General features: G+C 68.5%; 49 protein-coding genes and 3 tRNA genes (2 of these 52 running past the window's edge). 26 read left to right on the top strand and 26 right to left on the bottom strand.

Annotation, left to right across the window (positions count from 1 at the left end):
• The 3 genes in view from ATK74_RS14795 to ATK74_RS14785 are tightly spaced (at most 56 nt apart) and all read left to right on the top strand, a layout consistent with a single transcriptional unit that may run on beyond the window.
• Positions 1-187, top strand: partial view of a MerR family transcriptional regulator gene (locus ATK74_RS14795; RefSeq protein WP_098461766.1) — the 3' portion only. 635 nt of this gene lie to the left of the window's left edge; only the last 187 of its 822 coding nucleotides appear in the window; its start codon lies off the left edge, out of view; its stop codon occupies positions 185-187.
• A gap of 56 nt (positions 188-243) precedes the next feature.
• Entirely contained in the window at positions 244-1,254 is a 1,011-nt protein-coding gene (locus ATK74_RS14790; RefSeq protein ID WP_098461765.1) for an aldo/keto reductase family protein, read from the top strand.
• Positions 1,248-2,576, top strand: coding sequence for a serine hydrolase domain-containing protein (locus tag ATK74_RS14785; protein WP_098461764.1), 1,329 nt, complete (start codon positions 1,248-1,250; stop codon positions 2,574-2,576). The genes ATK74_RS14790 and ATK74_RS14785 overlap by 7 nt, the downstream gene beginning before the upstream one ends.
• Here ATK74_RS14785 and ATK74_RS14780 read toward each other — a convergent pair.
• The 4 genes from ATK74_RS14780 to ATK74_RS14765 all read right to left on the bottom strand — a co-directional run bounded on the left by ATK74_RS14780 (position 2,570) and on the right by ATK74_RS14765 (position 5,839).
• Positions 2,570-2,920, bottom strand: coding sequence for a gamma-glutamylcyclotransferase family protein (locus tag ATK74_RS14780; protein ID WP_098461763.1), 351 nt, complete (start codon positions 2,918-2,920; stop codon positions 2,570-2,572). The genes ATK74_RS14785 and ATK74_RS14780 overlap by 7 nt on opposite strands.
• Positions 2,917-3,651, bottom strand: a complete 735-nt coding sequence (locus tag ATK74_RS14775) for a glutamine amidotransferase (protein ID WP_098461762.1) — start codon at positions 3,649-3,651, stop codon at positions 2,917-2,919. The genes ATK74_RS14780 and ATK74_RS14775 overlap by 4 nt, the downstream gene beginning before the upstream one ends.
• 10 nt (positions 3,652-3,661) lie before the next feature.
• Positions 3,662-4,780, bottom strand: coding sequence for a glutamate--cysteine ligase (locus ATK74_RS14770; RefSeq protein ID WP_098461761.1), 1,119 nt, complete (start codon positions 4,778-4,780; stop codon positions 3,662-3,664).
• Positions 4,781-4,867: 87 nt separating this feature from the next.
• Positions 4,868-5,839 carry an NAD(P)H-quinone oxidoreductase gene (locus ATK74_RS14765; RefSeq protein ID WP_098461760.1) on the bottom strand — a complete coding sequence of 324 codons (972 nt, stop codon included), beginning with the start codon at positions 5,837-5,839 and terminating at the stop codon, positions 4,868-4,870.
• Between the two features lie 77 nt (positions 5,840-5,916).
• On the opposite strand from ATK74_RS14765, the gene ATK74_RS14760 reads away from it, so the two are divergent.
• Positions 5,917-6,001, top strand: a tRNA-Ser gene (locus tag ATK74_RS14760).
• Positions 6,002-6,063: 62 nt separating this feature from the next.
• On the opposite strand, the gene ATK74_RS14755 is transcribed toward ATK74_RS14760, so the two are convergent.
• Positions 6,064-7,656 (bottom strand): LCP family glycopolymer transferase, encoded by a 1,593-nt coding sequence (locus ATK74_RS14755; protein WP_169923881.1) that lies wholly within the window; start codon positions 7,654-7,656, stop codon positions 6,064-6,066.
• Between the two features lie 143 nt (positions 7,657-7,799).
• Between ATK74_RS14755 and ATK74_RS14750 the strand changes: the two genes are divergently transcribed.
• The 3 genes from ATK74_RS14750 (at position 7,800) to ATK74_RS14740 (ending at position 8,702) form a co-directional block, all read left to right on the top strand.
• Positions 7,800-7,893 (top strand) — tRNA-Ser (locus ATK74_RS14750).
• Positions 7,894-8,037: 144 nt separating this feature from the next.
• Positions 8,038-8,241, top strand: a complete 204-nt coding sequence (locus ATK74_RS14745; RefSeq protein ID WP_098461758.1) for a helix-turn-helix transcriptional regulator — start codon at positions 8,038-8,040, stop codon at positions 8,239-8,241.
• Positions 8,238-8,702: a hypothetical protein gene (locus ATK74_RS14740; protein ID WP_098461757.1), complete on the top strand. Its 465-nt coding sequence runs from the start codon at positions 8,238-8,240 to the stop codon at positions 8,700-8,702. Before ATK74_RS14745 ends, ATK74_RS14740 begins: the two co-directional genes overlap by 4 nt.
• A 22-nt stretch (positions 8,703-8,724) precedes the next feature.
• Here the strand turns inward: ATK74_RS14740 and ATK74_RS14735 are convergent, their stop codons facing one another.
• Positions 8,725-10,689, bottom strand: coding sequence for a helix-turn-helix transcriptional regulator (locus tag ATK74_RS14735; protein ID WP_169923880.1), 1,965 nt, complete (start codon positions 10,687-10,689; stop codon positions 8,725-8,727).
• 611 nt (positions 10,690-11,300) lie between these two features.
• On the opposite strand from ATK74_RS14735, the gene ATK74_RS14730 reads away from it, so the two are divergent.
• From ATK74_RS14730 to ATK74_RS14705, 6 genes are all read left to right on the top strand, one after another.
• The gene (locus ATK74_RS14730; RefSeq protein WP_169923879.1) at positions 11,301-12,137 is read left to right on the top strand and encodes a YwiC-like family protein; all 837 of its coding nucleotides are present in this window, start codon (positions 11,301-11,303) and stop codon (positions 12,135-12,137) included.
• Positions 12,138-12,293: 156 nt separating this feature from the next.
• Positions 12,294-13,313, top strand: coding sequence for a LacI family DNA-binding transcriptional regulator (locus ATK74_RS14725; RefSeq protein ID WP_098461754.1), 1,020 nt, complete (start codon positions 12,294-12,296; stop codon positions 13,311-13,313).
• Positions 13,314-13,422: 109 nt separating this feature from the next.
• Positions 13,423-14,712, top strand: a complete 1,290-nt coding sequence (locus ATK74_RS14720; protein ID WP_098461753.1) for a sugar ABC transporter substrate-binding protein — start codon at positions 13,423-13,425, stop codon at positions 14,710-14,712.
• A gap of 128 nt (positions 14,713-14,840) precedes the next feature.
• Entirely contained in the window at positions 14,841-15,815 is a 975-nt protein-coding gene (locus ATK74_RS14715; protein ID WP_211283395.1) for a carbohydrate ABC transporter permease, read from the top strand.
• The gene (locus ATK74_RS14710) at positions 15,812-16,630 is read left to right on the top strand and encodes a carbohydrate ABC transporter permease (protein ID WP_098461751.1); all 819 of its coding nucleotides are present in this window, start codon (positions 15,812-15,814) and stop codon (positions 16,628-16,630) included. Before ATK74_RS14715 ends, ATK74_RS14710 begins: the two co-directional genes overlap by 4 nt.
• Before the next feature lie 67 nt (positions 16,631-16,697).
• A complete protein-coding gene (locus ATK74_RS14705; protein WP_098461750.1) occupies positions 16,698-18,419 on the top strand; it encodes an amylo-alpha-1,6-glucosidase in 1,722 nt (573 codons plus the stop codon).
• A 40-nt stretch (positions 18,420-18,459) separates the two neighbouring features.
• Here the strand turns inward: ATK74_RS14705 and ATK74_RS14700 are convergent, their stop codons facing one another.
• The 6 genes from ATK74_RS14700 to ATK74_RS14675 form a co-directional block, all read right to left on the bottom strand.
• A complete protein-coding gene (locus tag ATK74_RS14700; RefSeq protein ID WP_098461749.1) occupies positions 18,460-19,878 on the bottom strand; it encodes a glycoside hydrolase family 5 protein in 1,419 nt (472 codons plus the stop codon).
• Positions 19,875-20,717: a carbohydrate ABC transporter permease gene (locus ATK74_RS14695; RefSeq protein ID WP_098461748.1), complete on the bottom strand. Its 843-nt coding sequence runs from the start codon at positions 20,715-20,717 to the stop codon at positions 19,875-19,877. The genes ATK74_RS14700 and ATK74_RS14695 overlap by 4 nt, the downstream gene beginning before the upstream one ends.
• A complete protein-coding gene (locus ATK74_RS14690; RefSeq protein WP_211283394.1) occupies positions 20,710-21,537 on the bottom strand; it encodes a carbohydrate ABC transporter permease in 828 nt (275 codons plus the stop codon). Before ATK74_RS14690 ends, ATK74_RS14695 begins: the two co-directional genes overlap by 8 nt.
• 194 nt (positions 21,538-21,731) lie before the next feature.
• Positions 21,732-22,850 (bottom strand): extracellular solute-binding protein, encoded by a 1,119-nt coding sequence (locus ATK74_RS14685; protein ID WP_211283393.1) that lies wholly within the window; start codon positions 22,848-22,850, stop codon positions 21,732-21,734.
• A 191-nt stretch (positions 22,851-23,041) separates the two neighbouring features.
• Positions 23,042-24,238 carry an ROK family transcriptional regulator gene (locus tag ATK74_RS14680; protein WP_098461746.1) on the bottom strand — a complete coding sequence of 399 codons (1,197 nt, stop codon included), beginning with the start codon at positions 24,236-24,238 and terminating at the stop codon, positions 23,042-23,044.
• 240 nt (positions 24,239-24,478) lie between these two features.
• On the bottom strand, positions 24,479-26,725 hold the full coding sequence (locus ATK74_RS14675; RefSeq protein ID WP_098461745.1) for a glycoside hydrolase family 3 N-terminal domain-containing protein: 2,247 nt from the start codon (positions 26,723-26,725) through the stop codon (positions 24,479-24,481).
• Between the two features lie 156 nt (positions 26,726-26,881).
• On the opposite strand from ATK74_RS14675, the gene ATK74_RS14670 reads away from it, so the two are divergent.
• Together ATK74_RS14670 and ATK74_RS14665 are read left to right on the top strand one after the other, a co-directional pair.
• Positions 26,882-27,424: an RNA polymerase sigma factor gene (locus tag ATK74_RS14670; RefSeq protein ID WP_245840964.1), complete on the top strand. Its 543-nt coding sequence runs from the start codon at positions 26,882-26,884 to the stop codon at positions 27,422-27,424.
• Positions 27,424-28,128, top strand: coding sequence for a hypothetical protein (locus ATK74_RS14665; RefSeq protein ID WP_098461744.1), 705 nt, complete (start codon positions 27,424-27,426; stop codon positions 28,126-28,128). The genes ATK74_RS14670 and ATK74_RS14665 overlap by 1 nt, the downstream gene beginning before the upstream one ends.
• Before the next feature lie 17 nt (positions 28,129-28,145).
• Here ATK74_RS14665 and ATK74_RS14660 read toward each other — a convergent pair whose 3' ends face one another.
• Entirely contained in the window at positions 28,146-28,754 is a 609-nt protein-coding gene (locus tag ATK74_RS14660) for a class I SAM-dependent methyltransferase (protein WP_098461743.1), read from the bottom strand.
• An 85-nt stretch (positions 28,755-28,839) separates the two neighbouring features.
• Here ATK74_RS14660 and ATK74_RS14655 point away from each other — a divergent pair, with 85 nt between their 5' ends.
• On the top strand, positions 28,840-29,925 hold the full coding sequence (locus ATK74_RS14655; protein WP_098461742.1) for an NADH:flavin oxidoreductase/NADH oxidase: 1,086 nt from the start codon (positions 28,840-28,842) through the stop codon (positions 29,923-29,925).
• A 7-nt stretch (positions 29,926-29,932) separates the two neighbouring features.
• On the opposite strand, the gene ATK74_RS14650 is transcribed toward ATK74_RS14655, so the two are convergent.
• On the bottom strand, positions 29,933-31,777 hold the full coding sequence (locus ATK74_RS14650; protein WP_098461741.1) for a phosphoenolpyruvate carboxykinase (GTP): 1,845 nt from the start codon (positions 31,775-31,777) through the stop codon (positions 29,933-29,935).
• A gap of 191 nt (positions 31,778-31,968) precedes the next feature.
• Between ATK74_RS14650 and ATK74_RS14645 the strand changes: the two genes are divergently transcribed.
• Positions 31,969-32,041, top strand: a tRNA-Arg gene (locus tag ATK74_RS14645).
• Positions 32,042-32,207: 166 nt separating this feature from the next.
• Complete coding sequence (locus ATK74_RS14640) at positions 32,208-32,873, top strand: hypothetical protein (protein WP_098461740.1); 666 nt, start codon at positions 32,208-32,210, stop codon at positions 32,871-32,873.
• A gap of 55 nt (positions 32,874-32,928) precedes the next feature.
• Here the strand turns inward: ATK74_RS14640 and ATK74_RS14635 are convergent, their stop codons facing one another.
• Both ATK74_RS14635 and ATK74_RS14630 read right to left on the bottom strand, forming a co-directional pair.
• On the bottom strand, positions 32,929-35,010 hold the full coding sequence (locus ATK74_RS14635; RefSeq protein WP_169923878.1) for an RICIN domain-containing protein: 2,082 nt from the start codon (positions 35,008-35,010) through the stop codon (positions 32,929-32,931).
• A gap of 203 nt (positions 35,011-35,213) precedes the next feature.
• A complete protein-coding gene (locus ATK74_RS14630; RefSeq protein ID WP_098461738.1) occupies positions 35,214-35,561 on the bottom strand; it encodes a hypothetical protein in 348 nt (115 codons plus the stop codon).
• A 147-nt stretch (positions 35,562-35,708) separates the two neighbouring features.
• On the opposite strand from ATK74_RS14630, the gene ATK74_RS14625 reads away from it, so the two are divergent.
• Positions 35,709-36,962 carry an amidohydrolase gene (locus tag ATK74_RS14625; protein WP_098461737.1) on the top strand — a complete coding sequence of 418 codons (1,254 nt, stop codon included), beginning with the start codon at positions 35,709-35,711 and terminating at the stop codon, positions 36,960-36,962.
• Positions 36,963-36,995: 33 nt separating this feature from the next.
• Here ATK74_RS14625 and ATK74_RS14620 read toward each other — a convergent pair whose 3' ends face one another.
• Both ATK74_RS14620 and ATK74_RS14615 read right to left on the bottom strand, forming a co-directional pair.
• The gene (locus ATK74_RS14620) at positions 36,996-37,739 is read right to left on the bottom strand and encodes an alpha/beta fold hydrolase (RefSeq protein WP_098461736.1); all 744 of its coding nucleotides are present in this window, start codon (positions 37,737-37,739) and stop codon (positions 36,996-36,998) included.
• Positions 37,740-37,822: 83 nt separating this feature from the next.
• The gene (locus tag ATK74_RS14615; protein ID WP_098461735.1) at positions 37,823-39,499 is read right to left on the bottom strand and encodes a DUF885 domain-containing protein; all 1,677 of its coding nucleotides are present in this window, start codon (positions 39,497-39,499) and stop codon (positions 37,823-37,825) included.
• A 28-nt stretch (positions 39,500-39,527) separates the two neighbouring features.
• Between ATK74_RS14615 and ATK74_RS14610 the strand changes: the two genes are divergently transcribed.
• A complete protein-coding gene (locus ATK74_RS14610; protein WP_098461734.1) occupies positions 39,528-40,259 on the top strand; it encodes a glycerophosphodiester phosphodiesterase in 732 nt (243 codons plus the stop codon).
• A 45-nt stretch (positions 40,260-40,304) separates the two neighbouring features.
• Here the strand turns inward: ATK74_RS14610 and ATK74_RS14605 are convergent, their stop codons facing one another.
• Complete coding sequence (locus tag ATK74_RS14605) at positions 40,305-42,713, bottom strand: glycosyltransferase (protein ID WP_098461733.1); 2,409 nt, start codon at positions 42,711-42,713, stop codon at positions 40,305-40,307.
• A gap of 137 nt (positions 42,714-42,850) precedes the next feature.
• On the opposite strand from ATK74_RS14605, the gene ATK74_RS14600 reads away from it, so the two are divergent.
• The 3 genes from ATK74_RS14600 to ATK74_RS14590 are packed head-to-tail and all read left to right on the top strand — an operon-like array spanning position 42,851 to position 45,005.
• Positions 42,851-43,192 carry a PadR family transcriptional regulator gene (locus tag ATK74_RS14600; RefSeq protein ID WP_098461732.1) on the top strand — a complete coding sequence of 114 codons (342 nt, stop codon included), beginning with the start codon at positions 42,851-42,853 and terminating at the stop codon, positions 43,190-43,192.
• Positions 43,189-44,049: a DUF5808 domain-containing protein gene (locus ATK74_RS14595; RefSeq protein WP_098461731.1), complete on the top strand. Its 861-nt coding sequence runs from the start codon at positions 43,189-43,191 to the stop codon at positions 44,047-44,049. Before ATK74_RS14600 ends, ATK74_RS14595 begins: the two co-directional genes overlap by 4 nt.
• Complete coding sequence (locus tag ATK74_RS14590; RefSeq protein WP_098461730.1) at positions 44,046-45,005, top strand: CPBP family intramembrane glutamic endopeptidase; 960 nt, start codon at positions 44,046-44,048, stop codon at positions 45,003-45,005. The genes ATK74_RS14595 and ATK74_RS14590 overlap by 4 nt, the downstream gene beginning before the upstream one ends.
• Here ATK74_RS14590 and ATK74_RS14585 read toward each other — a convergent pair.
• From ATK74_RS14585 to ATK74_RS14560, 6 genes are read right to left on the bottom strand one after another with little or no spacing between them, the layout of a single operon-like run.
• Entirely contained in the window at positions 44,988-45,752 is a 765-nt protein-coding gene (locus tag ATK74_RS14585) for a hypothetical protein (protein WP_143483700.1), read from the bottom strand. The genes ATK74_RS14590 and ATK74_RS14585 overlap by 18 nt on opposite strands.
• Positions 45,749-46,726, bottom strand: coding sequence for a glycosyltransferase family 2 protein (locus tag ATK74_RS14580; protein WP_098461728.1), 978 nt, complete (start codon positions 46,724-46,726; stop codon positions 45,749-45,751). The genes ATK74_RS14585 and ATK74_RS14580 overlap by 4 nt, the downstream gene beginning before the upstream one ends.
• Before the next feature lie 31 nt (positions 46,727-46,757).
• Entirely contained in the window at positions 46,758-47,777 is a 1,020-nt protein-coding gene (locus ATK74_RS14575; RefSeq protein WP_143483699.1) for a hypothetical protein, read from the bottom strand.
• A 19-nt stretch (positions 47,778-47,796) separates the two neighbouring features.
• The gene (locus tag ATK74_RS14570; protein WP_098462307.1) at positions 47,797-48,705 is read right to left on the bottom strand and encodes an N-acetylneuraminate synthase family protein; all 909 of its coding nucleotides are present in this window, start codon (positions 48,703-48,705) and stop codon (positions 47,797-47,799) included.
• Positions 48,695-49,882 (bottom strand): acylneuraminate cytidylyltransferase, encoded by a 1,188-nt coding sequence (locus tag ATK74_RS14565; protein WP_098461726.1) that lies wholly within the window; start codon positions 49,880-49,882, stop codon positions 48,695-48,697. The genes ATK74_RS14570 and ATK74_RS14565 overlap by 11 nt, the downstream gene beginning before the upstream one ends.
• Positions 49,879-51,114, bottom strand: a complete 1,236-nt coding sequence (locus tag ATK74_RS14560) for a DUF6716 putative glycosyltransferase (RefSeq protein ID WP_143483698.1) — start codon at positions 51,112-51,114, stop codon at positions 49,879-49,881. Before ATK74_RS14560 ends, ATK74_RS14565 begins: the two co-directional genes overlap by 4 nt.
• Before the next feature lie 246 nt (positions 51,115-51,360).
• On the opposite strand from ATK74_RS14560, the gene ATK74_RS14555 reads away from it, so the two are divergent.
• From ATK74_RS14555 to ATK74_RS14545, 3 genes are all read left to right on the top strand, one after another.
• Positions 51,361-52,644: a DUF6716 putative glycosyltransferase gene (locus ATK74_RS14555; RefSeq protein ID WP_098461724.1), complete on the top strand. Its 1,284-nt coding sequence runs from the start codon at positions 51,361-51,363 to the stop codon at positions 52,642-52,644.
• Positions 52,645-52,864: 220 nt separating this feature from the next.
• Positions 52,865-54,328: an exo-alpha-sialidase gene (locus ATK74_RS14550; protein ID WP_098461723.1), complete on the top strand. Its 1,464-nt coding sequence runs from the start codon at positions 52,865-52,867 to the stop codon at positions 54,326-54,328.
• Positions 54,329-54,385: 57 nt separating this feature from the next.
• Positions 54,386-55,294, top strand: a complete 909-nt coding sequence (locus ATK74_RS14545) for a 1,4-dihydroxy-2-naphthoyl-CoA synthase (protein ID WP_098461722.1) — start codon at positions 54,386-54,388, stop codon at positions 55,292-55,294.
• 13 nt (positions 55,295-55,307) lie between these two features.
• Here the strand turns inward: ATK74_RS14545 and ATK74_RS14540 are convergent, their stop codons facing one another.
• A protein-coding gene (locus tag ATK74_RS14540; protein ID WP_143483697.1) for a glycosyltransferase crosses the window boundary here: on the bottom strand, positions 55,308-56,824 show its end. 1,642 nt of this gene lie beyond the right edge of the window; 1,517 of the gene's 3,159 nt are visible here — the last part of the coding sequence; the start codon falls outside the window, past its right edge — the gene reads right to left on this strand; it ends in the stop codon at positions 55,308-55,310.

Below are 56,824 nucleotides of genomic sequence, written 5' to 3'. Positions count from 1 at the left end.
CACCGTCCATCGCGGCCCGTACGAAGAAGCCGGCCCCGGCTACGCCGCCGTCCAGGCCTGGATCCAGGAGCACGGGCACACTCCGATCGGCGCACCGCGCGAGGTCTACCTGGTCTCGCCGGGCGACGTCGCCGACCCGTCGGAGTACGTCACCGAGATCCAGTTTCCGGTGGCTCTGGCCGAGTGATCCACGCCTCGTCGCGACGATTCCGGAGGCTGCCGGGCAGGGCATAGGCTCGGCTCATGAAGCATCGCTATCTAGGCAACTCCGGGCTGAAGGTCTCCGAAATCTGCTACGGAAACTGGATCACCCACGGCTCCCAGGTCGAGAACGAGACCGCGACGAAGTGCGTCCATGCCGCTCTCGAAGCGGGCATCACCAGCTTCGACACCGCGGACGTCTACGCCAACACCGTGGCCGAGTCGGTGCTGGGCGCCGCACTGGCCGGACAGCGCCGCGAGTCGCTGGAGATCTTCACCAAGGTCTACTGGCCGACCGGCCCGATGGGGCCCAACGACTGCGGACTGTCCCGTAAGCACATCATGGAGTCGATCAACGGCTCCCTGAGGCGGCTGGGCACCGACTACGTCGACCTGTACCAGGCACACCGATGGGACTACGAGACCCCGCTGGAAGAGACCATGCAGGCCTTCGCCGACGTGGTCCGGGCCGGCAAGGCGCTCTACATCGGCGTCTCGGAGTGGAGTGCCGATCAGATCCGGGCCGGCCACGCGATGGCCAAGGAGCTCGGCTTCCAGCTGGTCTCCAACCAGCCGCAGTACTCGATGCTGTGGCGGGTGATCGAGGAGCAGGTGGTGCCGACCTCCGAGGGACTCGGCGTCTCCCAGGTCTGCTGGTCGCCGGTGGCCCAGGGCGTCCTCACCGGCAAGTACCTGCCCGGCCAGCCGGTGCCCGACGGCTCGCGGGCCACCGACGCCAACGGTGGCGCGAACTTCATCAAGCGGCTGATGGAGACCCCGACGCTGGAGGCCGTGCAGCGGCTGCGTCCGATCGCCGACGAGCTCGGGATCACCATGGCTCAGCTGGCCGTGGCCTGGGTGCTCCAGAACCAGAACGTGGGCTGCGCGATCATCGGAGCATCACGTCCCGAGCAGATCGCCGAGAACGTGGCCGCCTCGGGCGTGGAGATTCCGACCGAACTGATGGCCCGGATCGACGAGGCCCTGGGCGACGTGGTCGTCCGCGACCCCGGGCTGACCGAGCAGAACACCCCGAAGAGCCGCCCGTGCTGAGCTTCCTGGACGCGGTCGCGGCCCATCCCGAGCTGGAACTGCACTCTCTGGTCGTGCTGAAGTCCGGGCGCACCCTGGCCGAGCACTACTGGGCGCCCTGGCAGCCCGAGGACCGTCCGCTGGTCTACTCGGTCTCCAAGACGCTCACCGCGACCGCCATCGGCTTGGCCGTGGGCGAGGGGCTGCTCCGGCTGGACGACCCGGTGGTGCAGTTGCTGCCCGAGGCCGACCCCGGCGATCCGGTGGTCAGCCAGATCACCGTGCATCATCTGCTGTCGATGTCGACCGGCCACGACCAGGACACCATCGACGCGGCAACCGCGTTCCCGGAGGACGAGTGGGTAGCCCGGCTGCTGGCGGTCCGTCCGCAGACTCCGGTGGGCTCGCGGCACGTCTACAACAACGGGGCCTCCTTCCTGCTGGGCGAGATCGTCCGCCGGGTCACCGGGACGGACCTGGTCGACTACCTACGGCCGCGGGTCACCGAGCCGATGGGCATCGAGCTGCACTGGGACACCGACCGGCTCGGCCGGGCGCTGGGCTGGACCGGCGCCCATCTGCGGGTGGCCGACCTGGCCAAGATGGGCGAGCTGCTGCGCTGCGACGGGGTCTGGAACGGCGTCCGGCTGCTGCCCGAGGGCTGGGTGGCCCGGGCCACGTCCCGACAGATCCCGACCTTCGACCCGACCCCGGAATGGGGCCTTGGCTACGGCTATCAGTGCTGGATGAGCCGGGAGGGTTTCCGCCTGGACGGCGCCTTCGGCCAGTTCTCGCTGGTGATCCCGGAGCGTGAGATGGTGATCGCGATCACCTCGGCGCAGTCGTTCACCCAGGAGCTGCTGGATCTGGTCTGGGATCAACTGATCCCCGAGCTGCCCAGCGAGCCGACCCCGGCCGGCCACGACATCCTTGCCGTGCCCGAGGATGCCGAAGTCGGCAGCGAGTGGACGGCGGACGGCCCGGCCGCACTGGACCCGACGCTGAGCCGCGAGGAGCAGTTGGAGCTTCCGGAGCTGACCGAGCTCTGGGCGCGACGCGACGGTGCCGGCTACCAGATCGGGTTCCGCCACGGCCAGGACACGGCCGAACTGACCGCCGAGCCCGGCACCTGGCAGCGCCAGGAACTGATCCTGGGCGCGACCGCGATTCCGGTGGCAGTGGCGGCCGGCAGCGATGCGTCCGGGACGCTGGCGGTGCAGATCGCCTTCATCGAGACGCCGCACACGCTGCGGCTGCGACTGACCGCGTCCGGCGAGTCTCGCCAGGCTTGGAGCGTCCCGCCGCTGCATACGGCGGACTTCCGGCTGCTACGGGTCTACTGAGCCGGCTTGGCGACGTAGAGCCAGGCCGGCGTTCCGGAGAGCAGGTCGACCGGCACGCGGACGTAGTCGGCCGACTCGTAGGCGTCGGTGGCCACCAGTTCGGCGGCGGTGAGGGCGAACCGGGTGCCGGCCACCCGGTCGCCGGCCAGGCCGGTGTGCCGGGCCACCGGGTGCTCGGCGATCCCGGAGATGGCCACCACCTCGGGGTTGCTGATCGCCAGGTACTCCAACCGGTAGCCGGGCAACTCGTCGGCGACCCCGTCCAGCAGGCGTCCGTAGTTGGCCTGCTGGACCTCGGCCAGCCGCAGGGTTCCGTAGGAGAAGACCCACTCCCGCGCGCTCATCGGTGCCCCCTGGCCAACGCCACGAAGTTGCGCAGCAGCAGGTGCTGGCGCCCATCCACCGGGCTGGCTTTGACTTGGGCCACCAGGGCGGCGTACTCGTCGGGAGCGAAGTAGCCGGCATTCTCGTAGATCTTCATCCGGATGGCGAGTTCGTCGGCATCGAGTTCGGGGTGGAACTGGGTGGCGTAGACGTGGCGTCCGATCCGGACCACCTGCAGCGGGCAGACGGCGCCGGCACCGAGCACCACCATCGGGGACGGGGCGACAGCGCAGCCCTCCTTGTGCGCCACGAAGGCATGGAAGCTGTCGCCGACTCCGGCCAGCAGCGGATCGGTCCGGCCGGCCTCGGTGAGGCGCACCTCCGCGGCATTCACCGGCTCTCCGTTGCTCTGGTCGACAACACCACCCAGTGCGTCGACCATGATCCCGATGCCGTAGCACATGCCCAGGAACGGGACGTCGGCCTCGATCACCCGGGCCAGCAGGGAGCCGAGCTCGGCCTCGACCCGTAGCTGCACGGGCGACTTCTCCGTGTCGGACACGTTGAACGGGCTGCCGCCCAGCAGAATCCCGGCGTAGTCGTTCAGATCGATGGACGGCATCGGGGCGGCCTCCAGCCGGAGCCGCTCCAGCTCGTCCGCGCGCAGCCCGGTGTGCCGCAGGACCGAGCGATACTCGTCGTCCGCAGCCTGATCATGATCGCGGGTCGCGATCAGCAGGAAGGGCTTCATCGGGCCCAGGCTAGTCGGCGAATGGCGTCCGGCTACCGGTCTCGTCCAGCAACAGCCGCAATGCGGCCTGCGGGCTGCCGGTGGCCAGCTGCCGCTGGTAGCTGACCCCACGCTCAGCCAGCTGCCACACGAAGCGCAGTTCCTCGGTGCATCCCAGGTCCGTGGCGACCGGCTGGAGTCGCTCCAGCCACTGGGCCAGGCCGTCCCGCAGTGGCACCGGGTTCTGCTGCCGCGGGGTGATCACCTCTGCGTCCAGCCCGTAGCGGGCGGCGCGCCACTTGTTCTCCTTGACCAGCCACGGCGGCAGGGCCTCGAGCGTGCGGTCGGCGGTGTAGCTGCGCGAGGTGTACTCGACGAAGCACTGAGTGAGCGCAGCGATCGCACCCAGTTCGCCCAGCGTCGGCACCGAGTCGGCGACTCGGTTCTCGACGGTTCCGAACTTCGGGGACGGACGGACGTCCCAGCGGATCTCGTCGGGCAGGCTGATCATCCCGCTGCGCAGCAGGTCCTCGGCGTAGTCCTCGAAGGCCGCCCAGTCCTGCATCGGGTAGGGCAGACCGTTGGTGGCCAGTTGCTGGAACAGCATCGTCCGCTGGGAGGCGTAGCCGCAGTCCTGGCCCTCCCAGTACGGCGAGGAGCAGCTGATCGCCAGGAGATAGGGGTAGAAGCGAGCCAGGCTGGCGGTGATCGGCAGGGCCTTGTTCTTGTTGTCCACGCCGATGTGCACATGCGTCCCGCAAATCGCCATCTGGCTGCCCCAGTAGGCATTCCGCTCGGCGACCCGCTGGTAGCGCGGGCCGGGCGTGAGTGGCTGGGCGGCCGCGATGCTGAATGGATGAGTGCCGGAGCCGAGCAGGCCGATGCCGAGTTCGGCGGCGGCCGCGCGCACCTCGGCCAGGTGGCCCGCCAGGTCGTCCACGGCATCGGCCACCCGCAGGTGGACGCCGCTGGTCAGCTCGACCATGGTCTGCAGGTACTCGCCGCGGATCGGCGCCTGCGAGCCGCCCTGGCAGGCCGCGACGATCTGTGGCCCGGCGGGGGCGAGCTCACCGGAGGTGAGGTCGACCAGACCGAGTTCCCACTCGATGCCCACGCTCGACTGGCGGGATGGGGCGAAGGTGATCTGCATCGGCCGACTCCTCTCGGGGTGTCGCCGAGTCTAGGTGCGCATCCCGCGGATCCGCACGGGTTCCACTGTATGCGTCATGCATTTGGCCTAGACGACCAGGACCACCTTGCCGATGTTGTCGCCGGACTCCAGCTGGGTATGGGCCCGGGCCACCTCGTCCAGGGCGAACCGGGTCTCCGGGGCCGGACGGATTGCGCCGGCGGCGATCAGCGGCCAGACCCGCTGCGCCACGGCCGCGCAGATCGCCGCCTTCTGGGCCGTCGGACGGAACCGCAGGCTGGTCGCGGTGACCGTGGCCCGCTTGGTCAACAGCCGGTTCAGGTCGAGGGTGCCCTTGCGTCCACCCTGCAGGCCGATCACCACCAGGCGCCCGTCCAGTGCGAGTGCGGCGACGTTGGCCTCCAGGTACTTGGCGCCCATCACGTCGAGGATCACGTCGACGCCGGCACCGCCGGTCGCCTCGGCCACCGCGGCCGCCCAGTCGTCGTGGTAGTCGATGGCGACATCAGCGCCGAACTCACGGCACAGCTCCAGCTTGGCCGGCGAGCCGGCCGTGGTGAGCACCCGTGCCCCGAGCGCCCGGGCGTACTGGATGGCGAAGCTGCCGATCCCGCCGGTGCCGCCGTGGATCAGCACGGTCTCACCGGCAGCCAGGTGGACGTGGTCGAAGTTGGACACCACGGTGGCGGCCACCTCGATCAAGCCGGCCGCGGTGATCAGGTCGACGCCGTCAGGTGGCGCGATCACCTGCCCGGACGGCACGACGACGTACTCGGCGTAGCCACCGCCAGCCAGCAGGGCCACACACGGATCGCCGAGCGCCCACCCGTCCACGCCGTCACCGAGGGCGGCGATAGTGCCGGCCACCTCAAGTCCGATCACCTCGCTGGTGCCCGGCGGCGGCGGGTAGTAGCCCTGACGCTGCAGCAGATCAGCGCGGTTCACGCCGGCCGCGGCGACCGCGATCAGCACCTCGCCCGGCTTCGGCTCGGGCGTCGGCGCGTCCGCGACGATCAGGTTCTCCGGTCCGCCCGGGGCAGTGACACTCACAACTCGCATGCCACCAGCCTGTCACGTCAGCCACGCCCGGCACGAAGCGGACTGTTCGGTGTCGTCCCGGTAAGCTGTCCTGGCTTGGCGAGGTCGCATAGTGGACTAGTGCAGCCGCCTTGAAAGCGGCCGAGCTGAAAGGCTCCGTGGGTTCGAATCCCACCCTCGCCGCCGCAAACGAAATGGGGACGGTTCCTTCTCGGAACCGTCCCCATTTCGCTCGGGTACAGCTACTACTTGTTCGGGTGGTACGCGCACTCGTCGTCGAGGTTGGCGCTCTTCTCCTTGCCGGTGGACGAGGCCGTCGGAGACGGGCTGGACGTCGCCGAGCTGGTCGGCGTGCCCGTCCCGGTGGCGGTCGGGTTAGCCGACGGCTTGGCCGTGGCGCCCTTGTCGGCCTCGGCCAGAGTCTTCTTCACCAGCCTGCGGACCAGATCCCAGTCCGGGTCCCAGGTCTTGAAGCCCACACTCTGGTTCAACAGAATGCTGCGGATCGGCTTCCCCTTCAGGTTGAGCGCCAGATCGGCCAGAGCCGGCAACATGTTCGCCGGCACGTCGGTGCTCATCGTCTGGGCCGCCGCCTTGGTCAGCGACTGGTACTTGGTCAGAATCGTCGCCGGGTCGGCCTGCTGGATCACCGCGTTGATCACGCAACGCTGCCGAGCCATCCGCTTGTAGTCGGTGGTGTGGTAGCGCCCGCGGGCGAACCAGAGCGCATCGTGGCCGTTCATGTGCTGCTTGGGCCCGATCTCGATCCAGCCGGACGGCTTGACCTCGGGATGGGTGCCACTGGCGTTCTTGCCACCGATCGGGACCCGGTCGTTGACGTTGACGGTGATCCCGCCGATGGCGTTGATGATGTCCCTGAAGCCGTCCATGTTGACCAGGACGTAGTAATCGATCTTCAAGCCGAGCGCCTCACCGACCGAGAGCTTCATGGCATCGGTGGACAGGCTGGACGGGTTGCCCAGAATGTTCTTGGGCACCAGATGCGGAACGTTGTTGTAGATCGCGTTGAGCGCGTACTCCTGATTCAGGGGGTTCGACCCGTCATAGAAGCCGTTCGGGAAGTACTTGTACAGCTTGGAGTCTGGCGGGAACGGCATCTTGGCGGTCTGCCGGGGCAGGTTGAAGATCGAGGTGGCCCCGGTGTGGGTGTCCACCGAGAGCACGCTGACGCTGTCCGGACGGACGCCGAGCTTGAGGCTGCGGCCGGTCCCGGAGTCACCGCCGAGGATCAGGACGTTCAGCCGATCCTTGTTCTTCCACGGATCGACCGCATCGACGGTCGGCGTGGTGGTGCTGGTCTGGCCGAACACTGTCAGCAGGTCAGCGGTGGCCACTGCGACGTTCGCGCCCAGCGCCAGCGGCGCCGCGATCGCGAAGGAGAGCAGGCCCACCACGACGGCGCCGGCGGCGCGCTGCCCCCAGCCGGCTCCGCGGGGCCGCAGCACCAGGTGGGTCGCACCGATGCTGATCACCCAGAACACCGCGATCACCAGCATGGCGATGGCCAGCGCGTGAAGCATGTCGCCATTGGCCGCCACACCGGTGAGCAGGCTGCGGTTGGTGACCCAGAGCCCGGCCACTCCACCGACGACGATCACCCACAGGGCGATCAGAATCGAGCCGATGATCCGGCGTCCGCCGCGGACCAGACCGAGCCCGGGGATGATGGTGCCCAGCACCGTCCAGCCCAGGGAGGCGCCGAAGCTGCGGTCATCAGAGATGCGCCGGGCATCACCGGCATCGGGGGAGGACGCCCCGTCCGCGACGCGGCGAGGTCGCTGAGCGTCGTTCGGGGTGGGTCCGTTCACGGAGGTCATCGGAATATTCGTCCTTGCCTGAGATTGAGCAAAGACAAGGCGACCGGCCCCGGCCAAGACCCCCAGCTGCGACCGGAACGGCCCGCGCTGATACCCCCTTTTGCTCGGCATGCCGACCCCCTTGTAGGCTGACTCGCGGTCTTGGAGGTGTCGCCTAGTCCGGTCTATGGCGCCCGCCTGCTAAGCGGGTTTCGGGCTTAAACCCGATCCGGGGTTCAAATCCCCGCACCTCCGCCATGACTTGGGTGAACGCCCCTTCCGAGGATGACTCGGGAGGGGCGTTCTGCTGTGCCACCGACCACACTCCTGTAAAGCACACTTCACATCCCCGCACCGCCGCACTACTTTCGATGTAAAGGACGCTTTACCAGATGGGGTCCGATGAAGAACCAGCTCGCCGAGTTGCGCACCGCGAAGGGGTGGACGCAACAGCAGCTCGCCGACCTGGTCGGCGTTTCGCGGCAGACCGTGATTTCGCTGGAGCAGGGTCGGTACAACCCATCGATCATCTTGGCCTTCCGGCTGGCACGAACCTTCGAGACCGAGATCGAGAAGCTTTTTCTGTACGAGGAGGAGTCCGAGTGAGCACCCATGAAGCCCTACTGAGCCGTCGCCGCCGAACCGGCTGGGCACTCGGCGCCTGTGGCGTGGTCAGCTGCGCCGTCGGCGCCACCCTGCAAGCGCTGCGGCCGAGCCTGCCCTTCGACCCGCGGCTGGTGACCGGCCTAGGGATCGTCCTGGTCGGCCTCGGGGTCGCCTCATTGCTGCGCGGCGGGCTCCCTCGTCCGTCCGGCGATGCAGCCCGCCGACTCGGCGTCGAGGAGCTGGACGAGCGCAACGTGGCGATCCGCAGACTGGCCGGGAGCCGCGCCTTCTTCGTCTCGGCCGCCCTGACCTACGTGTTGTTGATCTGGGTCTCGTTCGCCTCGAACGGACAGCTGCCCACCTTGTCGGAGGACGGTCTCTGGTGGGCCCTGGCGGCCACCTTCGTGATTCCGCTCGGGGTCTACCTGGCCAGCGTGATCCACTCCCAGCGAGTGATGTGAGCTCGTCCTTCGGTGAGGGTACTCAGCTCGAGTCGCGGAGGCCCTGACCGAAGTCCTCGCTCGGCAGCGCACCGAAGGAGCCGGCCTTGCGGACCAGCTCCGAGCGGGTTGAGGCCTGGAACTTCTCCCGCAGCACCGCCACCTGCTTGCGCAGGGTGTTGACCGAGACGTGCAGTTCCTTGGCCAGATTGGGCACCGACTCGCCGCCGGCCAGCAGTGGAAGCAGCACCGCCTCACGTTCGGTGAGCTGCACCATCCCGGACGGCCCCTCGGCCCCGGCGATCCCGGCCAGCCGCTCCCGCAGCTGCGCGAAGGGTTCGGCGGTCTCCGGGGCGGTGGCCAGCTCACGGCCCAACTCGAGGGCGGCCTGCCGAGCCTCGGGCGGCAGCATGGCGATGGCCAAGTAACTGTGGCCGACCAGCAACTGCTGCAAGGCGTCGACGGTGTCCCGGGCGATGTCGTCGGTGATGCTGCCGTCCAGGGACGTCGCCGCCCCGCGGATCACCAGCAACTGAAGCCGGTCCGAGAGCAGCAGATCGGGGTCCGGGAGCGTCAGCTCCATGGCCCGGACGGCCGGGCCGAGCCGTCCGGCCCAGAGCAGGGTTCTGGCCAGCGGCAACGTCCGCAGGCCCTCGTGAATGGACTCGGCGGACTTGGTGGCCGCGCCGAAGGCGCCGACCCGACACAGCAGGTGGGCCCGGGCCCGACCCAGCATCAGACCGCCCATCGGCTCGTCCTGCTCGCGCGCGCCGATCGGCTGCGCGGCCAGCGCGGACAAGAGGCGGTTGAGGCCGTGCGCTGGGTCACCCCAGATGGCGGCACTCATGGTCTCCAGCCCCACCCGTGCGGCCCAGACTCCAGCCACAGCGGCCACGTCCGCCGGCACCGCGGCCAGCGCCCGCTCGACACCGTCGCGGTCGAGCAGCTGCAGGCACTCCCGGCCGTACGCCAGCGCATCCATCACCTCGGCGACCTGCGCCACGCTGCCAAAGCGAAGGTTGTCGGTGGGACGCAGTACGACCCGACTCAGCTCAGCGGGCGGCCGGACCAGACCGGCCAGGCTGTTCGCCAGCGCCTCGATCGCCGGGGCCAGACCGCCATCGACCCCCTCGGCGGACAACACACCGCCCCAATGCGCCTCGGCCAGTGCATTGCGCAGATCGGCACGCATGATCGACATTCGGCCCGACATCAGCCGGAAGAACGAGATCACCGGCTGACTGGGTGGCCGCCCGCTACGCGACCGCTCGTCGATGAACTCGTCCAGATGCAGCTTGGTCCGCCAGGCCGCATCCAGTGGCTTGCCCGAGGGCGGTAAGTACCGCTCGCCGACCATCCGCAGAATGCCGGCCATCACGGCGGCGTCCGGGCTCTCCCGGCTGGCCCAGTCAGCGTGCAGCAGTACCGAGTCGAGGATCAGCCGATCGAGGAAGGCCTCGGTGCGCCGCGAGGTCGGACGGACAGTCTCGGCCTCAGCGGCCGCTGAGATCCAGGTCAGCACCGGATAGGCTCGGCGGGCCTCGGCCGGCAGATCAGCGAAGATCGGCAGCATCTCGCCCGGGACGTCCGCGGCGTTCTCGACGTAACGCCACCAGATCTGCTGCAGAAGTTCCCAGCGATGGGAGTGCCGGGCCCAGGTGGCGAAGGTGAGCGCCAGCCGCCAGTTGGTGGTCGGCTGGCAGCCGGCCAGCACCTTCATCCGCAGCTCGGGTTCGTCCAGCAGAAGGTGGACGGCCACCTCCAGCGTCGGCACCCACTCCTGGCGCACCTGGATCGCGGACGAGGCTACGTCCGGCACCGCCTCAGCAACTCCGGACTCGATCGCCCAGGTGCGGAAGTCGGACCAGCTGGACCCGGCCTCTTCGCCGAAGCAGGCGACGATCGACTGATAGGCAGCCTGGTCGAAGGCCGGCCAGAAGACGATCAGCGGCAGCCACTGTGGGGCGTCCCGCGGAAGGTCCCGGCCGTCATCATCGATCCCCGGCATGACGCCAGTATCCATCGCTGTGTGACGACGTGCAGTCCAATGCAGCGGCGAGCGTCTGGATCCTGCGCGGAAGCGGCCCTCACGGAGAACTCGACCTCGTCGGGGAGTTGTGGGAGGTTTGCCGGGACCAGGGGGGTCTGGTCCCGGCGATGGACCTGCCAGCCGTGGCGGCCGCTGGCCATCTCGCCCGGAGCCGCCGCATTCTGCGGGGTAATCATCGACGGCCCGTCGGGGGGAGGTCGTCGGGGGCGGCTACTCCGAACTGCGCCGCATCGGGGAGACGAAGCGCTACAACGATTCTGCCCGCGCAGGCCTGACCGGGAACCGCATTCGGCCAGCGCACCATGCCTTTCACCCCGGATACCCTCCAGGGGATAACGGTCACCTCGCGACCATCACCCGGGTCGCCGCTGGGCGCTCCTGAGGGCCACTCGGGCAGCCCTCAGAGAGGCCGCCGGACGCCGCTGCCCACGGTGGCCCGACAACGGCGATGCGGTGTGGTGACGGGTCCCCGGGTATCCTGGACGCCTCAGCGGAGCCCGCCACGCCAGGCACGGCCACCCCCGATCGGCGTCGGGGCAGGCTCCGAGTCCGTAGACGTCAGGAATCGTTTGACCATCTCGACCCCCACCGCCATTGGGGCCGCACAGGGTGCTTCGTCCGGCTCGGGCCGAACCAGCCTGGGCTGGCTGCCCCGCCAACATGGCGCCTGGGCGATGCTGGCTGTTCCCCCGCTCGCGGGGATACGACTGGCCCTGGATCTCGGCACTCTGGGCTGGGCCACAGCGACTCTGATCAGCACCTGGCTGGTCGGCTACTTCGCGTTCAGCGCAGCCAGCGGCTGGCTGAAGGCGCGTCCGGCTCGCCGAGCCCGTTGGCAGCCGGCGCTACTCACCTACGGTGCGGCGACCGCACTGCTTGGGGTGACCACGATCGCCCTGGCCGGATGGACGGTGCTCTACTGGCTGGCCGGCTTCGTCCCGCTGGTGCTGGTGGCCCTGGTCACCACCGCCAAGCATCGCGAGCGGTCACTGGCAGCCGGTCTGGCCACAGTGGCTGCCGCCTGCCTGATGCTGCCGGTGGTCGCGGCGCCGTCCCCGCTGACCCTGGGCGGCTCACCCTTGACGCCATTGGTGGCCGGCCTGACCGCGGCCATGTTTGGCTACTTCGGCGGCACCGTCCTGCACGTGAAATCGCTGATTCGCGGACGCGGCCGTCGCCGCTGGGCAATCGCCTCGCTGTTCTGGCACCTGATCGCCCTAGTGGTCGCCGGGATGGTGGTCGGGGTCTCCGGCTGGGCGTGGCCGCTGCTCTTCGCCCTCGCCCTGGCCAGGGCCACGGTGCTGCTGGTCCTCAACCAGGCCCGCCGACTGCCGACGCTGACTATCGGACTGATCGAACTCGGACTCAGCCTGCTGCTGCTCGTCGTCGCCCTGCTGGCCGCCTGAGCCCGCGCCGTCGGTTGCGATGCCCCGCGCCACCCAGTCACCGGTGGCCGCGGCCCCGTGGTGACCGACGTTGTGACGCAGACCTCTTGACAGCGCGAGACCTGGTGGCGTTAACTCCTGTCGAACCGGTTCGACGCAGACCAAAGGGGGTGTGCCATGGTGACCATCGGTGATGTCGCTCGACGCGCCGGCGTGTCCCGCAGCACGGTCTCCTACGTCCTGTCCGGGAAGCGGGCCATCTCGGTGGCCACTCAGCGCCGGATCCAGGAGGCCATCGAGGAACTCGGCTTCACCCCGAATGCCGGTGCCCGGGCGCTGGCCACCTCGCAAACCATGGTGCTCGGCCTGCTGCTGCAGTTCCACGCCGACGAGTTCGCGCCGGCCATGCTGCAGTACGTCCTGCCGGTCTCGGAGACCGCCCGGGCGCACGGCTACGACATCTTGATGGTCACCGACGCCGACGGCCCCCGCACCATTCATCGGATCGGCGACTCCAACATGGTGGACGGCTTCGTCCTGCTCGACGTCACCGCCGATGACCCGCGAGTCCCCTCGCTGCGCGAAGTGCACCAGCCCGGCGTGCTGATCGGGTTGCCGCGGGACACCCGCGAGGTGGACGCCATCGACCTCGACTTCACCGAGGCCGCCCGGATCCTGGTCGACCACCTGCACGAGCGGGGCCACCGCGAGATCGTCCTGGTCACCCCGCCGCACCACGTCGTCGAACGCGGCGGCTCCTATGTGTGGCGGTTCCGGGACGCGGCCATCGAACGGGCCGCCCGCTACGACATCCGGATCCACGCTCACTACGGCGAGGCCCAGGGCTCTGCGGTCCGTCGGTCGATGAACCAGATCCTCGATATCTGGCCAGAGGCCACGGCCCTGATGGTCCATAACGACGCCACGATCGCGGCATTGCCGACGATCCTCCACGAACGCGGCATTCGGGTCCCCGACGACCTGAGCGTCGTGTCGCTGTACTCCCGCGACTTCGGCGAAGAGTTCTCGCTGCCCTTCACCGCCGTCGAATCCGCAGCCTACGAACTGGGCCACACAGCAGTGACCCGGCTCGTCGAACGCATCCAGAAAGGCCGAGAGGCCGTGCCACCACAAGTGCAGTTGATTGCTCCCGCGATCACCGATCGCGGCAGCACCCGTTACCTGCTCCCGTCCTAACCATTCACTCAACTGAGCTCGGGAGACGGTCGCAGCGTTACCGTCGAACCGGTTCGAATTATCGAGATAGACCCAGGAAACACAACAAGATTCAGAGAGGAACCTACAAGTGTTCACCACAAATCGCGTCCTCCGCTTCGCCGGAGTCGCCGCTTCCGTGACTCTGGTCACGGCGCTCGCCGCCTGCAGCGGCGCCCCCGCGTCGAGCTCCAGTGCCCCCGGCAGCGCCAGCGCGCCCGCCTCCAGCGCGGCCGCAGCCCTGACCGACATCGCCGTCTGGGATCCCTACCCGCAGCACGACGCCAACTCCGACTGGGCCAAGTACGTCCAGTCCTGTGCCCCGGCCGGGACCACCGTGAAGCGGACCTCCAGCGCCACCTCCGACCTGCTGAACAGCCTGACCACCGCGGTCAAGGAGGACAACGCTCCCGACGTCGTGATGCTCGACAACCCGGCCGTCCCGGACGCCGCCAGCGCGGGCCTGCTGGCCCCGGCCACCGATGTCGGCATGGACACCGCCGGCTTCGATGCGAACCTGGCCGGCCCCGGCACGGTGGACGGCGTCACCTACGGCGTCCCGATCGGCGCCAACACCCTCGGCCTGTACTACAACGCCGACATCCTGAAGAAGGCCGGCGTCGATCCGGCGTCCATCACCAGCTGGGACGGCCTGAACGCTGCTCTGGCCAAGGTCACGGCCGCCGGTTCCAAGGGCATCACCTTCGCCGGCATCGCCGGTGAAGAAGGCGTCTTCCAGTTCGAGCCCTGGTTCTGGGGCGCAGGCGCCAACTTCAAGGATCCGGGTTCGGCCGAGGCCGTCGCGGCCGGCGAGCTGGTCTCCAACTGGATCGCCAAGGGCTACGCCCCGAAGTCCGCGATCACCGACAACCAGTCGGCGTCCTGGGACCTCTTCCTGACCGGCAAGTACGCCTTCGCCGAGAACGGCTCCTGGTTCGCCAAGGCCGCCACCCAGCAGAAGTTCAAGGCCGTCATGATCCCGATCCCGAGCAAGGCCGGCGGCGCTGCCGGCGTCCCGACCGGTGGCGAGTTCGTCCTGGCCCCGATCCACAAGGCCAATGCAGCTGCGCACTACGCCGCAGCCAAGCAGATCATCGACTGCCTGGTCAGCAAGGACAACCAGGTGAAGACCGCCGATCAGCTCGGCTACTTCGCGGCAAAGAAGGACCTGCGTCAGGCCCAGATCGCCTCCGATCCGATGTGGAAGCCGTGGGCTGCCGCCATCGAAAGTGCCCAGGGCCGGACCACCGACCTCGGTCCCGCGTACACCCAGACCTCTGCTGCCATCTCCACGGCTCTGCAGGCTTCTCTGAACGCGTCCGGTGATGCCGCCGCGATCAAGAAGGCCTTCGCGCAGGCCGCGGTGGACGCCAAGGGCTGATCCCCGCCAGGGAGGCGGCCGACTGCCCGGTTTGCGGTCGGCCGCCTCCCCCACCGCCTCGTATCGTGGCCCACACGGCGCGGTTGTGGCGGACGTCCCCATCGACTCACGACGATTGGTTCTTCACGTTGAGCACACCGTCCTCAGCTGCTCGGCCGCTGCCGAAGGTTGCGGCCAGGCGACGCGGCCAGCCACCGGGCGATGCCCCTCGGAGGCGGCGGATCCGTCCGACCACCTGGGCCGGGCTGGCCTTCATCGCGCCGATGGCCATCTACTTCTGCGTGTTCTACGTCTACCCGCTGTACGAGAACGTCTCGATGAGCCTGCATCGGTTCACCCGGGCCACCTTCGTCACCGGGGCGGCACCCTTCGTCGGCACCACCATCTACACAGAGGTCACCAACTCGCCACTGTTCGTGCCGACGGTGATCCAGACGGCGATCTTCGTGATCGTCTCGCTGGTCTTCCAGTACACGATCGGGCTCGGGCTGGCCGTCTTCTTCCGGCGCCACTTCCCGCTGTCGGAGGTGCTGCGAGCCCTCTTCCTGGTGCCCTGGCTGCTGCCCATCATCGTGTCGGCCACCACCTGGCAATGGATGATGGACGCCGAGAACGGCATCATCAACCGCTTCCTCGGAGTCTTCGGAATGGACCCGATCTGGTGGCTGAACAACGACCACTCGCTGTGGGCCGTGGTGATCGCCAACATCTGGCTGGGCATCCCGTTCAACCTGGTGATCTTGTACTCCGGCCTGCAGAACATCTCCGCCGATCTCTACGAAGCCGCCGCGATCGACGGGGCCAGCGCCTGGCGCCAGTTCTGGTCGATCACCTTCCCGCTACTCAAGCCGGTCACCGCGATCACCTTACTGCTGGGCTTCGTCTACACGCTGAAAGTCGTCGACATCATCTGGATCATGAGCATGGGCACCGGCAGCTCCCAGACTCTGGCCACCTGGGCCTATGCCATGGCCTTCGGCAAGGGCTCGTCCTCGGTGATCCGGTACTCCCAGGCCGCCGTGGTCGGCACCGTCCTGCTGGTGGTGGCCCTGATCATGGGCTTCGTCTATCTCTTCGTCCAACGCCGCCAGGAGGAGCGATGAACACCGTCCATCGCGCCTGGTGGAAGACCGCGATCGGCCTGGTGCTCACCGCGGCCATGCTCTTCCCGCTCTACTGGATGATCAACGTCTCCTTCACCGAGCGCAGCGCCATCCGCAATGCCGACCTGTTCCCGCGGGCCTTCACCGTGGAGAACTACCAGGTGGTGCTGTCGAGCCAACTGCCGTATCTGGGCACGTCCGTCCTGATCGGGCTGGGCACGGTCGCGGTCACCTTGGTGATCTCGGCGCCGGCCGCGTACGCGCTGTCCAAGCTGCACGTCCCCGGTCATCGGGTGATCAACTTCATGCTGATCGTGGCGCAGATGATCCCGGCCGTGGTGATGGCTTTGGGCTTCTACACCATCTACTCCAACCTCGGCGTGCTGAACTCGGTGTACGGGCTGATCCTGGCCGACTCGACGATCGCTGTGCCGTTCGGGGTGATGCTGTTCTCGGCCTTCATGGCCAGCATCCCCAAAGAGCTGCTCGAAGCCGCCGAGATCGACGGCGCCTCCTACTGGCGGACGTTCTGGTCGGTGGTGCTACCGGTCTCCCGGAACTCGGCGGTCACCGTCGGGCTGTTCGCCTTCTTGTGGGCCTGGTCGGACTTCCTGTTCGCCTCGACCCTGAACCGTGAGGGCGGCAACCTGCGCCCGATCACGATGGGCCTATATGACTTCATCGGCTCTCAGAACCAGGAATGGGGACCGCTGATGGCCGCGGCGGTGGTCGCCTCGATTCCCACCGCGATCCTGCTGATCGTCGCCCAGCGCTATGTGGCCGCCGGCATCACCGCCGGAGCCGTCAAAGACTAGCCAGCCTCTCGTCCACCCCCGCCCGCAGTTCGGCTTCCCGCCACCCGCCTTCGTCCTTAGGAATCACATGTCCGTACTTGGCGAGCCCGCCAACCTCACCTTCGATCTTCGCGAGATCCCGTTCAGCACGCGCGGCTCATGGCTGAACCTCTCCCCGGTGACCGCGCTCCACACCCGCACCGACGCCGTGCACCTGGTCTCGCACCGCAACGGGATGCATGCCGTGCTGCGGCTGGAGCCGATCCGGGACGCGCAGGTCTGTGCGGCGACCTGGACGGCGAGTCCGTCGGTCCTGGGCTGGCGGGCCGGGCAGGGAGTCGTCGAGGCGACCTTCGACGGCCCGGACGCACTGCTGCTGCGCGGGGTCGGGCTCGGGCTGCAGCTCAGCGATGCCGCGGATGGGCTGACCCCGTTCACCGGCACCTACCTGTTCGCCGATGCGCTGGACGATACGCCCACCTTCACCTCGTATGAGACCGGACGCCGCTACCGGGTGACCAGCCGGCTCGGTGCCATCGACATCCAGGGCGCCGAGGCGCTCGGGGTGGCCTCCCGGACGGTCGTGCTCGGCGGGGACGGCATGCCGTGGGAGGCGACCGTGGAGGAGATCGGCACCGCGGCGGTGCCGATCTCCTCCGGGCGCAGCTTCGACGAGGTGGCCGCGGCCCAGACGTCCGCGTTCACGGCGTTCGTGGACGCCATTGCGCCCTGGCGCGACGACCGCACCCCGGCCGCCGAACTGGCCGGGTACGTGCTGTGGTCGGCCACGGTAGCTCCGGAAGGCTTCATGAAGCGGGAGTCGGTGCTGATGTCGAAGCACTGGATGGACAAGCTGTGGAGCTGGGACCACTGCTTCAACGCGCTCGCCCTTGCCCCCGGCCTGACCGAGTTGGCCGTCGACCAGTTCCTGGCCCCGTTCGACCATCAGGACGCCTCCGGCGCGCTGCCGGACTCGATCACCCACTCGGAGGTACTGCGCAACTACGTGAAGCCGCCGATCCACGGCTGGGCGTTGCGCCGGCTGCGGGCCACGGCCGCGCGTCCGCTGACCCGGGCGGAGCTGGAGGAGATCCACGACCGCCTGACCGCCTGGACCCGGTTCTGGCTGGACTACCGGCGCCGTCCCGGGCACGTGCTGCCCTACTACCAGCACGGCAATGACTCCGGCTGGGACAACTCGACAACCTTCGACAAGGACCGGCTGATCGAGTCGCCCGACCTGGCCGGGTTCCTGGCCCTGCAGCTGGAAGTGCTGGCCGATTTGTCGGCCGAGCTGGGCCGTCCGGCCACCCAGTGGACGCACGCCCGCGACGAACTGCTGCAGGCGCTGCTGGAGCAGCTGTGGACCGGGGAGGAGTTCGTGGCCGTCGGGGCCCGTTCCGGGCAGCGGTCGACCTCGTCCAGCCTGCTGAACCTGCTGCCGCTGGTGCTTGGCGAGCGGCTGCCCGAGGAGGTGCGCTCTTCGATGGTCGCGCATCTGCTCGACCATCTGACCGACCACGGTCCGGCCACCGAGCCAGTCAGCTCGCCGCACTACGAGTCGGACGGCTACTGGCGCGGCCCGATCTGGGCACCGTCCACGGCCCTGATCGAGGACGGCCTGCGGGCGTCCGGGTTCACCGAGGTGGCCGACATCGTCAATGCCCGGTTCCGGGCGCTGTGCGAGCAGTCCGGCTTCGCCGAGAACTTCGACGCGGTCACCGGGGACGGACTGCGCGACCGCGCCTACACCTGGACCGCCGCGGTCTACCTGATGTTCGCGGCCGACTTCGTCCGCCGTAGCGCCTGAGCTGCCCGTCGGCCGAACCGACCGCGTTGAGCGAAGCGGGTCAGGCGGTGATCACCACGGCCTGCAACGAGGCCGGACGGTCGGCGCTGACTCGCACGCGGTAGTCGTCGGTCGCACGCTCGACGACCTCGATGCGTACCTCGCCATCGGCGACGACCGCGGTGACGTCACCGGCAGGTGCGCTGAGGGCGTACTCGACCAGACCTCCGGCCGGCAGCTCGACCACTGCAGCGAGCGCGGTGTCGGGGTCCTGCCCGCCCGAGAAGTCGAAGTCTTCGGGCCAGCGCACCTCCACCCCGGGCGAGGCCTGGGCGAAGGCCGGAGCAGGCAACCGCAGCGGCGGCTTCCGCATCAGCGTGCCGAACAGCGCACGGTTGAGCTGCTCCGGACGGGTCAGCAACCGGTCCTCCAGCTCGGCCAGCGCCTGCGCCGCCCGAGCTCGGTCGGCAGCTGAGCTGCGGCCGGACTCGAAGCCGGTGAAGGCCGTCCAGCCCGTCGGCGGCAGGATCGCGCACAGTGAGGTGGACCGACCGATGGTCTTGTACGGCCAGGTGCACCACGAGATGCCCAGGCGCTCGTAGAGCGCGACCGCTGCCGCATTCCAGTCCAGCGTGTTCTCACCGCCCTCCCCCATGTAGAGCGGGAGATCCAGGCGCCCGGCCACCTCCAGGAAGTGGCCGAGGCTGGCCTGATCCGGACGCGACCAGTACTTGTGGAACTGCAGCGCCGAGTTGTCGTCCAGACGACCGGTGAACCCCGAGAAGTCGGTCGCCCAGCGCGTCCCCTCATACATCAGCAGATGGTTGGGATCGACCTCACGCACGGCCGCCGTCAGGTCCTGGTAGAGGCTCATCAGCTCATCACCGAAGTCGTCAGCCCAGTGGTAGGGCAGCGGCTCGTTGAGCAGGTCGTAGGCCAGGACGGTCGTCGACTGTGCGTACCGCTCGGCGATCGCCCGCCACAGTCGCACAGTGAGCCGCCTCCAGTGCGGATCGAAGAACAGTTCGGGGAGCCCGGCGGAGTCGTCGATGTTGGTCCCGGTCTGCCCGCCGGGTGCCGCATGCAGATCGAGGACCACCCCGAGCCCGTGCAGCGCACAGGAGTCGAGGAAGCGATCCAGGTGGACGAAGCCGTCCTCGATCAGGGTGCCGTCGACGGTGCACAGGAGCCGCCAACTGAGCGGAAGCCGGACGTGGTCGAAGCCGGCCCGAGCGATCTCGGCCAGGTCGAGCTCGCTGACATACTCGCGGCGCCAGCGATCCCAGAACTGCGCGGCGCGGTCGCTGCCGAGCACCGCGGCGACGAGACCTTCGATCTGGCGAGGCGAGGTGGACGTGGCCGGCAGTCCCCACATGTAGCCCTCGGGGACCAGCCAGTTTCCCAGACCGATGCCACGCAGCCGACGCGGGCCATCGTCGTCGACGAGTGCTCCGCCAGCGGATCTGAGGTAACCGGTCATTTGATCCCCGACATCGTGAAGCCGGCCACAATGTGCCGCTGGGCAAGGAAGAACAGCACGATGATCGGCAGCGTCATCAACGCAGCGCCGGCCATCTGCACCGTCGGATCGGTCGTGATCTGCTTGTTGAGCAGCGACAGTCCGACCGAGAGCGTATAGGTGCGTTGGCTGGACGACAGGATCAGCGGCCACAAGAAGCTGTTCCAGGAGGCAATCACGGTCAGCAGCCCCTGCACGATGAGGATCGGACGGGAGACCGGGAGCGCGATGGCGAAGAAGATCCTCAGCTCCGACGCTCCGTCGATGCGGGCCGCCTCGAGAAGCGAGTCCGGGATTGTGATCATGAACTGACGGAACAAGAACACGCCGAACGCGCTGACCAGGGTCGGCAGGGCGATGCCCACCAGGTTGTTGGTGAGTCCGGCCGCATTGACCACCAGATAGGTCGGGATCATGGTGACTTGGGCCGGAATCATCATCGTCAGGAGCACGGCGAAGAAGCCCCAGCCGAGCGCCCGTCCGGGGAACTTGGCGAAGCCGTATCCGGCCATTGCGGTCAGCAGCAGGCCGACCAGCCCGATGGCGACCAGGGCGACGGTGTTGAGCGTGTAGCGGGAGAAGTCGAGTTCGGTGAACAGCTTGGCGTAGGCCGCAAACGTCCATCGGGACGGCAGCAGGTGCGGCGGATAGCTGACCGCCTCGGAGCGGGTCTTCACCGAGTTGGCCACCATCCACACAAATGGAAGGGCACAGGCCAGCGCCCCGAGGGTCAGCGGAACCGCGATCAGCACCGTCGCCACCCGCTCGCGAGCGCGCCGACGACTCTGGGTCCTAGTCATGAGCCCTCCTCAGCCGGAGTTGGATCAGCGTCACAGCAGCGATCGTGACCAACAAGACGATCGATCCGGCGCTGGCGTAGCCGAACTCGTTGAGCCGGAACCCGCGCTTGAACAGGAACAGTGACAGTGAAGTCGTCGCCCCCACAGGCCCACCGTCGGTCAGGACGAACGGCTCGTCGAAGAACTGCAACCAGCCGATCAGCGTCGTCATCACCACGAAGCCGAGCGCGAACCGGATTTGGGGCAGAACCACGTGGAGGTAGCGTCGCACCGGACCGGCACCGTCCAGCGCGGCCGCCTCGAGCTGCTCGGCGGGGACGCCTTGCAGCGCGGCCAGCAAGATGATCGAGTTCAGCCCGATGGCGCGCCACACGGCGACCAGCCCCACAGCGATCTGCGCCGAACCAGGATCGGAGAGCCAGTTCACCGCGGGCAGGCCGACGAGGTCGAGCAGCCAGTTGAACAGGCCGAACTGGCCATTGAACATGTACTTCCAGATGACGGAGATGGCCACCAGGGCGGTGACCGCCGGCAGGAAGTAGAGCGTCCGCAACAGCCGGTAGAACCGTCCGTCGCTGCGGTTCAGGCCGGTGGCCACCGCCAGGGCCAGCACCGTGATCAGCGGCACCCCCACCACGACGTAGCCTGCCGTCAGGGCGAAGGCGGACCAGAACTCCGGATCTCCGGCGAGTTGGACGTAGTTGGCGGCACCCACCACGCGGACCGTCTCCGGATGAGCCAGCCCACCGATGTCTAGGTCGGTGAAACTCACGCCAGCGGCCACCAGGATCGGCATCAGCCCGAAAATCGCGACCAACACCAGCGCCGGCAGCGCGAACCCCCACCCTGCCCAGCGACTTGTCGGGCGGTGTCGGCTTCCGGCACGGCCCAGACCTCGCGGCCTCGCCGTGCTGGCGGCTGGTCCGCCGGGTGCGGGTGATATCTGCATCGTGGTTCCTGGTAGGGGTCCGGCTCTCCGCCTAGGGGGTGGAGAGCCGGACCGGGGAGGCGGGATCAGCTGCCGGCGTTGATGGTGGCCACCTTGTCGGCCAGCGCCTTCAAGGTTGCGGCCTTATCGGCACCGGACACCGCGATCTTGTTCAGCGCGTTGAGGATTTCGCTGCTGGCCGCGTCCCACTTGGTGCTGACCGGCAACAGCCGGGCGTCCTTGAGCTGCTCGGCGTACACCTTGACCAGCGGGTCGGCACTGAGCTTGGCGTCTTGGTAGGCCTTGGTGGCCGCCGGCAGATCGCCGTTGCTGGTGTACCAGGCCACCTGCGTCGCCGGATCGGCCAGGAAGTTCAGCAGCATCAACGCGCCGACCTTGTTGGTCGTGTTCTTCCAGACACCGAGGTTGGAGCCTGCGTACAGCGACGTCCCGCTCGCATCGGTGGGGACGGTGGTGACGCTCCACTTGCCGTCCAGATCGGGAGCCTGTTCGGCGACAGCCTTGGCCAGGTAAGGGCCGGAGACCAGCATGGCAACCGAACCGCTGATGAAGCCCGTCGTCTGGTCGAAGTCCGACGCGGTCGGGACCGATCCGTCGGCGTACAGCCCGAGGTAGTGGTCGGCGGCCTTGGTGAAGGCGCTACTGGTGACGTCGATCTTGCCATCGGCCATGATCTCGCCACCGGCCTGCCAGGTGTAGGTCACCGGCAGCGGCGCGTCCCACTGCGGGATGTAGTAGCCGTAGCGCTTCGCGGACTTGTCGGTGAGCTTCTTGGCATCGGCGCGAAGCTCGTCCCACGTCTTCGGAGGGGCGGAAATGCCGGCCGCGCTGAGCAGATCCGAGCGATAGAAGAGCACCCGGGTGTCGGCGATCCAGGGGACCGAGTAGACCCCGCCGGACGGGTTCAGCGCCGTGCTCGCGACGGCGCTCGGGAAGTTGGACTCGGCCAGGTTCGGGTAGGCGGCCAGGTCGGCCGACACGTCCGCCAACGCATCGCCCTTGAGGAAGCTGGCCAGCTGGGAAAGGCCGATCTGCGTGACGTCCGGGCCCTTGCCGGAGGCGACCGCACTGGTCAGCCGGTCGTTGACGCTGTCCCACGGAACCGCCTCGACAGTGACATCGATCCCGGTCTGCGTCTCGAACGGCGCGATCAGCTGCTCGAACTTGGTGGCTGAGTCGCCCATCACCCATACGGTGAGCGTCTTTCCGTATGCAGCTGCGCTGCTGCTCGCGGAGGCGCTTCCCGACGGGCTGGTCGAGGCTGCGGGGGCCGCCGCGCAGGCGGCAGTCGTGGCCAGAATGAGTGTCGCTACAAGAGCAGTTGCGGCCCTGCGTGAGTGCATCATTGCTTCTCCTTGTCTTCTTGCTGCTGTGGTCAGGAACTTGCCTTTGCCGGCCCGGCGGCGATCTGCTCGATGAACCGGGCCAGGGGAATCAGAGCCGCTCCGACGGCCGTCGTATCGCCGCCGAAGCTGGTGGGGACGATCTGGAGGGTCTTGGTGCTCGGCCCGAAGGCGTGGGACGTCACTGCCGCCTCGAGCTCCGCCCCGAAGTAGTGCATCAACCTCAGCCCGACCCAGCCGGAGATGAACACCCGCTCCGGATTGAGCAGGGTGATCACATTGCCGAGGGAGATCCCCAGGCGCTGCAGCGCATCGGCGACCACCCCAGAGGCGATCGGGTCGCCGTCACGGGCGGCCTCGCACAGCGCGGTGATCCGATCCCAGCCGGAGCCGGTCTGGTCGGGTCCGCCGGCGGCGTGCCACTGCCCGAGGAGAGCCTCTGCACCAATCAGGGACTCCAGGCAACCGCGAGAGCCGCATCGACACAGCGGACCGGTCGGCTCGGCCGTGGTGTGGCCCCATTGACCCGCCATCCCATTGCTGCCGCGGACCAGCTCGCCGTTCATCACGGCACCGAGCCCCACCCAGCGGCCCAGGTGGGCGACCGTGAAGTGCGAGCGGTTGTCGTCGCGGTTGAGTCGCTGCTCGGCCAAGGCCGTCACGCTGGTCGCGTTCTCGGCGAAGACCGGGATCTCTGCATCCAGCAGCACCGAAACCGGCGTCGGCTTCCAACCCAGGCTCGGCGCGTACACGATCGGGTCGCCGCCGTCACCGGGGGTCTCGACGGTGCCCGGCACAGCCAGGCCGATTCCGCTCACCCGGCCGGGGTGACGGGCGACAATCTCGTCCACCGCGTCTCGCAGGAGAGCACCCACCAAGGTGGGGTCGGACCGTCCGTCGCGCAGCTCCCGGCTGGCGGACTCACGCAGGGTCATCGAGAGATCGAAGAGTTCGACCGCGACGTCCCGCTCGCCGACCTCGGCGCCGATGAACAGCGCCGCATCCGCGTTCGGCTTGAGCAGAGTCACGGGGCGTCCGCGGGTGGCTCTGGTCCCCTCTTCCACCACGAGACCGTCGGCGACCAGGTCGTCCACGATGTTGGTGATTCCGCCTGAGGACAGCTCCAGGCGGCGGCCGAGGACCGTCCGACTCATCGAGCCGGAGTACACCAGCTGTTCCAGCACTCGGGCTCGATTCGCACGCCGGAGATGCTCAACGGTGGCAGCCATGACACCCTTTCCTCACGATGTGAGGGAACTATATTCACGTCGTAAGGAAAGCGTCAAGGGGTGCCACCAGATCGTCCATCACGCGCGCCGAGTCGGTGCCAGAGCATGGGTCGAGGACGCGCGGTGCGCCTCCCGAACCGGGACGGTAGCCGCCTACCCCTCGTCTGCCCAAGTTGTGAGTTGGGCGGCGATGTCGCCGGATAACTCACAGCTTGCGAGGCCGGCCGACCTGGTGGGCTGCTAGGCGGGTGCCCCGATCCGGAACCGACGGACGAGCTGGTCGGCTCGGCGGGAGCTGTGCCCCACCCGGAGTTCGAAGTCCCCGGATTCGACAGCGCGCTCGCCGCGGGCGTTGACGATCGTGCAGGCCGCGGCCGGAATCTCCAGCTCCACCCGGACGCTGGCGCCGGGCGCCACTTCGACCTGAGTGAAGGCCTTCAGCTCCTGATCGGCCCAGGTGGCGCTGGTCACCAGATCGCTCACGTAGGCCTGGACGGTCTCCAGGGCCGGCCGGGCGCCGGTGTTCGACACGGTCACGCCGAACCGGAGCAGCCCGTCCGCGGTGATGGCCTCGGACTCCAACTTGAGCTCCGCGTAGCCGAGCTCGGTGTAGGACAGCCCCTCACCGAAGGCGAACAGCGGATCCTGAGTGAGGTCGGCGTAGCGGTCGCCGTGCTGACCGCGGATCTGGTTGTAGTAGATGGGCTGCTGGCCCACGTGCCGGGCGAACGAGATCGGCAGCCGTCCGCTGGGCTCGATCAGGCCCAGCACGAGTTCGGCGATCGCCCGTCCGCCGCGCATGCCCGGGTTGAATGCCTCGATGATCGCGGATGCCTGCAGCGCGGACGCCGGCAGTGTGCTCGGCTTGCCCTGAACCAGCACCACCACGGTCGGGGTGCCGGTGGCCACCACGGCGTCCAGCAGCGCCACCTGGCCGCCCTGCAGGTCGAGGGTGGCCGTCGAGCAGGTCTCCCCGTTCAGGGCCACCGTGTCGCCGAGGACGACCACGGCCAACTCGGAGGCCTGCGCGGCGGCCACGGCCTCGGCGATCAACGCAGCATCGGGCTCGGCAGCCACGAAGAGCGGTGGACGCGGCTGTCCATCGGCGAAGGTGCCGCCGGCCGGGTCGGGATGCAGCTCGCCGATCTCGGCGCCGAGGGCGTAGCTGACCTGGCCATCCGAGCCCACCAGCTGCCGGAAGCCGTCCAGCACGGTGTCGATCATCTCCCGCGGCTGGCCGTCGGGCAGCCACGGCACCTGGCCGGAGTTACCGGCCCAGTCGCCGAGCATGGCCTGCGGGTCGTCCGCGTTGGGGCCGATCACCGCGATCCGCGGCCCGCCACCCGCCTCCTGGGTGAACGGCAGGGTGCCATCGTTGCGGAGCAGGACCAGGCTGCGCCGGGCGATCTGCAGGTTCAGCTCGGCCCGCTCAGAGCTGCCGATCGCGCGCTGACGAGCCAGATCAGGATGACGAGGGTCCTCGAACAGGCCCAGCCGGAACTTCGTCCGCAGCACCCGGCGGACGGCTTCGTCGATGTCGGCCTCGGTGATCAGCCCGCGGGACACCGCCTCCTGGGCGCCTTCGAAGAAGCTGGGGGTGGTCATCACCACGTCATTGCCGGCCCGGACGGCCACCACGGCGGCCTCGGCGATGTCGGCACAGATCTGCTGCTCCCAGACCATCCGTCCGACGTTGTCCCAGTCGGTGACCAACAGCCCGTCGAAGCCCCATTCGTCCTTGAGGACGTCGTTGAGCAGCCACCGGTTCGCAGTGATCGGGACGCCGTCCATCGACTGGTAGCCGATCATCACGGTGCCCACCCCGCCGCGCACTGCCGCTTCGAACGGGGGCAGGAACCACGAGCGCAGCTTGCGCGGGGTCAGGTCGGCCTCGCTGGCGTCCCGGCCGCCCTGAGTTTCGGAGTAGCCGGCGAAGTGCTTGGCACAAGCCAGCACCGCCTCGGGATCGGTCAGCCCGTCGCCCTGGTAGCCGCGGACCATGGCCTCGCCGAGGACCGAGAGCAGATACGGGTCCTCGCCGAAGGTTTCGTTCACCCGTCCCCAACGCAGGTCGCGGCTGATGCACAGCACCGGCGAGAACGTCCAGTGCATGCCGGTGGCGGCCATCTCGGACGCCGTGATCCGCGCGGACTCCTCGACCAGGGACGCGTCCCACGAGCAGGCCAAGGCCAACTGGGTGCCGAAGATGGTGGCGCCCGGCCAGAACGAGTGGCCGTGGATGCCGTCGTCGGCGACCAGCAGCGGGATGGCCAGCCGCTGCTCGGCGGCCATCCGATGAGCCACCGGCAACAGCTCGGGAGAGGTGTGCAGGATCGACCCGGCATGCCGGGCCACGATCGCGTCCTCGAGATCCTCGCGGGCGTCGAGCATCAGCATCTGACCGACCTTCTCGGCCAGGGTGAGCCGACCGAGCAGGTCGTCGATGCGCTCCTCGATCGGCAGGCTCGGATCGCGGAAGTCACCCATCGCAGTCCCCTTACGGCGTCGTAGAAGCGGGACGCTATCACGCCGGTCGGCAACCGCTCTCATCAGCCGAGCACGGGAGGAACGCGGTCACAAGGCCCGTCCGATTGGTCTCAGACTCGACCCAACCGGACCTGCACCCGCGGGGTAGATTCAAGTGTGGAGCAGGCCAAGGAGGCTTCGACCTGGTCGGGCATGGACGCGTCCGACCCGGTCCCCGACCTGCGCACCGTCGACGGATTCACCGCCTGGATCGAGCCGCACTGGGCGGCGATGGCCTACCTGGCCGCCCGCTCCGGCGATGACCGTGACGACATCCTGCAGGAGGCGCTGGCCGCCGCCTGGCGAAAGCGCGGCCAGTTCGACTCGTCCCGTGGCACCGCCAGGAACTGGTTGCTGGCCATCACCGCCGACCAGCGCTGGAAGGCCCGCCGGTCCGCGGCCCGGCTGTTCACCAACCGCAGTCCCCAGCAGCTCGTCCCGCTCCCGACGGACGTCGACCGCACGGCGCAGCTCGATATGGAGCGGTCCGTCTGCCGGCTGCCGTCCCGGCAGCGGCTGGCCGTCGAGCTGCACTACTACCTCGACCTGCCGATCACCGACGTGGCGCAGGTGATGCGATGCGCGGAAGGCACCGTGAAGTCGACGCTCTCGGACGCCCGGGCTCGGCTGCGCACCCTTCTCGGAGAGGACTACCTGTAATGGACGTGGAGGAACTCCTGCGCAGCACCGGCCAGGCCTGGCAAGCACCACCGGTCCCGCCTCTCGACGCCGAGCGAGCCCTGGCTCGCCAAGCACAACGGCGCCATGCCCGAGTGGCGGTCGCCACCGCTGTGGCGGTCGTGGTGGCCGGCGCGGTGGGCATCGCGAGCTGGCCCAGAGGGATCCCGGCCATACCGGTGACCGAGACCCCGACGGCCAGCCTGCCCACCGGGTCACCGCAGACAACGCGGATCGGCCCGGGGCCGACCGCTGAGATCGACGAGCTCACCCGGCGGGCCCGAGCCGCCGCCCAGGCCGAGGGATACGGCACCACCAGGATCACCGCCCAGGCCGTCCTCACCAGCCTGGACAAGGCGGAGCAGTTCATCAATGTCGGCCATTCCGAGCCAGTCATCGACACCTCGGTCTGGGTGATTCAGCTGCGCGGCGGGTTCGTCTGCCGCAACTGCCCGCGGCCGCCCGGTGCGACCGATCCTGACGGCACCGTGATGCACCTGGTCATCCCGAGAAAGAGCCTGCTCGCCAAGGGCAACGAGGCAGACGGCAGCGTGTTCGGACTCGGTCAGAACGCCGCCGACCTGAGCAGGTTGGGCGACGCCTTCGATCTCGACCTCGGCCCGTTCGCGGTGCCGCAACACGCCGATCCCGTGCCGTCGACGCCGCCGGCATCGAGTGGACGGTAGCCGGGAGAGCCCCTGACTCAGAGCTCGATCGGGCGGACCGCCTCGATCAGGTGGTCCAGCCAGTAGCGGTGACCACCGTCGGCCGCCGACTCCCGGCGGACCACTTCGGAGCGGATCACCTGCAGCTCCAAGCCGGTGAGCAGGTCGACCAGCTGGTCGGACGAGGTGAGCAACTCCGGGTTGGCCGGCCCACCGAAGCCGACCTCGAGATTGCGGGTGTCCGGTCCGAGCACGGCCAGATGGCCGTCGGGGGCCAGGCCGGGGACCAGCCGGGTGAGCAGCCGGCGCAACTGCGGCCAGGCCAACTCCAGATCGCCGACCAGGATCAGCCGGTAGCCCGCGGGCTCGGGACGATAGTCGAGCAGGTCGGCCGTGATCGCCTCGACCGGGGCATTGAACAACGCAGCCTGGGCGGCGATCCGGCTCACCGTGACCACATCGGCCGACACTGCCGTGACCTGCCAGCCTCGCCCGGCCAGCCACAGCGCGTCCGCCGCATCACCGGACACGGGCACCAAGGCCCGCCCGGGACGCAGTCGCGAACTCGCTGTGGCGGCCAGGCTGCTGACTCCGGGCGTCCCACCGGCAGCGGCATCGTGCTGCAACCAGCCGACCGTGTCGGGCACCCGGAATCACCTCCTCGACGCCGAGGCTAGGCCCGGTTTCGGGACGATTTGGCGGCTGCAACCAACCCGTCCCTAACCTGTAACCATGCCGTCCCTTTTCGACCCAATTCAGCTGCGCGAGCTGACCATCAAGAACCGGATCTTCCTGGCCCCGATGTGCCAGTACCAGTGCGAGGAGCGCGATGGCGTCCCCAACGACTGGCACCTGGTCCACTACGGCGCCCGGGCCACCGGCGGCTTCGGCCTGATCATCGCCGAGGCGACCGGGGTGCTGCCCGAAGGCCGGATCACCCCGTGGTGCGCGGGCCTGTGGAACACCAGCCAGCAGAACGCCTGGGCGCGGGTCGTCGAGTTCGTGCACAGCCAGGGTGCAGCCATGGCCGTCCAGCTGCAGCACGCCGGACGCAAGGGCTCCACCTACCGCGAGTTCGGCGTGGACGGTAAGTCCGGGTCGGTCCCGGTCGCCGATGGCGGCTGGCCGACCATCGGACCCTCGGCGATCGCATTCCCAGGCCTGGCCGAACCTCGGGAAGCCACCACCGAAGACCTGGCCGAGGTGGTCGCTGCCTTTGCCGCCGCCGCACAGCGGGCCGACGCGGCCGGCTTCGACGCCGTCGAACTGCACGCCGCCCACGGCTACCTGCTGTTCCAGTTCCTCTCGCCGCTGTCCAACCAGCGCACCGACGGCTACGGCGGCTCGCTGGCCAACCGGGCCCGGCTGCTGCTGGAAGTGGCCGACGCGGTCCGGGCGGTTTGGCTGGCCGGCAAGCCGCTGTTGGTCCGGATCTCGGCCACCGAATGGATCGATGGCGGGTTCACTCTCGATGAGGCCGCCGAGGTGGCCCGGATGCTCGGCGAACACGGCGTCGACTTCGTCGATGTCTCCACCGGTGGCAATGCGCCGGCCAAGATCACGATCGGCCCCGGCTACCAGGTCGGCGCGGCCAAGGCCGTCCGGGCCGGTGGGCTGCCGGTCAGCGCGGTCGGGCTGATCACCGACCCGGCCCAGGCCCAGCAGATCCTCGACTCCGGCGAGGTGGACGTGATCGCGCTGGCCCGGGTGGCGCTGCGCGAGCCGTCCTGGCCGTACCGGGCCGCAGCCGAACTCGGCCAGGCGGATCGGCTGGCCTACCCGCCGTCCTACCAGCGCGGCCGCTGGCCGCTGTCCTGACTGCGGCCTACTCGGCGGCCTTCACTCGCGCGATCCGATCGCGGAGTTCGGCCAGCTGACTGGTCAGCTCGGCCGGCAGCTTGTCGCCGAACTGGCTGAAGTAGGCCTCGGTCAAGGTGGCCTCGTCGGCCCAGGCGTGCGGGTCCAGGCTGAACAGCTCAGCCAGATCGGCGGACGGCAGCCGCAGGCCGTCCAGGTTCAGGTCCTCGGGCCGCGGCAGCCGTCCGCTGATCGCGGCGACCGCGCCGACCTCGCCGCCGACCCGGCGCAGCGCCCACTCGATCGGACGGGAGTTGTCGCCGAAGCCCGGCCACAGCCAGTGGCCGTCGGCCGCCTTGCGGAACCAGTTCACCTGGAAGATCCGGGGCGGATTGGCCAGGCCCTTGCCGACCTTCAGCCAGTGCGTCCAGTAGTCGGCCATGTTGTAGCCACAGAACGGCAGCATGGCGAACGGGTCGCGACGCAATGCGCCGACGGTGCCCTCGGCGGCCGCAGTCTGCTCGCTGGAGACGGTGGCGCCCACGAAGACGCCGTGCTCCCAGCCGTACGACTCACTGATCAGCGGGACGTTGCTGGCCCGCCGGCCACCGAACAGGATCACGTCAATCGGGACGCCGTCGGGCGCCTCCCAGTCCGGCGAAATGGTCTCGGCCTGGTCGGCGGTCACGGTGAACCGGCTGTTCGGATGGGCGGCCGGACGTCCGGACTCGGGAGTCCAGTCGTGGCCCTGCCAGTCGATCAGGTGAGCCGGTGGAGTCTTGGTCAGACCCTCCCACCAGACGTCTCCGTCGTCGGTGAGGGCGACATTGGTGAAGATCACATCGTGGCTCAGTGCGTGCAGCGCAACCGGGTTGGTGCCCTCACTGGTGCCCGGCGCCACCCCGAAGAAGCCGCGCTCGGGATTGATGGCGTACAGCCGGCCGTCCGGGCCGGGATGCATCCAGGCGATGTCGTCGCCGACCGTTTCCACCTTCCAGCCCGGGATGGTCGGACGCAGCATGGCCAGGTTGGTCTTGCCGCAGGCGGACGGGAACGCCGCGGCCAGGTGATACTCCCGCCCCGCGGGGCTGGTCATCCGCAGGACCAGCATGTGCTCGGCCAGCCAGCCCTCGTCGCGTCCGATCACCGAGGCGATCCGCAGCGCGAAGCACTTCTTGCTGAGCAGGGCGTTGCCGCCGTAGCCGGAGCCGAACGACCAGATCTCCCGGGTCTCCGGGAAGTGGGTGATGTACTTCGTGTCATTGCACGGCCAGGTGACGTCCGGACGCCGGTTGCCGTAGCCGTCGATCAGCGGGTAGCCGACCGAATGCACGGCGGGCACCCAGTACTCGCCCTCGGCGATCCTGGCCAGGGCATCGGCACCCATCCGGGTCATCATCCGCATGTTCAAGACCACATAGGCCGAGTCGGTCAGCTCGACGCCGAGCCGGGCCAGCGGACTGCCGACCGGCCCCATCGAGAACGGCACCACGTACATGGTCCGGCCGCGCATGGAGCCGGCGAACAGCCCGGCCAAGGTGGTCCGCATCTGGGTGGGATCGGCCCAGTTGTTGGTGGGGCCGGCATCGGTCGGGTCGGCCGAGCAGATGTAGGTGGACGCCTCGACCCGGGCCACGTCGCCCGGCTCGGAGCGGGCCAGGAAGCTGTCCGGACGCAAGACCGGGTTGAGTCTGATGAACGTCCCCGACGCGACCAGCAGCGACTCCAAGGTGATCCGCTCATCGACGGAGCCGTCACACCAGTGGACGGCACTGGGCTGGGTGAGGGCGGCGACCCCGGCCACCCAGTCCACAAGTGCCTGCGGGGTGTTGGTCGGAGCGCCATCGATCACGACCGCTGAATCGGTTGCCATGCGTCCTCCTTGGACGGTACTTCCTCGGGACCGGACGTCTCCATCCTGGCCCGTTCAAGTCACTACCAGCTGATTTGGAGTCTTGCGTCCACCAGATGACCGGTCAAACTCATTGGGCAGGACTGCTAGGCCGAATCGGGGCTCGGTTGGACTCCCCCTTCCGGGTCGAGTAGTGTTGAGGACGCTTTCCTGCGCTCGTGGCTCAATGGATAGAGCATCTGACTACGGATCAGAAGGTTGGGGGTTCGAGTCCCTCCGAGCGCGCAGATCGAGTCAGTTCCACTGGCTGCGGCCCGGGTCATCGACCCGGGCTTTTCTGTTGCCCGGCCCGGCATCTGGCGAACCGAAAGCAGCACCGCTGCCGGTGCCCACTGACTAGCCTGGGAACAAGCCGGAAGCGACCGGCGATCCACCCACCCCAGGATCAGTCATGCGAACCGAGCCGCGTCCGAGCAGCTTCAGCCATCGCCTCGATGTGCTCTACCTCAGCCCGCCGGTGTCCACCTGGCGGAGCCCCGGATACCCCTCATTCGTCTACTACCCCGGACGGGCGAAGCTCCGATACGGACTCGCGGTGGCCCTCCCCACGCTGGCGCTGATGGTGTGGATCTTCCTGGGCCCTCAGAAGCTCTGGGGTGCGGTTCCGGTGGTCGCCGGGATCGGACTGGTGGCCTGGATGACTGTGCTGCAGGTCGGCTCCACCGGCGGAAAGCTGGCCAACCCGGACCTGGCCGCTCTGGCTCTTTCCGCGGCAAAGGCCACGGGGATGTCGACCTCGTCGGAGGCGTGGCGGGTGGCGGGGCCACCGGCCGGCCGACTCGCGAGCGAGCTGCAGCGACTCAGTGCAGGGCTGGCCGAGCTGCCTGCGGTCCCGAACGTCCCTCGCGAGCAGATCGAGCGGGACTGGCTGGCCGAGCAGGTCTCCCCGGAGTTCGCCGGCTACCTGCCGAACGCCGCACTGAAGAGCTCCGGAGTCGAGCCGGACGCCGTGGAGATCGAACCCTTCACTGCGGGCGAACCGTGGCCGACCCTGGAGAACCGCAACCGCGAGTGGCCCCGGCTGGGCGACACCGACGAGTCTCCGCGCACGCTGTGAACGCACCGTCGTCCCGGTCACCCCACCATTACGGGCGACCGGTGGATGGCCAGGCTCAGCCGGCGACCTTCTGGTAGGTGCCGTCGACCAGCTTGTAGTAGGTGATGGTCTTGTTCGCCGAATCCCACAGCGCGATGTTGTAGCCCTTGTTGGCCACCACCGAGTCGGCGAACTCGACGACGAAGTCACCTGGCAGCGCGGCGATCTCGCCGGAGTAAGACGTCTTCGGGGCCATGAACCACTTCATGATCGAGTAGCTGGGGCTGGACGAGGCCAGGCCCTGCGCCTTGGTCAGGCCGAACAAGCCCTTGGCCATCTCCGGATCACTCACCGACAGGTACGTGGACGACGGGTAGCCCGACAGATAGATCTCCGGGTTGAAGAAGAGGATCAGCTCGGCAGCCACCGAGGAGTCCACGTCAGTGATCTTCATGGCCTTCAGCTGCGCGGCCTTGGTGGGCGAGAACATGGTCGGCGTCGCCGGATGACCCTTGTAGTAGTAGTCGTAGACGGACCCGTAGTACTTCATCGTGAACCCGGCGTAGTCGGTGAACCCGACTTCGTTCTCCAGCCGCGTCCCCAGGAACATCATCACGTCGCGTCCGCTCGCAGTGGATGCGGCGAAGTAGGCGTCGTTGAACCGGTAGAGCGCCTTGAACTCCGCCAGGGCGGCGTCGCCTTCGCCCTTGATGGCGGTCAGCCGGGCACTGATCGACAAGGTGTTCACCTGGGGGTCGCGAGCCACCGCGGTGGCGAAGACATTGCTGTCCCCGGCCGAGGTGAGCAGCGTCGGACGGGTCAGCCACCACTTCGCCAACGGCTCGCTCTTCACTGCGGCCCAGATGTAGTCCTGTGCCGTGGCGACGTTCAGCGACGCGAGCACTGTGCCGTTGGCATAGGCGTAGTCCTTGGCCGCTTGCCATTCCGAGACCAACCGGTCATGCGTGGTCACCGGGTCCTGGGCATAGGTTGCCGCGAACTTCTGGTAGGAGAAGCCGCCGTCGGAGAGCAGGGTGATGGTGTAGTTGTCCGCCGGAATCCTGTTCGCGTAGAGCAGCGACTGCACCGCGAGCACGTGATAGTCGTTCACATAGAGGTGGAAGACCGAGTCCGGATCGAGCGCCCGCAGATCCTTCAGGTAGGCCCGCAGCGGAGCGAGATCCTCGATCATGCGGTTCCCGTTCACCGGGTTCGAGTACTGCGTCGCAGTCAGGTACGGAACGGCGTGGACGCCCCGCGGCAACTTGGTCCAGTCCCACTGTCGAGCCCGAGAGAGCTGGGCGATGACCGGAATGGAGTTCCCCGCACCGCGGGCCGAACCGCTGCCCCACAGCGAGGTGCTGAACATGGTCACCGGCATGGTCCCGGTCAGCGGGGCGATGATGTACTCGCTGGCCGTCACGCCCACCTTCGTGGACGGGATCGTCCTCACCTTGGCCTTGCCCTTGCGGAACTCTCCGGTGAGGGTCCAGTTGCCGTAGTCGCCGACGTCGAAGCTGAAGCTGCCGTCCGGGCCGACCGCCGACAGCGCCTTCTTGACGGTGACGGTACGCATCGTCGTCGAGCCGTAGTTCAACTTCGCGGTCAGCGACACCTCGGTGGCCCATTGCCCGGCCAGCGAGTCCAGATCGGTCAGGCTGACCTTCAGCGCGGTGGTCTCGTCCACCTGGTCGTAGTTGAGGCGCCAATCCGGGGCCGCCACCAGGCGGAACCGCTGAGCCTTGGAGCTGTTCCGGGTCCAGACCTGGAGCCGGGTGCCCTTCGCCGCCGCACCGCCACGGACGTCCAGCCACCGGTTCGCCCCGATATCGCTGCGCACGCTGTAGATCCCGCGGCCGAGGCTGACCCGCTGCCACTTCTGCCCGGTGCCGGCGGTGCAGGTGTTCTGCTGGACCACCGCGCCGCGGGCGGCGCTGGCACCCTTGACCTCCCAGCACTTCGCGGAGTTCACGTTCTTCACCACACACCAGCCCGCGTCGTCGCAGTCAGCGAAAGTGAAGGCCTGTGCGCTGGTGCCGTTGGCCGAGTAGGTCTGGACGACGGCGCGGTCGGCGGTCGAACTTCCCTTGATGTCGATGGCTCGGTCAGCGCCGACCAACGGCTGAATCACCACCGGCTTCTCAAGGGGGGTGGCCATCGCGGGCACCGCCGGTGCGAGCGACCAGCCAAGTCCGATGAGAACTGCCGAGATCACCAAAGAGGGCTTCATTGCCATGTCCGTTCCGGGTAGATCAGCAATCCTGCTCAGGATATGCACAGCGGATCACGAACGGCTGCACACAGAGCCGAATCGGCCTATCAGTTCCGGAAAAACCCGCTGACAAGCAGGGATAGAGCCCGTCAGGCGGGCGGCTGGGTTTCGTCCGTGGGCCGAGCAGCCTCCTGGGCGGAATCGTCCACGACTTCAGCGTCGGTGACGTCCGTGACCGGCGCGGCGTCACTGCTCGGTTTGGGAGCCAGTGGCGCCTTCATCCGGGATAGCAACGCGATGGCCGCCAAGCCGATGGTGGTCGCGTTGAACCACTCGATGGTGCCCCAGCCCAGGGCCAGGATTCCGAGGTACGCGACGCCGAAGACGCCCAGCGCCCCGAGCCGCACCCGCAGGCTGTCGCTCTTGAAGAATGCCCAGGCCACCCCGGCCAAGCCGACGGCACCGATCACCCAGGCCGCGATCTCCAGCGGTGGCATTGCCCTCCCCTTCTGCAGTGTGGTTGAAGGGTACCTGCTGACCTCGACCGACTCGTCCATCCGGTTCGGTGAGGGACGGCGCCGAAGCCGTCCGGTCGTCCTAGGCTGACTCCCAGCCGCAATCGGGGCGGCGCGTGAGGAGGAGTCATGACCAGCCGACCAATCGTCGATCCCAGCACGGACGCCGCGGGCTTGGCCGAGGTATATCGCTGGCTGCACGCCCACCCCGAGCTCTCCAACCAGGAGGTCCAGACCGCGGACGTGCTGGCTCAGTCGCTGACTGCGCTGGGCTACCAGGTGCACACCGGAGTCGGTGGCACCGGCGTGGTCGGGCTGCTCAGCCGCGGAGAAGGGCCGACCGTCCTGCTCCGCGCAGACATGGACGGGCTGCCGGTCGCCGAGAGCACCGGATTGGACTACGCGAGCACGGCGCGCGGGATCGACCCCGACGGCAAGGACGTCCCGGTCATGCACGCCTGCGGCCACGACATGCACGTGATCTGCCTGCTCGGCGCGGCCGCTCAGCTGGCCGCCGACCCGTCCTGGACCGGCACTCTGATGCTGGTCGGTCAGCCGGCTGAGGAACTGGGCACCGGGGCGCTGGCCATGCTCGCGGACGACCTGTACGAGCGGTTCGGACGCCCGGACGTGGTGCTCGGCCAGCACGTCGGCCCGCTGCCGGCCGGCTACCTGGGCCTGCATCCCGGCCCGGCCTTCGCCAGCTCGGACGCCCTGAAGGTGACCTTGTTCGGCGCGGGTGGGCACGGGTCGCGTCCGGAGGCCTGCGTCGACCCGATCGTGATGGCCGCGGCCGTGGTGCTGCGGCTGCAGACGATCGTGTCCCGCGAGGTGGCCGGCGGCGACTCCGCCGTGGTCACGGTGGGCACTCTGCACGCCGGCACCAAGATGAACATCATTCCCGACCGGGCCGAGCTGGAAGTGAACGTCCGCAGCTACGACAACACCGTCCGCGAGAAGGTGCTGGCCTCGGTCGAGCGGATCATTCGCGCCGAAGCACTGGCCTCGGGCGCGCCGCGGGAGCCCGAGATCGTCTACACCGATCAGTTGCCGCTGCTGTTCAACGATCCGGACGCCAGCGCCCGCACCGCCACCGCGCTGGCCGGCGTGGTCGGGCCACGGCTGATCGATCAGGGAGCGTTGACCGGCAGCGAGGATGTCGGGCACCTGGCCACGGCGGCCGGGGTGCCGTGCGTGTACTGGGTCCTGGGTGGAGCCGATCCGGCCCTGTTCGCCGAGGCCACCGACGCGGCCGGCCTCATGCGAGTGCTGGCCACGATCCCGTCCAACCACTCCTCGGGTTATGCGCCGGTCATCGAGCCGACCATCAGTGTGGGCAGCGCCGCGCTGGCGGCGGCCGCAAAGCAGTGGCTGGGCAACTGAGCCGGACGCCGTAGCGCGCCCGGCTCGCCAGGCTCAGCCCAGTTCGGCCTCGAAGGCGGCCAGTCGGGCCAGGAAGTCGGCCGGGTGGACCAGCTGCGGGTAGTGACCCACACCGTTCCAGGTCTCAACCACCGCGCCGGGGATCTGCTCGGTCAGCCAATCCGCGTAGTCCGGGCCCAGATCGAAGCCGTTCAGCGCCAGGTACGGCACGTCGATCCCGGTGGTCATGGCGCTCACCGCTGCGGCCAACTCCTCAGCGGAGTTGTCCAGCATGATCCCCCAGATGCCGAGGACCACCGACTGGTCGTAGCGCCGTAGCTGGCTCAGCCGCTGCCAGCCGGCGTCGTCCACCTGACCGCGCAGGGAGTCGAACAGGGCGTCCATCACCATGGGGAAGGCCTCGCCGCGCAGCAACTCGGCTTGCTGCAGCAGTCCGGCCTGCATGGGAGCCAGGTTCAGCGTCTGATCGATGTTGACCACGCCCCGGGTCTCGAACTGGGACGCATAGGCGGTGACCACGGTGCCACCCAAGGAGTGCCCGACGATCAGCGGCGGCTCGTCCACCAGCGGTGCGATGTCGGCGGCCAAGCTGGCCACGTCGTAGGCATCGGCGTACGGCGACTCGCCGTGGCCGCGCAGATCGACCCGGAGCACCCGGTGGGTAGCAGCCAGGTCGGCCGTGATCGGATCCCAGGAGTGCCGGTTCTCGGTGATGCCGTGAACCAGGACCAGCAGTGGGCCGGAGCCCTGAACATCATGCGCAAGTTCCACCGTCATGCGCGGAATCTAGCAGTGGATCCCGTAGCCAGAAAGGGATATCGCAAACGATCTCCAGGTGTGATCGCGGGTGCTGGGCCGGCTCAGGCCAGCGCCTGCGGCAGCACCGCCAGCGGCACCGAACCGAGGTTCAACGCCGTGGCGTGCCAGGCCTTCAGGTCGAAGGACGGCCCGGCCGCGACTCGGGCCTGTTCCCTGGCCTGCTCCCACAGCCGCTGGCCGATCTTGTAGGACGGGGCCTGGCCCGGCCAGCCCAGGTAGCGGTTCAGTTCGAAGCGCAGGAAGGCGTGGTCCATGTTCACATTGGCTTTCAGCAGCTCCCAGGCCTTCTCGGCGTTCCAGATGCCGCCGCCCCAGCGCTGTGGGGCCTTCATCCGACAGTGCACGCCGATGTCCACGACCACCCGGGCGGCCCGCATCCGCTGGCCGTCGATCAGGCCCAAACGGTCGGCCGGATCGTCCATGAAGCCGAACTCCTGCATCAGCCGCTCGGCGTACAGCGCCCAGCCTTCGCCGTGTCCGGAACTCCAGCTGATCAGCCGACGCCAGTCGTTGAGCTGGTCGCGGTTGGCCACGGCCTGGGCGATCTGGAGGTGATGTCCGGGGACGCCCTCGTGGTAGACCGTGGTCTTCTCCCGCCACGGCGCGAACGTGGTCACGCCCGGCGGCACCGACCACCACATCCGTCCCGGACGCGTGAAGTCGTCGCTGGGTCCGGTGTAGTAGATGCCGCCGTTCTCGGTCGGGGCGATCCGGCACTCGATCCGGCGCAGCTGCTCGGCGATGTCGAAGTGGACGCCGTCCAGGGCGGCGATGGCCTCGTCCGCGGTCCGTTGCATCCACTCCTGCAAGGCCTGGGTGCCGTGCAGCTGCTGGGCCGGGTCGTTGTCCAGCAGAGCGACGGCATCGGCCATGGTGGCGCCCGGTCCGGCCAGCTGCTCGACGATCGTCTGCTGCTCGGCGGCCATCCGCTCCAGCTCGTCCAAGCCCCACTCGTAGGTCTCGTCGAGGTCGACCACCGCACCCACGAACTCGTGCGACCACAAGGCATAACGCTCGCGACCGACGGCGTCGTCGGCCGGAGCCAGCGGACGCAGCTCGTCACTGAGGAACTCGACAAGCTCTCCGTAGGCGGCCGCGGCGGCCCGTCCGGCCACCTCAAGGTCGTGGGCCAGGGGCCCACTGGCCGCGGTGCCGTCCGGGGTGGCGCCGGCCAGGAAGGTCACGAAGAAGGAGCTCTTCGGGTCGGCCAGTTCGCTGGCCTGCTTGATCCCCTCGTCCACCTGCAGCTGAGCCGAGACCAGTCCGCGCCGGGCGCCTTCGCGCAGCGAGGCGATGTAGCCGCGGACCGCCTCGGGGACCAGCCGGACCCGGGAGGCCACGTTGGCCCAGTCCTGGGTGGTCGCGGTCGGCATCAGATCCAGCACGTCCCGCAGTCCCTGCAGCGGTGAGGCGATCACGTTCAGGTCGGCCAACAGATCGCCGCTGGCGTCCAGCTGCAGGTGCAGCTGGAGCCGATCAGTGAGCGCGGCCTTGGTCACCTCGTCGGTCTGGTCGGCGACCGGTGCTGCGGCCAGCTCGGTCAGGGTGCGCGTGGTGAGCGCGGTGATCTCGCTCAGACCGTCCGGGGACAGGTCGGGGAGCTGGTGGTCGTGGCCGGCGATCCCGGCCTCGGTGGCGAGGATCGGATTGAGCTCGGCCAGCGCAGCGGTGTACTTGTTCGCGATGGCATCGATCGGCGTCAGTTGGCGTACAGTCACATTGCGACCATAGCCGCCAGGAGACTCAATGACCCAGATCTGGGCCCATCGGGGCGCACGTCATGACGCACCCGAGAACACCCTTGCTGCCTTCGCGCTCGCCATCGAGCAGAAGGCGGACGGCGTCGAGTTCGACGTCCAGCTGACCGAGGACGGCGTCCCGATCGTCATCCACGACGAGACCGTCGACCGCACCACGGACGGACGCGGCTGGATCCGCGACCTGAGCATGGCCAAGATCAGCAAACTGCAGGCATCGGCGGGGATGAAGGGCTTCAAGAAGGCCAAGATCCCCACCTTGGCCGAAACCCTCGACCTGCTCGCACCCACCAAGCTGCGGATCAACATCGAGCTGAAGAACGACGCCGTCGACTACCCCGAGCTCGAGGAGAAGGTGCTCGAAGCGCTGTCCGGCTACAAGCTGGGCGATCGGGTGGTGCTGTCCTCGTTCAGCGACGAGTCGGTGGCCAAGCTGTCCGGAATGACCAAGTTCGAGCTGGCCTACATCATCTCCGACTCGTCCTTGCTGCTGAAGCCGTGGAAGCGGACCACCCAGCTGGGCGCGTCCGCGCTGCATCCGTCGCGACGCCGGGTCAACGACCGGCTGGTGAAGAAGGCCGCCGACGCCGGGATCAAGGCCCGTCCGTGGGTGGTGAACAACCCCAAGCGGGTCAAGGAAATGCTCGACCTCGGAGTGGACGCCATCTTCACCGATCGACCGGACGTCGCCCGCTCGATCCGGCGCAAGCACGCCGGCTGAAGCCAGCCCCACTCACGTCCTGATCGGGGAACCGAGCCGAACCGGCTAGCGCTGGGCCGCGGGTTGTCCGCCGAAGACGGCTCGGCTCAGCCCGCGGACTGCGGAGCGGCCTCCGGCCATCAGCAGGACCAGCGGTGCCGGGACGCCTTGTCGCAGCATCCTCAGCATCCGGGCCCGCCGGAACGACAGGCCCTGGGTAGCCAGGATCAGCTCGGGCTCGCTGAGCTTGCGCAGGGCACGGCGCAGATCCCGCACGGCGACCAGCCGGAGCTTGGGCTGCAACCGCTCGGACCGCTCCAGATGACTCAGCCCGATGGCCACCATCGACCGGTGCACCTTGGGGAGGTAGTGCCGCTCGGAGCCACTGGCGACCAGCACGGCCACCTTCTGATAGGCGGCCAGATAGTGCAGCTGGCGGGCATCACCGATCTGGGTCAGCGAGCCGCGCACCTCACGCCGCCAGAAGTAGCCGACCGTGCTCGAGCTGACCACCGAGGCCGCCCTGAGGAAGACTCGCCAGGTCCACTCGCGGTCCTCTGCCGTGTGCAGCTCCTCGTCGAAGAACAGCCCGTTGGCGAGCAGGAAGTCGCGGCGGCACACGTTCAGCCAGGGCTGGGGCAGGTCGACCGCGGCGCTCTGGTCGACCGGCATCAGCAGCTCCCGGGCGGGCAGCGGGACGTCCTGGCGCGGCACCGGCTGGCGCCGGACGATGGTCTTGCCGCCGATCACCTCGAAGTAGCCGACCCGGAGCAGATCGGCACCGTGCTGCAATGCCTGGTCCCGCAGCGCCGGGAAGTAGTTGACCGCCACCCAGTCGTCGGCGTCCATCAAGGCGATGTAGCGACCGCGGGCGTTCCGGATCCCGTTGTTGCGGGCGGCGGACGGCCCGAGCGCCCGGTCATGGTGCAGCACCCGCACCTCCCCGAACTGCTCGGCCAGGGTCTCGAGCAGCTGCCGAGTGCCGTCGCTGGAACCGTCGTCGACGATCACCCACTCGATGTCGGCGCTGCGGTTGCCGAGGATGCTGGCCTTGAGCCCCGCGAAGTAGTTGCCGATGTTGTGCGCCGGGATCACCACACTGAGGGCGATCTCGCCGGGCTCGAGGTCGACCGGACGATCCGGCGGCGCCGACTCACGCAGCGGGGTCGGTTCGGTGATCGGCTCCTCGTCGGCCTCGAACAGCCCGAGCAGTCGCAGATCGCCATCGGCCAGGTAGTCGGTGAACAGCTGCCGCCGCTCAGTCGGCAGGGCGAAGAGCCGCGCGGCCACATCGGTGCGGGAGCGCCAGCGTCCGGCCGGATCGTTGGTGAAGCTGAGCAGGTCCAGCAGCAGCTCGAGTTCGTCCATGCCGAAGCGGGACGGCTGGATGGTCGGCGTCCCGGTCATCGTCACCCGCGGCAGCAGCGCATCACAGATCGCCACCGGGATCCGGTTGCCGTCGCCGGCCGGCAGGTGTGCCAGCAAGTCCGCAGTGCCCACGGCCACGGCGCCGGCCCCCAGCTGACGGGCCCCGAGCAGGCCGGTGGAGAAGGCGCTGAACACGGTGACTTGCGCGCGTTCCGCCGGGGAGAGCCCGATCAGCCACGACTCCAGGGATCCACCGCCGGCGAACGGACGGACCCGCGGATCGGCGAGTAGTCCGGCCAGGTCACCGGCCTGTGCGGGGTGCGCCTTGACCAGAACCTGCTCGGCGCCCGAGGCCAGTGCCGCCTCGATCATTCGCCGGTTGAGGGTCAGCTCACGGGCGCGGCTGAGCAGACCGAGGTGGGCCAGATACTGCAGCAGCACCACCGCGGTCGGGCCGGTCACCTCGGCAACGGCCGCCCCGGGATGGCGATGGACGCTGAAGGCTTCGACGTCGGCAATCGGGTACGGCTGATCCTCGATGGCGTCGGCCTGACTGAGCAGCCGCGGCCGGACGCCACCCAACAGGTCGCGGTAGTGCATGGCCGTCACCCGGCCGACCAGGCTGAACTCCAGCGGACGTCCGCCGTAGGTCATCAGGCCGTCGGAGTAGAGCTGCAGTTCCGCCCGTGGGAACAGGGCGGCCAGCGCGGCCGCCGGCGGCACCTGGATGGACTCCAGCACCAGCCGATCGACAGTCCGTCCGGAGGGCACCACTGCCGCAGCGAAGAGCTTGGCCTCTGCCGTGCCGGGCTGACAGGTCCATCCCTGGGCCCGCTCCGGCCAGATCAGCTGGTTCCAGTCGACGACTGTGGCGAATGCGTCCAGATAGCCGGCCCGCTGCTCGACCGGGAAGGACGGCTGCACCTCGTAGCTACGGCTGGTATCGGCGACCACCAGGATCCGGTCGGCCACCGGCACCCCGAGCCGCTCTGCGATGGCCAGGCACATGGCCAAGCCATGCTCCCTGGTGGCCAGGAAGACGGTCGATCCCGGTGTGGGAGTTGCCGGTGAGGCCAGGCTCACCTGGGCGGCATTCACAACATCCATTTGTGCCGGAGGCTAGCTCTCGGTTGCGAACAGTCGGCAACCGGCGGTTGAACAACTCGCGACGGGGCCGCGGCCTGATGGAACCTTGCGACACCAGCTAGCTTGCATCACAAGGTAGCTGGCATTACCATCAAGGCGTGGACAAGGAACAGGAAGGCTGGGGCTCGCAGCTGCGCAAGGGCGTCGTCGAGCTGGCCGTACTCGGCCTGCTGGCGCGCGAACCCCGCTATGGCTCGCAGTTGGTGGACGATCTGGCGGCCCAGCCCGAGCTGGCGATCACCGCCGGCACGGTCTACCCACTGGTCGCCCGGTTGGCCCGGGCCGGCCTGATCAGCTCGACCTGGCAGGAGTCGCCGGTCGGACCACCCCGCAAGTACTACGCGCTCACCCCGGCCGGGCAGGACGCCCTGGCCGGCATGGCGGCCACCTTCACCAAGCTGGCCGCCGCCATTCGCACGATCGTGGAGGTAGAGAAGTGATCGGTTCCCTCGCTGAGCTCGCACCCAAGACCCAGGCTGCGCTCAACGCGAAGTTGGACGCCCTGGTCGCCCCGGTGGCGGCCGAGGATCGGCAGGCCGTGCGCGAGGCGCTGGCCGCCCACTTCGCCGACCACCTGGACGCCTCTGCCCGGCCAGACGATGTCGCCGCCCTGGCCGCAACTCTCGGTGAAGCCGAGGCCGCCGAGCCTGGACGCTTCGGGGTTCCGCTCGACCTGACCCCGCCGACCGGGGAGAAGATGGCCCGCGTCTGGTGGAACCCGCGCGACGAGCGCCTGTTCGTCCCGCGCGTCTTCGGGCTGGGCTGGACGCTCAACTTCGGTGCGGCCGCCGTGAAGCTCGGCCTGATCGAGCCGGACGCCGAGGACGAGCCGTTCGAGAGCACCCCGGCCACGGCCTTCCGGACCGCCGTGCTCGTCCCGGCCGCGCTGACCGCAGCGGTGGTGGCTCACTACGTCGTCCGCGGCCCTGGGTTGCCGGATCGGCTGCCCAACCAGATCGACGCCGCGGGACGTCCCAGCGACTGGGTTCCGACTCCTGCCGCAGCCGCACTCGACATTGCCGTGGCCGCCGTCCCGACCGCCTGGGCCGGCTGGTTGGTCGGCTCCGGCAAGAGCGGCCCACGCGCTGCCGGCGCCATCGCCGCCGCCACCACGGCGGCCTCCATCTCTGCCTGGCTCACCGTGTGGCGAACCGCCGCAACCGACGGCAAGGCCCGCCCGTGGGCCGGTCCGCTGGTGCTGGCTGCTGCCTGGGTGCCGGCTGGAGCAGTGCTGTTCGGCCTAGCCAGGGCCGGACGCACCGCAGAACAATCTCGTGATCTCGGAGGAAAGAAATGAGTGTGGATGTCGCGACCTCCCGTTGGCGGAGTGTCGCTTGGAAGCGAGTTGCCCAGTACTACGGGATCGCCTTCGGTGGCGCAATCGTGGTCGGACTGGGCATCTGGGGGATCCGTCAGGTCCTGCCGGCCTCACTGGCTGTGATCACTCAGACGGTCACTGCCGTGTTCTACATGCCGCTGCCCATCGTGGCCGGCCTGATCGTCGAGCGGCTGGACCGGCGGCGTCCGCTGATCGCTGAGGAGTGGGCCGCACTGCGGCACCACTTCTTCCGGACCTACGCCCGCAATGCCGGCACCAGCCTGGCCGTGATGATCGCGATCCTGCTGGTCGGCTTTGCCGCGGCCTGGCTGGCTCCGGTCCTCGGCATCCCCGGGGCCGGCCACCTCGCCACGAGCACCGATGAGCTGCGCCAGCGGCTCCTGGAGATCTCGCCCGGATTGAGTCCGAAGGTCGCCCTGCCGGATCCGGCCGCGCTTGCTGCCACCCTCTTGCTCCAGGGTGCGCTCGCCGGCATCACCATCAATGCCCTCTTCGCCTTCGGCGAGGAGTACGGCTGGCGTGGGGTGCTGGCCGGCGAACTGCGTCCGCTCGGCGTGCTGCGCTCCAACCTGGTGATCGGCGTGCTGTGGGGGCTGTGGCATGCGCCGATCATCATCTTGATGGGCCACAACTACGGCGACCAGTGGGCGCTCGGAGTGCCGATGATGGTGGCCTGGACGGTCCCGCTCAGCTTCCTGCTGACCTGGGTGAAGGAGCGCACCGGCTCGGTGCTGGCCCCGGCCATGCTGCATGGCGCCTACAACGGGACCATCGGGATCTTCGCCCTGCTGATCATTGGCGGAGACCTGTTCATCGCGCTGCCGATGGGCTGGCTTCTGGTCGCCGTACTGACCATCTTGGCCATCATCGCCTGGCGGTTCCCGCCACAGCCGCGCTCAGCTCAGACGGTCTGAGCCGGCTCCTCGCTGCGCATCGAGATCCTCGATACAGCGGCGGACGAAGTCCAGCGCCGACTCGCCACTGTCGGGGGTTTGCTCAACCCCGGCAGTGGCGTCGACCGGTCGGACGTCCTGACGTCCCCGGAGAAGTCCGTGCCACAGCGGCCCACGCCACAGCGCGATGGCACCGGACGGCACCGGCTGAGCCACCCCGAGCTCGGCCAGTTCAGCGGCGGCCTGGGCGATCCGACGCCCGGTGATCTGACCCACCTGGGCCGCCCGCAGCCGAATCAGCACGGCCAGGCCCGCCCCACCGCCGGCCAGCAGTCGCGGCTCACGTGCGCGACGCAGCGCCACTCCGGCCTCGCGCGCGGTATCGGCGATCCGGCGGCGCTGAGCGCCGAGGACCCGGGCCAGGCCGCGCTGCGCGGGGTCGCCGGAGCCGAAGCAGTGCAGCACCGTGGTGGCGGCCAAGCCGCCGGCGGCCGCCCAGGCGTCCGCGAACTGCGTCGCCTCCAGGTCGGCCGCACGCCAGCCGAGTGGATGGAACGGGGTCAGGACCTCGTTGAGATGGACCAGCCGCAGCCGGTGTCGCCGGGCCACGATCCGAGCCGCCTCGATCAGCTCGGTCTGGACCTCGGCCGCCTCGCCGGGGCTGACCACCACCACGGTGGTGGACTCCGGATCGAGGGCTCCGCCGGTCAGGGCCGCCACGGCCACGGCGAGTTGGCCTCCGGAGGCCACGATGATCGCGTTGGTCATTCCGACCACCTTCGACCGGCCGCGCACAGCGCCTGGGCCACCTCGGCCTGCTCCGGACGGACCAGCTCCAGAGCCGCCGCCAGGTCGTCCGCGTCGATCTCGGCCAGCAACTCGGCCGCCCGGCGGACCAGTTCGTGTTGTTGGTCCGCGTCGAGGCGACCCCGAGCGGACACGTGGCGCGCAATCATCCGGACCGTCGTGAAGGCCGCCCGACGCCGGTAGGCGGGAACTCCGGACGCCGCCGCGAGGGCCAGGACCTGCCGCATCGCGTCCAGGATGTCCAGCAGTCGATCGTCCCCCAACTCGGTCAGGGATGCCTGGCCCGGGCTGCGCCGGTAGAAGTAGCTCGGTGCCGCAACCACCGCGACGCTCAACTCGAGCAGGTGGAGCCGCCAGAACCAGGGCCGATCCGAGGCGGTACGCAGCGACGGGTCGAAGCGCAGCTCGGACAGCGGCGGTAGCTGCGCCAGGTCGAACATCCCGGCCCACAAGTAGGGATAGTCGACCAACGTCCGTCCGCCCGCGTCGCCGATGCCGTCACCGGCGGGGAAGGCGACCTCACGCAGCTCGCTGGGCGCGACCTCGGGGATCCGCCGGTAGCGGTTCACCCGGACGTGGTCGGTGCGCAGGATGGCCGCACCGGTGCGCCGGTGAGCGGCGATCAGCTGAGAGAGCCGCTCCGGGGCCATCCAGTCGTCGGCGTCGACGAAGGCCAGGTACTCGGCATCGACGAGCTCCAGGGCCGCGTTGCGGGCGGCGGCCACCCCCACCGAGTGCTCCAGCCGATGCAGTTCCAGCGACGGCAGCCGAGCGGCCGCGGCGTCCAGAAGCTCGGTCGAGCCGTCCCGAGACCCGTCATCGATCACCAGGTAGCGGCAACCGGCCGGTGAGTTCACCTGCACACTGGCCAAGAAGACTGGCAGGTGCTCTGCGGCGTCGTGCAGCGGCACGATGACATCGACCAGCGAGGTCATCGTTGCCGGTCCTGATCGCCCCGACTCGGGTTCACCGGTGGTCCGCCCGTTCGTCGCCGGCGGCGTCGTCCGGACTCACCTGCGCGCCGATCCGCAACAGGAAGTCTCTGGCCCGCGGCTCGGCCTGCGGGCTGAGCCGGGACGCCCGGAGCGGCACCACCCTGAGCCGGGTGCCGGCACCGTCGAGCACCAGCGGCAGGGTGAAGGCCGGGGTGGAGGGGAAGCAGATCACGGCCCGGCCGACCGGACCCTTGCGAAGTTCGATCTCCAAGGGCAGCTGTGAGGTGACTAGCTTCAGTTTGGTGGCCGCGATCAGCCGGCGGACCTTGCTGGAACGTTCGCGCCGATGGCTGATGTACACCCCGCCCGGCGCACCGAGGACGTCGAGCTGCTCGGTGATCGCCTGAAGGTAGACCTCCTCCGACAGCAGTCCGCTTTCCACCAAGGAGCTTCCGACAACGGTCACCCCGTTGTGCAGAGTGGGCGGTCCGAACCGGCGCCGGGTCCACTGGTAGCGGTGCCGGGTCACCGTGGCGTGCGGCAGATCGCAGATCGGCATCACGGTGAACAGTTCCAGTGCGTCCGGACCCAGCTGCCCGAGGTACCGGTTGGCGCGCCGCGCCAGTGGCGTGCGGATCGCGTGAGTCACCCAGCCCCGGCGCACCGTCCAGCGCAACAGCGGCTCCTGCGAGCGGAGAAGTTCGGCGAAATCGATGGTCGCGGTGCCGTCATCGATCACCGTCACCTTCTCGATCCGAGTGGTGACCAGGACGCTCTGAATCAGGCCCGAGAACGGGTCGCCGACCACGACTCGGTCGGCCTCACCTGCCCAGCGACGCAGCTTCCGCCAGGCGCCGAGCGGAGCGAACCGAGATACCCGCGGATCCAGCCAGACCACATCGATGCCGGAGTCCTGGGCCAGCGTGCGCATGGTGGCCAGCTGGTCTCGTCCGTGCGCATCGCGTGGCGACAGCACTGCGAGGCGCAGGTCTTTGCTCTGGTGCCAGGCGCACCACTCAAGAACGTGGAGGAGCTGAACGGGGCTCTCCACGAGGGCGAGAGTGCTCGGCTCAGGATGCATCGGAACCGGCGACCCGCCGCAGCTTCTTCATCGCGGCCAGCTCTCCCGGATAGACCTGCTTTACCCCATCACCGAGGGCGGACTCGACTGCCCGAATGTCCCGGACCAGCCGATGCATACCGACCGGCTCCACAGAAGCCGCCTGGTCCGAACCCCACATCGTCCGATCCAAAGTGATGTGTCGCTCGATCACCGAGGCGCCCAGGGCGACGGCGGCGACCGTGGTCTGCAGGCCGACCTCGTGGCCGGAGTAGCCGATCGGGACGTCCGGGTACTGCGCCATCAGGGTGTGCATCATCCGCAGGTTGAGCTGGTTGGTCGGTGCCGGATAGGTGCTGTTCGCGTGCAGCAGGATCAGGTTCTCCGTGCCGATCACGCCGACGGCGTGGTCGATCTGCTCCGGGGTGGACATGCCGGTGGACAGGATCACCGGCTTGCCGGTCTCCCTGGTGGCGCTGAGCAGTTCGTCATCGGTAAGTGAGGCGGACGCGATCTTGTAGACCGGTGAGTCGAAGCCCTTCAAGAACTCCACACTCGGAACGTCCCACGGGGAAGCGAACCAGTCGATGCCCAACTCGCGACAGTGCTCGTCGATGGCCCGGTACTCGTCCTCACCGAACTCGACGCGATGCCGGTACTCGATGTAGGTCATCAGACCCCACGGGGTCTCCCGCTCGATATCCCACTGGTCCCGCGGCGTGCAGATCTCCGGGGTCCGCTTCTGGAACTTCACCGCGTCCATGCCGGCGGCCTTGGCCTGGTGAACCAGCTGCAGCGCTGTTTCCAGGTCACCGTTGTGATTGATCCCGATCTCGCCGATCAGGTAGGCCGGGTGACCCTCACCAACCGGACGATCGCCGATCAGCCGCACCCGCGGGCTTGAAGAGTTACCGACCACCACTGAGATCCTCTCCCAGAATCCAGGCGGCTACCTCGCGGACCGCGCCGTGACCTCCGGAAGCCGCAGTTGTCCAGGCCGCTGCCTGCTTCACGGCGGGGTGAGCGTTGGCGACCGCGACGGGCCAACCAACAATCTGCAGGCATCCCAGATCGTTCAAATCATTGCCAACGTACACCACGGCCTCGGGGTCGACGTGGACCCGACGGCACCAGGCGCGCAGTTCCGACTGCTTTTCGACGGCCGAATGCACGCACTCGATCCGCAGCTTCTTGGCGCGTGCGGTCAACACATCGTTGACTTCGGTGGACAGGATCAGGATCGGCAGCCCCGCGTCCCGCAGGGCGGCGATGCCCATTCCGTCGCCACGATGGACGGCCACCTGCTCGACCCCGTCCGCAGTGATCCAGACTCGGTCATCGGTCTGGGTGCCGTCGAAATCCAGAACGACGGCCTGCACCGCACCCTTGGCCAGCACCGGACGTTCGGTCTCCAGCAGGCCGGCGATCGCCCGGGCCCGGGCCAGATCGTCCGGCTCGTCGATCTCGAGGACCCGCGCCGGGTCGGTGGGAACGGCCTGGACGTTGCCGAAGAAGCGATGCCCGGCGGCCAGGAAGCCCTCGGTCCGCATGGCGTAGGCCGCCCCGGTCTCCAGGTACTCGGCCGGACGCTCCTGGCGGCGCGGCCGGGTCCGGTGATCGTGGTTGACCCCGTAGGCCGAGTCGTCCACGCGCCAGATGAAGCCGTGGAAGGGGGCCGCGGTGAACGCCGAGTCGGCGCCGCGCTCGAGGATGGCGGCCACCACTTCGTCCACTTCGGCCGCGGTGATGAACGGGCTGGTGCACTGCACCAGCAGCAGCACCTCCGGCGCCTGATCCGGGTAGCGCACCTGAAGGACGTGCCGCAGCGCGGCCTCGCTGGATGCGGTGTCATTGGCGAGTTCGGCGGGCCGACGCACAACGATCGCTCCGGCCCGCTCGGCGACGGCGGCGATCCCCTCGTCATCGGTCGAGACCACGACCTCGTCGACCCGGCCGGCTGCCAGGCAGGCCCGGATCGCCCGGACCACCAGCGGCACCCCGGCCACCGGGGCCAGGTTCTTGCCCGGTACCCCCTTCGATCCGCCGCGGGCCGGGATCACTGCGACCACCGACGCGGAACCACCCTGCACTGTCATCCTTCTCCTAGTCGCCGAAGGGCCGGTGCGACGATCGCAGCGCCGGCACGGTAAAGCCTGCGGGCCACGGCACTGGCGAAGCGCCCCCGCCGCCGGGACCCGTCGTGCAATGGACGGGCCTGGCTGTCCAAACCATGGTCGGAGAGCATTCGTCCCAGATAGACCGGGCTCCGCCGACGCGAGAAGTACGGGCTGACCGCCGGCAACTCGGTGCTGCGCAAGGCGGCGATCCGCTCGGCCAGCGCACCGCGCTGCATGGCGACCAGCCCATGTGCGGCCGCCCATTCCCGGTCGGCCGTCGGACGCACCCCCTCGTCCAGTTCATCGAAACTGGCGTAGCAGCCCGACCCGGCGAAGAAGTGGTTGCCGAGGCCCTCGCGTACCCCGAAGTCGGTGAGGATCGCGGTCGGAATGCCGCGATGGATCGACTCGGCCGCGGCCGTGCTCGACACGGTGACCAGGACGGCGGTGCGGTCGAGAGCATCGCTCATCGAGCCGGCCACCACCTCAAAGTTGGCCGGGAGCTCACCGCCGAACTGCTGCACGAGTCGCTGGTAGGGATATGGCTCCGGGTGGGTGAGGGACTCTCCGGCCAGCCCGCGCACCTTGAGCAGGACCGGACGCTCCGGGTGCCGCCGGGCGTGCTCGATCAGGCGAGAGACCAGATAACGACGGTCCTCTTTGCGGCTGGGCACCTCCGGCTGGGCCGCGAAAGTGAGGGCGGTGCCCTCGGCGGCCGCTCCGGGAGAAGCCTCGGCCAGGAACGGCAGCGGCTCGGTGACCACCGCGGACGGATCGAAGCCGATCGCGGTCAGCAGGTCGGCGAAGCTGCGCGCGTCGGCGGGGCTGTTGGCGATCACCACATCGGCGCCGGCTCGCTGGTACAGACCTTCGACCAGCCGCTCATAGACGATGCCGACGTAGCCAGCCACCAGGATCGGCCGGGACGGCCCCGTCCAGCGCGCCGCGAAGGACTGCAGCACCGCCTGGACGGCATCTCCGCCAAGACCGAGAATCACCACGTCGCATTCGTCGGCGGCCACCACGTCCACCAGGTCACCCAGGGACACTTCGGTGACGTCAGCCGGATCAACGCCCGACTCGCGTAGTTGGCGCTCACTGGGGAGTTGCGGCCCCGGACGCAGATAGCAGCGCAACGAGCCAGGACTCAGAGAGTTCGCGGTGGCCAGCGCCCATTTCCAGCGGCTGTCGGTGTCGGCTAGCACAGCCACTCTGGGAGCGTCCAGGAGGCCAGCTTGCCGCATAGCTGGACCCTACCATGGGGGCCGGGAATGCTGAGAAGTTCCTTAACGAATGCACAGACTCCCCGGACGGCCCCCGCTGAAGGCGGCTCGCGCGGCCGATGTCTATGATTGCCTACTGGCTGTCTACGCCGTCAGGACGCGCTGCATCACCGGTCGAACTGCCGGCTGCCGACGATGCAGGTGCGTGCAGGACAACTGGGAGGAAGCTCGCGAATGACCCGAGAACTGGTGGTCGTTGCGGCCTACGACTCTCAAATGAAGTGGGCCGTCGGGCTGGCGAAACAGTTCGAGGCGGCCGGCTGGACCTGGTCAGTGCTGGTGCCCTCCGACCTGCGCCATGCCATCTCCGACGATCAGCTGAGCGCCGCCGGTGCCGCCGGCTACCAGTTGATGCCGTGGAACGAACTGCTGGTTGCCGCCCGCGAGGCCGACTGCGTGATCCTCTCGCTGCAGGGTCCGCTGGTCGAGCGATTCACCGATGACTTGGCCCTGCTGCGGCGGGATCAGCCCCGTCCGTCCGGCGAGCCCGTGGTCGTCACGGGCTGGGTCGGGATCATCATCGAGAAGATCGTCGCCGGCTACCTGGACCGAGCCCGCTCGGACGTGATCGCGGTCAACTCCGCCGACAACTTGCGGGAGTTCCTGAACGCCGGCCAGCGGCTGGAGATCCCTGCGGACAACCTGCTGCTCAGCGGGCTGCCGCTGCTGCCGATCCATCCGGCCGAGATGAAGACCGGCCCGATCCGGACGGTGCTGCTCGCCGACCAACCGACCATCCCCAGAGACAGCTGGGATCGCACCTACCTCTACCAGCGCCTGTTCGACTACGCGGCCGCTCACCCCGATCGCCGAGTGCTGCTGAAGCCGCGCCACCGGCCGGAGGAGAGCACCTTCCACCGGGCCGAACTGCACCCGGAGGCGGCCATCAAGATGCTGCCGGCCGCCCCGGTCAACTTCGAGATCACCTACGAGCCGATCACCGATCTGCTGGGCAGAGTCGATCTGCTGCTCACGGTGTCCTCGACCGCAGCTCTGGAATCGATCGGCGCCGGGGTGCGTACCGCGTTCATCGGCGACTTCGGCGTCCACGAGAAGCACGGCAACCACGTGCTGATCAACTCCGGCCTGATCGTCAGCTTCGACAAGCTGATCGCCGACCTGCTGCCGACCCCGGACCCGTCCTGGCTGGCCGACGTGTTCGTCTCGGTGGACGAGTTAGCCCCGGCCGAACGGATCCTGAAGCGGGTCACCGAGCTTCTCGACATCGATCCGTCGGAACGTCCCAGCGCCATCTGCTCCCGCGACGGCTACTTGTCCAGTCGCTTGGCCATTCACGAGGCCCGGAAGAAGATGCCGTCGGTCGCCCAGCGTCCTGCGGCCCGCGGCACCACCTATCGGCCACGGATCGACGAGCTCCGCCGACGGGCAGCACAGCTGGGAATGGCCCTTCTGCCCGGCGACGCATACCGACGGCTGCGCGCGATCGTCCGGCACTGATCCGGCCGTCGGCCCTCCGCCGGCGATCCTCGATCGGTAAGACCATTTCCTCACTCTGCCTTCCCTTGCAGCGCGCCTAGCTGCTTCACTGGAACCAGCCTGGCGCGACCGAACCCAGCCGAGATGTCCGCCGGGGTCCGCCCCGCGTGCATTCGGTTGGTCTCGTCAGGTGCCCCCGAAGAATTCCCCAAAGTCTGCAATCGACTGAGTAGAGCACCCCATGAAGAAGCCCCCCGACTTCCACTTGAAGCTCCAGTTAGCAGTGTCACTCGCCGTAGCGACGGCTGCTTTCGGGCTGCCTGTCGTGCTGAACCCGGGCACGGCCGCGGCGGCCGCACCGCAGGAGTGCAGTTCCACACCGTTCACCAGCAAGAGCGCCACCCGGTATCGAGTTCCGGCCGTGGTGCGCGTGCCCGACGGCCGGCTGTTCGTCTTCGCCGAGAAGCGCAATGACAACGCCGACAATGACGATGACGGCGACTTCGACATCGCCATGAAGACCTCCACAGATGGTGGCTGCACCTGGGGTGGCGAGAAGATTGTCGCCGACCACGGCAAGCTCCGGGTCTCGAACCCGGTTCCGGTCTACGTCCCGGCCCGCGACAAGGTGCTGCTGATCACCACGGTGAAGACCAAGGACTCCTCGGCCAGGACCGGCTACCGCAACTACATGCACCAGCAGTGGATCGACACCGACGGCGGTTCGTTCACCTCGCTGACCTCGGGACGGGTGACGGTGCCGAACTGGCGCCCCGGTCTGACCGGCCCCGGGCACGGCATCGTCCTGACCAAGGGCAGTCATGCCGGCCGGATCATCTTCGCCATGGGCTACACCGAGAACGACAAGCGCACCGCCCGCGGCGTGTACAGCGACGACAACGGTGCCACCTGGCAGATCGGCTATGACCGGGCGGCGTCGGGCAAGCAGCAGCTGATCGAGGGCAGCATCGCCGAACTACCGGACGGCCGGCTGCTCACCGCCTATCGGGACAACGGCAAGGGAGTGAGCAAGCCCGGCAGTAACCGAATGCAGGCCTACTCCACCAACGGAGGCGAGTCGATCGGATCGTTCTCGCTGATGAGCGGAGTGAAGACCGTCCCGGTGGAAGGCAGCCTGCTGCAGACCACGGGCGGCCGCGAGTTGCTGCTGTTCTCCAGCCCGTCCAACACCTCGTTCAAGATCACCTCGCGTCGCGGGATGCGGATCTTCGTCAGCACGAACAACGGTCAGAGTTGGCGCTCGGGCCTTGCCGTGGGATCGACCACGGATCCCGCCTGCTACTCCGACATGGTGCAGCTCGACGCCGGCACCATCGGCCTGGTCTACGAGAACGGCTACTCCCCGGAGAAGGCCTATTGGAACCGGATCGTGTTCCGGCAGGTGAGCGTCTCCGATCTCGAGCAGACCCTGCTGCCCTCGCTGGCCAAGAAGAAGAGCCCCAGCGTGTCGGGCACTCACAAGGTTGGCAAGACCGTCACTGCCAGCCAGGGGACGTGGTCGCCGAATGCCACTGTGACTCGGTACCAGTGGCTGCGCAACGGCAAGGAGATCAGCTCGGCGACCTCAGCCAGCTACAAGCTGAGCAAGGCGGACAAGGGCAAGAAGGTGTCGGTCAAGGTCACGGTGACCAGCCCGGGCTACCAGCCATCGACCGCCACCTCATCGGCCAAGAAGGTCAAGTAGGCCACCCGGCCGGGGCTCGGCTTTCCGCCCCCGGCCGGCCTGGCTAACCTGATCGGCATGGACAGCCCCTGGCAGCCTGAGCGCTGGCGCGTGGTGGACGGCTTCGAGTTCACCGATATCACCTACCACCGGTGCGTGGACGTGCCCGCGGTGCGGATCGCGTTCAACCGTCCCGAAGTGCGCAACGCCTTCCGTCCGCAGACCGTGGACGAGCTCCACACCGCCCTGGACCACGCCCGGCGCAGCGCCGACGTCGGCTGCGTCCTGCTCACCGGCAACGGACCCAGCCCCAAGGACGGCGGTTGGGCGTTCTGCTCCGGCGGCGACCAGCGGATCCGCGGACGTTCCGGCTACCAGTACGCCGATGGCGAGACCGCCGACACCGTGGACGCCCGGCGAGCGGCGGCCGAAGGCGGACGGCTGCACATCCTGGAGGTGCAGCGGCTGATCCGGTTCATGCCGAAGGTGGTGATCGCCCTGGTCAACGGCTGGGCGGCCGGCGGCGGACACTCCCTGCACGTGGTCTGCGACCTGACCATCGCCTCGGCCGAGCAGGCCAAGTTCAAGCAGACTGATGCCGATGTCGGCTCCTTCGACGCCGGCTTCGGCTCGGCCTACCTGGCCCGCCAGGTCGGTCAGAAGATCGCCCGGGAGATCTTCTTCCTGGGCGACACCTATGACGCGCAGCGAGCCTACGAGATGGGCACCGTGAACAAGGTCGTCCCGCACGCCCAGCTGGAGGCCGAGGGTCTGGACTGGGCGGCCAAGATCTGCGCGAAGAGCCCGACAGCGCAGCGGATGCTGAAGTTCGCCTTCAATGCCATCGACGACGGCTTGATCGGCCAGCAGGTGTTCGCCGGCGAGACCACTCGGTTGGCCTACATGACCGACGAGGCCGTGGAAGGACGCGACTCGTTCCTGGAGAAGCGTCCGGCCGACTGGTCGAACTTCCCCTACTACTACTGAGCGCGGGCGGGCCTCAACGGGCCAGCTTGAGCACCTCTTCGAGCATCGCCTTGGCCCGAGTGGTGAAGCTGTGCTCGCGGCCCACCCGGGCAGCGATCTGGACCAGTTCGGAGTCGTCGGGATAGCGGGCGTCCCCGGCTGCCGAGCAGAGCAGCTTGAGCTCCTCCACCGACCGATAGCTCTGGACGGCGCCACCGAAGATGTCGACCATTCCGGCGACCTCGTCGGTGATCACCCGGCCACCCGCCGCGACCACGTCGAACACTCGATTCGAGATGAAGCCTTCAGCGGCCATGTCGGACCAGTGATCGTTCAGGACGCGAGAGGCCTGCCGGTAGCGGACCGGCAACTCGGTGTAGTTCAGGTAGTCGCCCTTGAGGTGGACGGGGTCGACCAGGTCGGTCCAGTTGGGTCCCCACACTTCCAGCGGAACTCCGGCCGCGACCGCGTCCATCACGATCTGCCGGGGCACCCCGCCGCTCCTGGCCTGCCCCACGAACAGCACCGCATCCCGGTGCGGCTGCTGGCTGGCCGCGGGATGGAACCGCTCCGGGTCGGTGGCCTGCAGGAGCGGGAGCACCGGCCGGCCGGACAACGTCGACATCTTCGCCGCCCACGGCACCGAGGCCGCGAAGACCAGGTCGAAGCCGGCAAGCTCGTCCACTGTCACCAGCTCCGGATGGCTGATCACCCACAGCACATTGATCTTGCCCGGCATCGGGTCGACGCGACGCAAGCCGCGGATCACCACCGACACGTCGTCGTAAGCCAGCGAGTCCGGCACCGGTGAGCAGAACCGAGTCTCGACCGCCTGCTGCCCGTTCTGACGAAGGCCCTTGGCCAAGTGCGCGACGAAGTGGGTGTCTCCCCATTGATCACCGCGCGAGTCAGCGGTGGCCGGGTTCCGGATGCCCCAACGCAGCACCGGGACGTCGCCGAGCTCGGGGTGCTGATAGGACTGCTCGAAGCGACGCAGGACCAGTCGCGGCGCCGGGTTCACGAACTGGTCCACACCGACGTGGACGATCTCGAAGCCGTGGTCCTGGTACAGAGCCTCGTCGTGCGGCAACCGTCCGCGCCATCGCTGGACGAACAGGCTCCGGTTCTCGGCGATCCGCGCACCCCGGCCCGGGGTGCGACTCTCCAGGTGGATGACCTCGGAGGACGGCTCAACCGCGAAGTACCGGTCGTTGCCTTCGCCTGCGCGCAAGCACAGATCGATGTCCTCCATGCCGTTGATGAAGCTGCTGTCGAAGCCGCGCAGGGCCACGACATCGCCGGCCCGCATCAGGAGCGCGGCGGCCGTGACCGCGGAGAAGCGATGCTCGCCGACCGTCCGCCCGTCGTCCTTGGGGAACCCGCTGAGGAAGGCGGCCGGAATCTCCGAGGAGCCGGGGAACAGCGTGCCCGCGCTCTGGATCGTGAGGTCGGGATACAACAGGAGCGGCTGCACTCCCAGCACGTCGGGATCGGCGATGCGGCGCAGCAGGCCGTCCAGCCAGCCCGGACGAACCAGCGTGTCGTTGTTGA

The organism is Propionicimonas paludicola (assembly GCF_002563675.1).
GTDB classification, from domain to species: domain Bacteria; phylum Actinomycetota; class Actinomycetes; order Propionibacteriales; family Propionibacteriaceae; genus Propionicimonas; species Propionicimonas paludicola.
Note: the sequence above shows the minus strand (reverse complement) of the source record. Positions and strands in the feature narration are given on the sequence as shown.

Bases quoted from the DNA above. Each gene is read 5' to 3' on its own strand.
- ATK74_RS14780 (WP_098461763.1), bottom strand. From the start codon at position 2,920: ATGAGCGCGCGGGAGTGGGTCTTCTCCTACGGAACCCTGCGGCTGGCC.
- ATK74_RS14775 (WP_098461762.1), bottom strand. From the start codon at position 3,651: ATGAAGCCCTTCCTGCTGATCGCGACCCGCGATCATGATCAGGCTGCG.
- ATK74_RS14755 (WP_169923881.1), bottom strand. From the start codon at position 7,656: ATGACCTCCGTGAACGGACCCACCCCGAACGACGCTCAGCGACCTCGC.
- ATK74_RS14705 (WP_098461750.1), top strand. From the start codon at position 16,698: ATGTCCGTACTTGGCGAGCCCGCCAACCTCACCTTCGATCTTCGCGAG.
- ATK74_RS14675 (WP_098461745.1), bottom strand. From the start codon at position 26,725: ATGGGTGACTTCCGCGATCCGAGCCTGCCGATCGAGGAGCGCATCGAC.
- ATK74_RS14745 (WP_098461758.1), top strand. From the start codon at position 8,038: ATGAAGAACCAGCTCGCCGAGTTGCGCACCGCGAAGGGGTGGACGCAA.
- ATK74_RS14630 (WP_098461738.1), bottom strand. From the start codon at position 35,561: ATGCCACCGCTGGAGATCGCGGCCTGGGTGATCGGTGCCGTCGGCTTG.
- ATK74_RS14695 (WP_098461748.1), bottom strand. From the start codon at position 20,717: ATGACTAGGACCCAGAGTCGTCGGCGCGCTCGCGAGCGGGTGGCGACG.
- ATK74_RS14620 (WP_098461736.1), bottom strand. From the start codon at position 37,739: ATGACGGTGGAACTTGCGCATGATGTTCAGGGCTCCGGCCCACTGCTG.
- ATK74_RS14605 (WP_098461733.1), bottom strand. From the start codon at position 42,713: ATGGATGTTGTGAATGCCGCCCAGGTGAGCCTGGCCTCACCGGCAACT.
- ATK74_RS14565 (WP_098461726.1), bottom strand. From the start codon at position 49,882: ATGACAGTGCAGGGTGGTTCCGCGTCGGTGGTCGCAGTGATCCCGGCC.
- ATK74_RS14735 (WP_169923880.1), bottom strand. From the start codon at position 10,689: ATGCCGGGGATCGATGATGACGGCCGGGACCTTCCGCGGGACGCCCCA.
- ATK74_RS14550 (WP_098461723.1), top strand. From the start codon at position 52,865: ATGAAGAAGCCCCCCGACTTCCACTTGAAGCTCCAGTTAGCAGTGTCA.
- ATK74_RS14790 (WP_098461765.1), top strand. From the start codon at position 244: ATGAAGCATCGCTATCTAGGCAACTCCGGGCTGAAGGTCTCCGAAATC.
- ATK74_RS14585 (WP_143483700.1), bottom strand. From the start codon at position 45,752: ATGACCAACGCGATCATCGTGGCCTCCGGAGGCCAACTCGCCGTGGCC.
- ATK74_RS14710 (WP_098461751.1), top strand. From the start codon at position 15,812: ATGAACACCGTCCATCGCGCCTGGTGGAAGACCGCGATCGGCCTGGTG.
- ATK74_RS14725 (WP_098461754.1), top strand. From the start codon at position 12,294: ATGGTGACCATCGGTGATGTCGCTCGACGCGCCGGCGTGTCCCGCAGC.
- ATK74_RS14580 (WP_098461728.1), bottom strand. From the start codon at position 46,726: ATGACCTCGCTGGTCGATGTCATCGTGCCGCTGCACGACGCCGCAGAG.
- ATK74_RS14640 (WP_098461740.1), top strand. From the start codon at position 32,208: ATGCGAACCGAGCCGCGTCCGAGCAGCTTCAGCCATCGCCTCGATGTG.
- ATK74_RS14665 (WP_098461744.1), top strand. From the start codon at position 27,424: ATGGACGTGGAGGAACTCCTGCGCAGCACCGGCCAGGCCTGGCAAGCA.
- ATK74_RS14625 (WP_098461737.1), top strand. From the start codon at position 35,709: ATGACCAGCCGACCAATCGTCGATCCCAGCACGGACGCCGCGGGCTTG.
- ATK74_RS14555 (WP_098461724.1), top strand. From the start codon at position 51,361: ATGACCCGAGAACTGGTGGTCGTTGCGGCCTACGACTCTCAAATGAAG.
- ATK74_RS14655 (WP_098461742.1), top strand. From the start codon at position 28,840: ATGCCGTCCCTTTTCGACCCAATTCAGCTGCGCGAGCTGACCATCAAG.
- ATK74_RS14590 (WP_098461730.1), top strand. From the start codon at position 44,046: ATGAGTGTGGATGTCGCGACCTCCCGTTGGCGGAGTGTCGCTTGGAAG.
- ATK74_RS14545 (WP_098461722.1), top strand. From the start codon at position 54,386: ATGGACAGCCCCTGGCAGCCTGAGCGCTGGCGCGTGGTGGACGGCTTC.
- ATK74_RS14700 (WP_098461749.1), bottom strand. From the start codon at position 19,878: ATGACCGGTTACCTCAGATCCGCTGGCGGAGCACTCGTCGACGACGAT.
- ATK74_RS14635 (WP_169923878.1), bottom strand. From the start codon at position 35,010: ATGGCCACCCCCCTTGAGAAGCCGGTGGTGATTCAGCCGTTGGTCGGC.
- ATK74_RS14650 (WP_098461741.1), bottom strand. From the start codon at position 31,777: ATGGCAACCGATTCAGCGGTCGTGATCGATGGCGCTCCGACCAACACC.
- ATK74_RS14765 (WP_098461760.1), bottom strand. From the start codon at position 5,839: ATGCGAGTTGTGAGTGTCACTGCCCCGGGCGGACCGGAGAACCTGATC.
- ATK74_RS14685 (WP_211283393.1), bottom strand. From the start codon at position 22,850: ATGGGCGACTCAGCCACCAAGTTCGAGCAGCTGATCGCGCCGTTCGAG.
- ATK74_RS14770 (WP_098461761.1), bottom strand. From the start codon at position 4,780: ATGCAGATCACCTTCGCCCCATCCCGCCAGTCGAGCGTGGGCATCGAG.
- ATK74_RS14680 (WP_098461746.1), bottom strand. From the start codon at position 24,238: ATGGCTGCCACCGTTGAGCATCTCCGGCGTGCGAATCGAGCCCGAGTG.
- ATK74_RS14610 (WP_098461734.1), top strand. From the start codon at position 39,528: ATGACCCAGATCTGGGCCCATCGGGGCGCACGTCATGACGCACCCGAG.